The organism is Tardiphaga sp. GW822-FHT04G09 (genome assembly GCF_058800725.1).
This window is the reverse complement of sequence record NZ_JBXAMO010000029.1, coordinates 1-57,671: the sequence shown is the minus strand read 5'-3', so window position 1 is coordinate 57,671 and position 57,671 is coordinate 1. Positions and strand designations below refer to the sequence as shown.

46 protein-coding genes (1 of these 46 running past the window's edge) are annotated in these 57,671 nt (G+C 62.3%); 22 read left to right on the top strand and 24 right to left on the bottom strand.

The window, feature by feature from the left end:
* On the top strand, nt 1-395 hold the 3' portion of the coding sequence (locus AC1RLZ_RS29065) for a D-amino acid dehydrogenase (RefSeq protein WP_493191480.1). The gene continues 859 nt to the left of window position 1, outside the view; 395 of the gene's 1,254 nt are visible here — the last part of the coding sequence; its start codon lies off the left edge, out of view; the stop codon is at nt 393-395.
* 330 nt (nt 396-725) lie between these two features.
* Nucleotides 726-2,363, top strand: coding sequence for a GMC family oxidoreductase (locus tag AC1RLZ_RS29060; protein ID WP_493191479.1), 1,638 nt, complete (start codon nt 726-728; stop codon nt 2,361-2,363).
* Between the two features lie 58 nt (nt 2,364-2,421).
* Here the strand turns inward: AC1RLZ_RS29060 and AC1RLZ_RS29055 are convergent, their stop codons facing one another.
* The 3 genes from AC1RLZ_RS29055 to AC1RLZ_RS29045 form a co-directional block, all read right to left on the bottom strand.
* Nucleotides 2,422-4,512: a molybdopterin-containing oxidoreductase family protein gene (locus tag AC1RLZ_RS29055; protein WP_493191478.1), complete on the bottom strand. Its 2,091-nt coding sequence runs from the start codon at nt 4,510-4,512 to the stop codon at nt 2,422-2,424.
* Between the two features lie 99 nt (nt 4,513-4,611).
* Nucleotides 4,612-4,803, bottom strand: coding sequence for a hypothetical protein (locus tag AC1RLZ_RS29050; protein WP_493191477.1), 192 nt, complete (start codon nt 4,801-4,803; stop codon nt 4,612-4,614).
* 81 nt (nt 4,804-4,884) lie between these two features.
* Entirely contained in the window at nt 4,885-5,997 is a 1,113-nt protein-coding gene (locus tag AC1RLZ_RS29045; RefSeq protein ID WP_493191476.1) for an alkene reductase, read from the bottom strand.
* 192 nt (nt 5,998-6,189) lie between these two features.
* Here AC1RLZ_RS29045 and AC1RLZ_RS29040 point away from each other — a divergent pair, with 192 nt between their 5' ends.
* From AC1RLZ_RS29040 to AC1RLZ_RS29000, 9 genes are all read left to right on the top strand, one after another.
* The gene (locus AC1RLZ_RS29040; protein ID WP_493191475.1) at nt 6,190-8,472 is read left to right on the top strand and encodes an FdhF/YdeP family oxidoreductase; all 2,283 of its coding nucleotides are present in this window, start codon (nt 6,190-6,192) and stop codon (nt 8,470-8,472) included.
* Between the two features lie 84 nt (nt 8,473-8,556).
* Nucleotides 8,557-9,837, top strand: coding sequence for an MFS transporter (locus AC1RLZ_RS29035; protein WP_493191474.1), 1,281 nt, complete (start codon nt 8,557-8,559; stop codon nt 9,835-9,837).
* A 362-nt stretch (nt 9,838-10,199) separates the two neighbouring features.
* Entirely contained in the window at nt 10,200-11,147 is a 948-nt protein-coding gene (locus AC1RLZ_RS29030) for a glutathione S-transferase family protein (RefSeq protein ID WP_493191473.1), read from the top strand.
* A gap of 210 nt (nt 11,148-11,357) precedes the next feature.
* Complete coding sequence (locus tag AC1RLZ_RS29025) at nt 11,358-12,602, top strand: ABC transporter substrate-binding protein (RefSeq protein WP_493191472.1); 1,245 nt, start codon at nt 11,358-11,360, stop codon at nt 12,600-12,602.
* Nucleotides 12,603-12,647: 45 nt separating this feature from the next.
* The gene (locus AC1RLZ_RS29020; protein ID WP_371422229.1) at nt 12,648-13,367 is read left to right on the top strand and encodes an ABC transporter ATP-binding protein; all 720 of its coding nucleotides are present in this window, start codon (nt 12,648-12,650) and stop codon (nt 13,365-13,367) included.
* On the top strand, nt 13,360-14,064 hold the full coding sequence (locus AC1RLZ_RS29015) for an ABC transporter ATP-binding protein (RefSeq protein ID WP_493191471.1): 705 nt from the start codon (nt 13,360-13,362) through the stop codon (nt 14,062-14,064). The genes AC1RLZ_RS29020 and AC1RLZ_RS29015 overlap by 8 nt, the downstream gene beginning before the upstream one ends.
* A 12-nt stretch (nt 14,065-14,076) precedes the next feature.
* Entirely contained in the window at nt 14,077-14,943 is an 867-nt protein-coding gene (locus tag AC1RLZ_RS29010; protein WP_068737690.1) for a branched-chain amino acid ABC transporter permease, read from the top strand.
* Nucleotides 14,940-15,935, top strand: coding sequence for a branched-chain amino acid ABC transporter permease (locus AC1RLZ_RS29005; protein ID WP_493191470.1), 996 nt, complete (start codon nt 14,940-14,942; stop codon nt 15,933-15,935). The genes AC1RLZ_RS29010 and AC1RLZ_RS29005 overlap by 4 nt, the downstream gene beginning before the upstream one ends.
* 114 nt (nt 15,936-16,049) lie before the next feature.
* A complete protein-coding gene (locus tag AC1RLZ_RS29000) occupies nt 16,050-17,414 on the top strand; it encodes an FAD-containing oxidoreductase (protein WP_493191469.1) in 1,365 nt (454 codons plus the stop codon).
* A gap of 7 nt (nt 17,415-17,421) precedes the next feature.
* On the opposite strand, the gene AC1RLZ_RS28995 is transcribed toward AC1RLZ_RS29000, so the two are convergent.
* From AC1RLZ_RS28995 to AC1RLZ_RS28980, 4 genes are all read right to left on the bottom strand, one after another.
* Nucleotides 17,422-17,670, bottom strand: a complete 249-nt coding sequence (locus AC1RLZ_RS28995; RefSeq protein ID WP_371422233.1) for a hypothetical protein — start codon at nt 17,668-17,670, stop codon at nt 17,422-17,424.
* A 103-nt stretch (nt 17,671-17,773) separates the two neighbouring features.
* The gene (locus AC1RLZ_RS28990; RefSeq protein WP_493191468.1) at nt 17,774-18,523 is read right to left on the bottom strand and encodes a glucose 1-dehydrogenase; all 750 of its coding nucleotides are present in this window, start codon (nt 18,521-18,523) and stop codon (nt 17,774-17,776) included.
* 111 nt (nt 18,524-18,634) lie between these two features.
* Nucleotides 18,635-20,218, bottom strand: coding sequence for a Na+/H+ antiporter (locus tag AC1RLZ_RS28985; protein ID WP_371422235.1), 1,584 nt, complete (start codon nt 20,216-20,218; stop codon nt 18,635-18,637).
* 194 nt (nt 20,219-20,412) lie between these two features.
* Entirely contained in the window at nt 20,413-21,477 is a 1,065-nt protein-coding gene (locus tag AC1RLZ_RS28980; protein WP_493191467.1) for a glycosyltransferase family 4 protein, read from the bottom strand.
* Between the two features lie 300 nt (nt 21,478-21,777).
* Here AC1RLZ_RS28980 and AC1RLZ_RS28975 point away from each other — a divergent pair, with 300 nt between their 5' ends.
* The 4 genes from AC1RLZ_RS28975 to AC1RLZ_RS28960 all read left to right on the top strand — a co-directional run bounded on the left by AC1RLZ_RS28975 (nt 21,778) and on the right by AC1RLZ_RS28960 (nt 27,881).
* Complete coding sequence (locus tag AC1RLZ_RS28975) at nt 21,778-23,544, top strand: ABC transporter ATP-binding protein (RefSeq protein ID WP_493191466.1); 1,767 nt, start codon at nt 21,778-21,780, stop codon at nt 23,542-23,544.
* Nucleotides 23,545-23,619: 75 nt separating this feature from the next.
* The gene (locus tag AC1RLZ_RS28970; RefSeq protein WP_493191465.1) at nt 23,620-25,821 is read left to right on the top strand and encodes an amylo-alpha-1,6-glucosidase; all 2,202 of its coding nucleotides are present in this window, start codon (nt 23,620-23,622) and stop codon (nt 25,819-25,821) included.
* Nucleotides 25,822-26,015: 194 nt separating this feature from the next.
* Nucleotides 26,016-26,534, top strand: coding sequence for a PRC-barrel domain-containing protein (locus AC1RLZ_RS28965; protein ID WP_493191464.1), 519 nt, complete (start codon nt 26,016-26,018; stop codon nt 26,532-26,534).
* A gap of 87 nt (nt 26,535-26,621) precedes the next feature.
* On the top strand, nt 26,622-27,881 hold the full coding sequence (locus AC1RLZ_RS28960) for an MFS transporter (RefSeq protein WP_493191487.1): 1,260 nt from the start codon (nt 26,622-26,624) through the stop codon (nt 27,879-27,881).
* Between the two features lie 2 nt (nt 27,882-27,883).
* Here AC1RLZ_RS28960 and AC1RLZ_RS28955 read toward each other — a convergent pair whose 3' ends face one another.
* The 4 genes from AC1RLZ_RS28955 to AC1RLZ_RS28940 form a co-directional block, all read right to left on the bottom strand.
* Entirely contained in the window at nt 27,884-29,062 is a 1,179-nt protein-coding gene (locus tag AC1RLZ_RS28955; protein ID WP_493191463.1) for a pyridoxal-phosphate-dependent aminotransferase family protein, read from the bottom strand.
* 86 nt (nt 29,063-29,148) lie between these two features.
* Nucleotides 29,149-29,991, bottom strand: coding sequence for an LssY C-terminal domain-containing protein (locus AC1RLZ_RS28950; RefSeq protein WP_493191486.1), 843 nt, complete (start codon nt 29,989-29,991; stop codon nt 29,149-29,151).
* Between the two features lie 62 nt (nt 29,992-30,053).
* A complete protein-coding gene (locus tag AC1RLZ_RS28945) occupies nt 30,054-30,779 on the bottom strand; it encodes a thermonuclease family protein (RefSeq protein ID WP_493191485.1) in 726 nt (241 codons plus the stop codon).
* Between the two features lie 114 nt (nt 30,780-30,893).
* The gene (locus AC1RLZ_RS28940) at nt 30,894-32,630 is read right to left on the bottom strand and encodes a hypothetical protein (RefSeq protein ID WP_493191462.1); all 1,737 of its coding nucleotides are present in this window, start codon (nt 32,628-32,630) and stop codon (nt 30,894-30,896) included.
* 350 nt (nt 32,631-32,980) lie between these two features.
* On the opposite strand from AC1RLZ_RS28940, the gene AC1RLZ_RS28935 reads away from it, so the two are divergent.
* A complete protein-coding gene (locus AC1RLZ_RS28935) occupies nt 32,981-33,847 on the top strand; it encodes a caspase family protein (RefSeq protein WP_493191461.1) in 867 nt (288 codons plus the stop codon).
* A gap of 29 nt (nt 33,848-33,876) precedes the next feature.
* On the opposite strand, the gene AC1RLZ_RS28930 is transcribed toward AC1RLZ_RS28935, so the two are convergent.
* From AC1RLZ_RS28930 to AC1RLZ_RS28910, 5 genes are all read right to left on the bottom strand, one after another.
* The gene (locus tag AC1RLZ_RS28930) at nt 33,877-34,782 is read right to left on the bottom strand and encodes an efflux RND transporter periplasmic adaptor subunit (protein ID WP_493191460.1); all 906 of its coding nucleotides are present in this window, start codon (nt 34,780-34,782) and stop codon (nt 33,877-33,879) included.
* A 9-nt stretch (nt 34,783-34,791) separates the two neighbouring features.
* Nucleotides 34,792-37,905, bottom strand: coding sequence for an efflux RND transporter permease subunit (locus tag AC1RLZ_RS28925; RefSeq protein ID WP_493191459.1), 3,114 nt, complete (start codon nt 37,903-37,905; stop codon nt 34,792-34,794).
* A complete protein-coding gene (locus AC1RLZ_RS28920; protein WP_493191484.1) occupies nt 37,906-38,829 on the bottom strand; it encodes an efflux RND transporter periplasmic adaptor subunit in 924 nt (307 codons plus the stop codon).
* 173 nt (nt 38,830-39,002) lie between these two features.
* The gene (locus tag AC1RLZ_RS28915; RefSeq protein WP_493191458.1) at nt 39,003-39,659 is read right to left on the bottom strand and encodes an OmpA family protein; all 657 of its coding nucleotides are present in this window, start codon (nt 39,657-39,659) and stop codon (nt 39,003-39,005) included.
* A 183-nt stretch (nt 39,660-39,842) separates the two neighbouring features.
* Nucleotides 39,843-41,327: a caspase family protein gene (locus AC1RLZ_RS28910; protein WP_493191457.1), complete on the bottom strand. Its 1,485-nt coding sequence runs from the start codon at nt 41,325-41,327 to the stop codon at nt 39,843-39,845.
* A 259-nt stretch (nt 41,328-41,586) separates the two neighbouring features.
* Here AC1RLZ_RS28910 and AC1RLZ_RS28905 point away from each other — a divergent pair, with 259 nt between their 5' ends.
* The gene (locus AC1RLZ_RS28905) at nt 41,587-42,399 is read left to right on the top strand and encodes an N-acyl homoserine lactonase family protein (RefSeq protein ID WP_493191456.1); all 813 of its coding nucleotides are present in this window, start codon (nt 41,587-41,589) and stop codon (nt 42,397-42,399) included.
* A 4-nt stretch (nt 42,400-42,403) separates the two neighbouring features.
* On the opposite strand, the gene AC1RLZ_RS28900 is transcribed toward AC1RLZ_RS28905, so the two are convergent.
* Entirely contained in the window at nt 42,404-42,877 is a 474-nt protein-coding gene (locus tag AC1RLZ_RS28900; protein ID WP_493191455.1) for a MarR family winged helix-turn-helix transcriptional regulator, read from the bottom strand.
* 144 nt (nt 42,878-43,021) lie between these two features.
* Between AC1RLZ_RS28900 and AC1RLZ_RS28895 the strand changes: the two genes are divergently transcribed.
* The 4 genes from AC1RLZ_RS28895 (at nt 43,022) to hmgA (ending at nt 47,370) form a co-directional block, all read left to right on the top strand.
* Nucleotides 43,022-44,635: an FAD-dependent oxidoreductase gene (locus AC1RLZ_RS28895; RefSeq protein WP_493191454.1), complete on the top strand. Its 1,614-nt coding sequence runs from the start codon at nt 43,022-43,024 to the stop codon at nt 44,633-44,635.
* A complete protein-coding gene (locus AC1RLZ_RS28890; protein ID WP_493191453.1) occupies nt 44,632-44,847 on the top strand; it encodes a DUF2783 domain-containing protein in 216 nt (71 codons plus the stop codon). Before AC1RLZ_RS28895 ends, AC1RLZ_RS28890 begins: the two co-directional genes overlap by 4 nt.
* Before the next feature lie 161 nt (nt 44,848-45,008).
* Nucleotides 45,009-45,962, top strand: a complete 954-nt coding sequence (locus AC1RLZ_RS28885; RefSeq protein ID WP_493191452.1) for an MBL fold metallo-hydrolase — start codon at nt 45,009-45,011, stop codon at nt 45,960-45,962.
* 61 nt (nt 45,963-46,023) lie between these two features.
* Nucleotides 46,024-47,370 (top strand): homogentisate 1,2-dioxygenase, encoded by a 1,347-nt coding sequence (gene hmgA / locus AC1RLZ_RS28880; protein WP_493191451.1) that lies wholly within the window; start codon nt 46,024-46,026, stop codon nt 47,368-47,370.
* A gap of 109 nt (nt 47,371-47,479) precedes the next feature.
* On the opposite strand, the gene AC1RLZ_RS28875 is transcribed toward hmgA, so the two are convergent.
* The 3 genes from AC1RLZ_RS28875 to AC1RLZ_RS28865 all read right to left on the bottom strand — a co-directional run bounded on the left by AC1RLZ_RS28875 (nt 47,480) and on the right by AC1RLZ_RS28865 (nt 50,936).
* Nucleotides 47,480-47,791 carry a DUF1272 domain-containing protein gene (locus AC1RLZ_RS28875; RefSeq protein WP_493191450.1) on the bottom strand — a complete coding sequence of 104 codons (312 nt, stop codon included), beginning with the start codon at nt 47,789-47,791 and terminating at the stop codon, nt 47,480-47,482.
* A gap of 93 nt (nt 47,792-47,884) precedes the next feature.
* Complete coding sequence (locus tag AC1RLZ_RS28870; protein ID WP_493191449.1) at nt 47,885-50,317, bottom strand: spermine/spermidine synthase domain-containing protein; 2,433 nt, start codon at nt 50,315-50,317, stop codon at nt 47,885-47,887.
* 142 nt (nt 50,318-50,459) lie between these two features.
* Nucleotides 50,460-50,936 carry an Lrp/AsnC family transcriptional regulator gene (locus tag AC1RLZ_RS28865; protein WP_493191448.1) on the bottom strand — a complete coding sequence of 159 codons (477 nt, stop codon included), beginning with the start codon at nt 50,934-50,936 and terminating at the stop codon, nt 50,460-50,462.
* A 134-nt stretch (nt 50,937-51,070) separates the two neighbouring features.
* Here AC1RLZ_RS28865 and hppD point away from each other — a divergent pair, with 134 nt between their 5' ends.
* Complete coding sequence (hppD, locus tag AC1RLZ_RS28860; RefSeq protein ID WP_493191447.1) at nt 51,071-52,195, top strand: 4-hydroxyphenylpyruvate dioxygenase; 1,125 nt, start codon at nt 51,071-51,073, stop codon at nt 52,193-52,195.
* 82 nt (nt 52,196-52,277) lie between these two features.
* Here the strand turns inward: hppD and AC1RLZ_RS28855 are convergent, their stop codons facing one another.
* The 4 genes from AC1RLZ_RS28855 to AC1RLZ_RS28840 all read right to left on the bottom strand — a co-directional run bounded on the left by AC1RLZ_RS28855 (nt 52,278) and on the right by AC1RLZ_RS28840 (nt 57,310).
* On the bottom strand, nt 52,278-53,387 hold the full coding sequence (locus tag AC1RLZ_RS28855; protein ID WP_493191446.1) for a CaiB/BaiF CoA transferase family protein: 1,110 nt from the start codon (nt 53,385-53,387) through the stop codon (nt 52,278-52,280).
* A 181-nt stretch (nt 53,388-53,568) separates the two neighbouring features.
* On the bottom strand, nt 53,569-54,369 hold the full coding sequence (locus tag AC1RLZ_RS28850) for an FAD binding domain-containing protein (RefSeq protein ID WP_493191445.1): 801 nt from the start codon (nt 54,367-54,369) through the stop codon (nt 53,569-53,571).
* 12 nt (nt 54,370-54,381) lie between these two features.
* Nucleotides 54,382-56,736, bottom strand: a complete 2,355-nt coding sequence (locus AC1RLZ_RS28845; RefSeq protein ID WP_493191444.1) for a xanthine dehydrogenase family protein molybdopterin-binding subunit — start codon at nt 56,734-56,736, stop codon at nt 54,382-54,384.
* 88 nt (nt 56,737-56,824) lie between these two features.
* Entirely contained in the window at nt 56,825-57,310 is a 486-nt protein-coding gene (locus tag AC1RLZ_RS28840; RefSeq protein ID WP_493191443.1) for a (2Fe-2S)-binding protein, read from the bottom strand.
* Nucleotides 57,311-57,671 lie beyond the last annotated feature (361 nt).

Sequence of the window (57,671 nt, the reverse complement as noted above, 5' to 3'; positions counted from 1 at the left end):
TCGCGCCACAATCGACCATCATGGACGAAAGCTACAAAGTGGCAATCACGCGCCTCGGCGACCGCATCCGCGTCGGCGGCACTGCCGAAGTCGGCGACTATCATCCGGTGCCGTTTGCACCACGCCGCATGCCGCTCGACAAGTCGGTGACCGACCTGTTCCCGACCGCCGGCGATCTGTCGCGCTCCACATTCTGGAGCGGCTTGCGGCCGATGACGCCGGATGGCCCGCCCATCGTTGGCCCGACACATCTCGGAAATCTGCACCTCAATACCGGCCACGGCACGCTCGGCTGGACTATGGCCTGCGGCACCGCGCGCGTGCTCGCCGACCAGATTTCCGGTAGGGCGCCGGAGCTGGATGTGAAGGATCTTGCGATCAGTCGTTATAGCTGAGGTGTCGTTCTTTCTTAACCTCTCCCCGCACTGCGGGGAGAGGTCGCCGCGTCTTCGCGGCGGGTGAGGGGCCGTCTCGGGCGAAGCCCCAGTTATGCGTCTCTCGGTTCACATGTCTTCGGCCCGAGACATCACTCCTTTTGCATCGTATGTGCCTGGCCCCTCACCCCAACCCTCTCCCCGCGCAGAGCAGGAGAGGGAGCTTATGTCAGCAGTCTCCGGCTCTTCGCATTGCGCCGGTTCTGGCCGCATGCGTGCCATGCTTCCGGCCGCGCCCATTTACTTCCCCGCCATTTCCGTTTTCAGTTGCTGAAAACAATCGGGGGAAACATGAGCGGTCAAACTGCGTCGGCGCGTCACGCGTCGGCTGATGCGATTGAGGCTGATTATATCATCGTCGGTGCCGGTTCGGCCGGTTGCGTACTGGCCAATCGCCTCTCGGCCTCCGGCAAATATTCGGTGCTACTGCTCGAAGCTGGCCCGAAGGATCGCAATATCTGGATCCACGTGCCGCTTGGCTATGGCAAGCTCTTTAAGGAAAAATCCGTCAACTGGATGTACCAGACCGAGCCCGAACCGGGTCTCGACGGGCGCTCGGTGTTCCAGCCGCGCGGTAAGGTGCTCGGCGGCTCCAGCTCGATCAACGGACTGTTGTATGTGCGCGGCCAGCACGAGGATTACGATCGCTGGCGTCAGCTCGGCAATACCGGCTGGGGCTACGACGATGTGCTGCCCTATTTCAAAAAGGCGGAAAATCAGACCCGTGGGCCGAGCCAGTATCATGGCGTCGGCGGCCCGCTGCCGGTGTCGGATTCGCGCTGCCCCGATCCGCTGTCGGAGGCCTTCATCGCCGCTGCTGCCGAGACCGGCATTCCCGTGAACAACGATTTCAACGGCGCCACGCAGGAAGGCGCCGGCTGGTTTCAGACCACGACCAAAGGTGGGCGTCGCGCCTCCACCGCGCGGGCCTATCTGCGTCCGGCATTGAAACAGGGCAATGTCCGCGTCGAGACCGAAGCGCTGGCGCAACGCATCCTGTTCGAAGGCAAGCGTGCGGTGGGTGTCGAGTTCAAGCAGCACGGCGTGGTGCGCAAGGCGCGCGCCCGCAAGGAAGTGTTGGTGTCGAGCGGAGCCTATAATTCACCGCAACTGCTGCAGCTCTCCGGCGTCGGTCCCGCCGATTTGCTCAAGGAGCACGGCATCGAGGTCCTTCTCGATGCCCCCGGCGTCGGCAGTGATCTGCAGGATCACATGCAGGTCCGCATGGTGATGGAATGCCCGCAAAAGATCACGCTCAATGACTTCGTCAATCACCCCGTGCGCAGGGCGATGATGGGTCTGCAATACGCGGCGTTTCGCACGGGACCGCTGACCTATGCCGCCGGCACCACGGGTGCCTTCTTCAAGACCGATCCGCGCATGGCGTCGCCGGATATCCAGATCCACTTCCTGCCGTTCTCCACCGACAAGATGGGAGAGAAGCTGCATCCGTTTTCCGGCTTCTCGGCCTCGGTCTGTCAGTTGCGCCCGGAAAGCCGTGGTTCGCTGCGCATCAAGAGCGCGGATCCCTCGGTGCCGCCGGCGATCCGGATCAATTATCTCGCGACCGAAACCGATCGCACCGCAAACGTCGAAGGTCTGAAAATCCTGCGCAAGATGCTCAACGCGCCGGCGATGAAGCCGTTCGTGACCAAGGAAGTCGAGCCTGGCCCCGGCACGGTGACCGACGAGCAATGGCTCGCCTACTGCCGCCAGCGCGGCAGCACCGTCTATCACCCGACCTCGACCTGCCGCATGGGCCATGACGCGAAAGCGGTCGTCGATCAGCGGCTGCGCGTGCGTGGGCTGGAAGGCCTGCGCGTCATCGACGCCTCGATCATGCCGGACCTGATGTCGGGCAACACCAACGCGCCGGTCATCATGATCGCGGAGAAGGCATCGGATATGATTCTGGAGGATGCGCGCTAATCTTAACTTCTCCCCGCGCAGAGCGGGGAGAAGGAGCGCGCGGCCGGCGCTTCTGGGCTCAAGGAGCCTTCTTCACCCACACCTTGTTGTCGTGAAACGCTGCGCCGCCATAGGGCGCGACGGCTTCGCCGCCTGTCAGCATGTTGATGCCATGACCGCCGATATGCGCCTTGTTGGGATGCACGGACTCCGCAATCAGCACGCCGCGGCGCAGGCCGTCGAAGATGCGTGCGATCAATGTCGTCTCGCCGCGCATGTTGCCGAGCGTCACGGCGTCGCCGTCAGCGATTCCCAGCCGAGCCGCATCGACCGGATGCATCATCACGCTTGGTGCGCCTTCGCGGGCCTGCGATGACGGTGTCTCGTTGAATGAGGTGTTGAGGAACGAGCGCGACGGGCTGGTCGCGAGCCGGAACGGGTGTGCATCGTCGACGTGCTCAATCACGGCCCAGTGGTCGGGGAAGGATGGCATCTCGTCCCATGCGCCCATCAGCCCGGCATTGGGCATAGGCACTTTCGACCAGTCAGCCTTGAAATGGAATTTGCCGTCGGCATGCGCGAAGCCGTCGAGATAATGCGAGGTGCGGAAATCCGGCTGGATATCGCGCCATTTGTCCGCTTCCAGCCCTTCGATGCCGCCGCGACCGCTGACCCGCAGCGTCTCGTCAATGATCTCGCGCGGGTGCATGTCGAAGGCGCGATGTTTCGCGCCCAGGCGGCTGGCGATGCCTTGCAGAACGTCGTGGTTCGAGCGGCATTCTTCCGGCGCATCGATCAGCTTGGCGCCCACCGAAATGTGCTGGTTGCCGCCGGCGTAATAGAGATCGTCATGTTCCATGAACATGGTCGCGGGCAGCACGATATCGGCCATCATGGCGGTCTCGGTCATGAACTGCTCATGCACCGCGACGAACAGGTCCTCGCGCGCAAAGCCCTGCCGTACCAAAGCCTGTTCCGGCGCCACTGTCATCGGATTGGTGTTCTGGATCAGCATCGCCTTGACCGGCGGGCCGTTGTGCAGGGCCGTGGGATCGCCGGTCAGGATTCGGCCGATCTTGGACTGATCGAGACGTCGGACCGAGGGGTCGAGCACGTCGAGGCCTTCGATCAGCGTTTTGTCGAATTTCCAGATCGCGGCATTGTTGAAGAAAGCGCCGCCGCCCTCATATTGCCAGGCGCCGGTAACGGTGGGCACGCAAAGCGCTGCATGCATCTGCGCGGCTCCGTTGCGGCTGCGGGTGAAGCCGTAGCCGAGGCGGAAATAGCTGCGCCTGGTCTCGCCGACCAGGCGCGCGAAGGCTTCGATCTCGGCCGCCGGCACGCCGCAGATATTCGACGCCCATTCCGGCGTCCGTGTTGCGAGATGCGCCTCGAATTCCGGCGAGGCATCGGTGTATGTGGCCAGATAGTCGCGATCAGCGAGGCCGTCGCGGAACAGCACATGCATGACGCCGGCGGCGAAGGCGCCATCGGTACCTGGCCGCAGCAGGATCTTGATGTCGGCCTGCTTCATGGTGTCGTTGTCGTAGATGTCGACGACCGCCAGTTTGGTCCCGCGTTCCTTGCGGGCGCGCGAGACGTGGGTCATCACATTGACCTGCGTCGAGACGGGGTTGGTGCCCCAGATTACGATCAGGTCCGACTTCGCCATTTCGCGTGGATCCACGCCGGCGACTTTGCCGGTGCCGGCAGAAAAACCGGCCCAGGCGATGGTCGAGCAGATCGTCGAGTAAAAGCGCGAATATTTCTTTACATTGGCGAGGCGGTTGATGCCGTCGCGCATCACCAGGCCCATCGTGCCGGCATAGTAGTAAGGGAAAACCGATTCTGCGCCGAAGTCGCGTTCGGCCTCGTTGAATTTCGTGGCGATTTCGTCGAGCGCCTCGTCCCATGTGATGCGCGTAAAGTGCCCGGTGCCCTTCGGCCCGGTGCGGCGCATCGGATACATCAGCCGTTCAGGGTGATGGATGCGCTCGGCGTAGCGGGCCACCTTCGCGCAGACGACGCCGGCGGTATAACTTTGCTCCTTGGAGCCGCGGACCCGGCCGATGGTATTTCCGCCGATCACCTCGATATCAAGGGCGCAGGCGGAGGGGCAATCATGCGGGCAGGTGGAGTGCTTGATGTCGATTTTGGCTTGAACGTTCATGCGTCCAAACTAGCCGCAAGTTTACCACAGGAAAAGCCGTGGTTTTACGCATCCCGCCCGACAACGGGGCAGGTCCGACGAGCAGCCCAGGCGACCTCGCTATTTGCCGAGAGCGTCGCGCTGGGCGATCAGCCGGTCCAGCTCCTCATTCTGCTGAGCCAGCCGATCCGCGACGCGCTCCTCATTGCTCTCGCCGGAGGCCGCCGCGGCCTGCTCGATCAACTGCCGGATATTGTCGCGGAGAATGGCGATGCGATCGTCGAGCTCGGCGGCTGAGAGGGTGGAATCCATGGGGCGATACTCCTGGCCCGCTACGGGCCGTACACAGCCTATAGCGAGCCAGAACCGCTTTCTATTGAATAATCAGCAGCACTAACCTGCGCCAAGCACCGGATAATCGGTGTAACCCGCCACGCCGCCACCGTAGAAGGTGGCGCGGTTATACGGCGTGAACGGCGCCTTCCGCTTGATACGCTCCGGCAGGTCCGGATTGGCGATGAACGGGCGGCCGAAGGCGATGATATCGACATTCCCGGAAGCGACGGCCTCCTCGGCGGAGGCGCCGTCGAAACCGCCGGCGGTAACCAGCACGCCTTTCCACATCGGCCGGAACAGCTCATAGGCCTTGGGCACATTGTTATGAAACACTTCCGCGCGGCCGACGCCGCTGGTGCGCGGCTCGACGAAATGGAGATAGGCAAGGCCGAGCTTGTCGAGTTCACCGACCACATAGCTGTAGAGCGGCATCGGATCGGTTTCGCCGGAGTCATTCGAGACACCATAGGGCGACAGGCGGACGGCGACACGATCTGCACTCCATGCACCGATGACCGCATTGGTCACTTCGAGCAGCAGGCGGGCGCGGTTCTCGATTGAGCCTCCATATTGGTCGGTGCGCTGATTGCTCCGGGTCTGCAGAAATTGTTCGAGCAGATAGCCGTTGGCGCCGTGCACCTCGACGCCGTCGAAGCCGGCTTCCCTGGCGTTGCGCGTGGCCTGTCGGTAGGCGTCGATAATGCCGGGAATCTCGCTGGTTTTCAGGGCGCGAGGTGTTTCGTAAGATACCGTCTCGCCTGAAGCCGTCCGCGTGGTAGCGTCGATCGCAATGGCTGACGGCGCGACCGGAAGCCCGCCGCCGGGCTGGAACGATGAATGTGACGCACGGCCCACATGCCACAGTTGCAGGAAGATGATGCCGCCTTTGGCGTGCACCGCATCGGTGACCTGACGCCAGCCTGCGATCTGTTCCTTCGTATAGATACCCGGTGTGTTCGGGCTGCCTTGCCCTTCCTGCATGACCTGCGACGCCTCGGCGATGATCAGTCCGCCTTCGGTCGCGCGCTGCGCGTAATATTCGGCGTTGAGGGCCCAGGCCGCGAGGCTCTGCTTCTCCGCACGCATGCGCGTCAGCGGCGCCATCGCCACCCGGTGATTCAATTGATACGGGCCAACTTTCAGCGGCCTGAACAAGGAAGAAGAGGTCATCGGCGCTCCATTCAAAATATCAATCGGGCGATAGTCTTGGTGAACAGGTGTCACTGCATTCGTATCGTTCAATACAGCGCAGGCATCGGTCAATCAAAGTTGATGGCATCTATTCGCTGTATTGCAGCCATTAATGCTACGAGACGGAATTAGATCGGCCATATGGGCCCTGACGACGAAGGACAGATCGCGATGGCGAAGAAGCAGGTTCAGGGCGTCGAGGATTACAAAGGCGCTGCGGCAGGTTGGGGTGCATTGAAAGCCGTTGCCGACGCGGTGCGCGGACAGATGGCGGTGGTCAACGAAACGCACGGCCTGCTGACGATGAACCAGCCGCACGGCTTCGATTGCCCGGGCTGCGCGTGGCCCGATCCGAAACATACGTCGTCATTCGAATTCTGCGAGAACGGTGCCAAGGCCGTGTCTTGGGAGGCGACGGCCAAGCGTACGACGCCGGAGTTCTTTGGGGCGCACACGGTGAGCGAGCTCTGGGAGTGGCATGATCACGACCTCGAAAACGAGGGACGTCTCACCCATCCGATGGCCTATGACCGGGCTAGCGACAAGTATCTTCCGATCTCGTGGGAGGATGCGATGGCACGGATAGGTGCCGGCTTGCGCGCCTTGCCCGATCCGAATATGGCCGAGTTCTACACGTCAGGCCGCTGCTCCAACGAAGCAGCGTTCATGTATCAGTTGTTCGTGCGCGAATACGGCACCAACAATTTCCCCGATTGCTCCAACATGTGCCACGAGGCCACCAGCGTCGGCCTTCCGGAATCCATCGGCGTCGGCAAGGGCACGGTGACGCTGGAGGATTTCGACCATGCGGACGCTGTGTTCTGCATCGGGCACAATCCCGGCACCAATCATCCGCGCATGCTGACGACGCTGCGCGAATGCGCCAGGCGCGGTGCGGCGATCGTGTCGATCAATCCCCTGCGCGAGCGCGGGCTGGAGCGGTTCACGTCGCCGCAACATCCGGCGGAAATGCTGACGCTCAGCTCGACGCAAATCTCGTCGACCTATTATCAGATCAAGGTTGGTGGCGACGTCGCTGTGCTGAAGGGTATGATGAAGGCTGTCGTGGCGCTCGATGCCGCGAGCCTTGCGCAAGGTGGTCCCGGCGTACTCCACCGCGCCTTCATTGCGGAACATACCGAAGGCATTGATGCGCTGCTTGCCGATCTCGACGCGACGTCATGGGATGCGATCGAGCGATCCTCGGGCCTTCCGCGGGCGGATATCGAGAATCTCGGCAGCATTTACGCCAAGGCGAAGAACGTCGTCATCAATTACGGCATGGGCATCACCCAGCATCGCCACGGCACCGGCAATGTGCAGCAGATCGCCAATCTGCTGATGCTGCGCGGAAATATCGGCCGCCCCGGCGCAGGTATCTCGCCGCTGCGCGGCCATTCGAACGTGCAGGGTGATCGTACGGTCGGGATCACCGAAGTACCGAACGCCGCGTTGCTTGATGGTATCAGGCGTACGTTCGGCTTCGAGCCACCAACCGCACACGGCCACGACGCTGTCGCGTCGGTGAAGGCGATCCGTGATGGACGTTCGAAGGTGTTAATCTGTCTTGGCGGCAATCTCGCGGTCGCAATGTCAGATCCCGAGGAGACCTATCCGGCGATGCGTAGCCTCGATCTCGTGGTGCATATCGCCACCAAGCTCAATCGCTCGCATCTTCTGATTGCGAAGGAGTCGATCATCCTGCCATGCCTCGGCCGTACCGAGATCGACGTGCAGGCGACGGGGCCGCAACTGGTGACGGTGGAAGATTCGATGTCGATGGTGCATGCCTCGCGCGGCGGCTTGAAGCCGGCGTCCGGGCATCTGAAGTCGGAGACGGCCATCGTTGCCGATATGGCCGTCGCCACGCTGCCGAACACCAAGGTGAAGTGGCTCGATTTCGTCGCCGACTACGGCAAGATCCGCGATGCCATCGAGTCGGTCTTTCCGGCTTTCGAGGATTACAATGCACGGATCGAGAAACCCGGCGGCTTCCGCCTGCGTAATGCGGCTTCCGAGCGAGAATGGCTGACACCGAGCAAGAAGGCGCAGTTCCTGGTCTTCTCCGGCCTCTATGAGGATGGTCCGACGGAGAACGCGTTGACGTTGACGACGCTGCGCAGCCACGACCAGTACAACACCACGATCTACGGCATGAACGACCGCTATCGGGGCATCACCGGGCGGCGTGATATCGTGTTCGTCAACGAGCAGGATCTCGCCAGCCGCGGGCTGAGCCATGGCGATCTTATCGATGTCGTGCTGGATCGGCCGGGTAGTGTGTCGCGCGCCATGCGGCGGGTGACGGCAGTGGCCTACAACATCCCGCAGGGATCGGTGGCGACCTATTACCCTGAAGCCAATGTGCTGGTGTCGCTCGATCAGCATGATGCGAAGTCGGGAACGCCGGCCTATAAATCGATCCCCATCCGGATCGAGGCATCGGCCCCATAAGCTGCACCGCAACATCAGGAGAGCATAACCGCCACGGCTTTCGTGGTGGTTGCTGCGCGCCGTGTTTCCGCGTAGGCGAGCGCCATGACCAGTGCTGCCGATTCCTCCGCCTTTAGGCCCGTTGCTATCGACCCGCCCGTGAGCGTGGCCCTCGTGGCCGCCATGCTCATTCTGACATGCGGGCACGTGCTGTCCAACATGCTACGTACCACGCCTGCGGTCGCAATCGATCTGATGTCGGTCGATCTCGGCGTCACGCCGCAGACACTGGCCGCGCTGACCTCGGCCTATCATTTTTTTTTCGCGCTGCTGCAGATCCCGGTCGGTGTCGCGCTGGATCGCTACAGCATCCGCACGGTGTCGCTCGTGCTGTTCGCCGGCACGGTCTGCGGCGCGGCGATCGCGGCGCTATCGACCGGGGCGCTCTCGTTCTTCGTGTCGCAGGCAACGATCGGCATGGCGACGTCGGGCATGTTGATGTGCCCGATGACGCTCGCGGCAAAGCGGCTGACGCCGACGCAGTTCGGCCTGTGGTCCGGCATCATCCTGTCATTTGGTAACGCCGGGTTGCTGTTGTCGGCCAGTCCGCTGGCTTACGTCGTCGAGCATTGGGGCTGGCGCGCCGGCTTCTGGATTGCCGCCGCAGCAGCGATTGTCGTGGCGATGCTGATCGCGGTCATGGTGCCGGCAGCGCGTTCCGAAGGCCAGCCTCGCGCGCTTCTCGGCGAGATGGTTTCGGTTCTGCAACTCGGTGTGTCGCGTGCGGTGCGCGGCATCGTGATCCTCGCTTTCGTGTCGCTTGCAGTTCAGCTTGTGCTGCGTGGGCTCTGGGCCGGGCCCTGGCTGATGAACATCAAGGGACTGTCGCGGATAGAGGCGGGCAATGTGCTGGCGCTGTTCACGGTGGCGCTGGTGATCGCGCCGGCGCTGTCGGGCTTGCTTGATCGCAAGCTTGGTCATCGCCGCGCGTTGCTCTTTACGGTCAATCTATGCGCCGCCGCGCTGCTGCTCGTGATGGCGCTCGGTGCACCGGGCTATCCGTTGGCCACGCTTTTCGGCCTGCCCGTGATGCCCGTGGCAGTCGACACCTGCCTCCTTGTGGTCATCGGCCTTCTCGTTGCGATGCAGCCGCTCGTCTACGCAATGATCCGCCAGGTCGTTGCTGCCGAGAATATTGGCAAGGCGCTCTCTGCGGCCAACCTGTCGTTCTTCCTCGGCACTGCTGTGATGCAGTCGGTGACCAGTCCGATCGCAGCCGCCTGGGGATTGCCAGCAGTTTTAATCTCAATGGCGGTATTCCTGACGGTCGGCACCCTCGTCTTCTTCGTGCTGACCCGTCCCGCAGCGCAGCGCGCGTCTGTATAGCGGTACAGGCGTCACTGCCTCGGCAAGTCGCTGGAATTGTCACGACTCCTGTGGTCTGATGTGCGGAGTGGCGCGATCGAGACGTCGCGCACGGCCTCGCATCTCGAGGCGCCTCACACAGGGAGGACGTGACTTGCCGTTTTTCGTTAAGGGAACCGATACGTCAGGGACTGTTTCACTCCGCCGCGACAACGCTGCCGGAGCTGTCAAGAAGGCCAGAGAGCTGCTCCATGACGGCAGCTGGGATGTTGAAATCATAGGTCCGGATGGGCTTCCGCATCCGATCGCCGAATTTGAGGCGATGTATCCCGCCAGTGCGGCGACGGCAATACATGCGACATAGCTGACAGGCAAGGGATGCAGTGACGGCGACCGATCTTGTTCTGCATCACTATCCGCGTTCGCCGTTTGCCGAGAAGGTGCGCATCGCCTTCGGATTGAAGGGCCTGCATTGGCATTCGGTGATCCAGCCGCGGATCGCGCCGAAGCCACAGCTTGTGCCGCTCACCGGAGGCTATCGTCGTATTCCGGTGCTGCAAATCGGCGCCGACATCTATTGCGATACGCGCCGCATTCTCGCGGAGCTTGAGCGGCGTTTTCCCGAGCCGACGCTTTATCCGGCGGACACGCGCGGTCAGGCCGATATCGTTGCGGCTTGGGCCGATAGTGTGCTCTTCGGCACTGCGCTCGGTCTCGTGTTCGGCATCAACGGCGACCATTTCCCGCCGGAGCTGCATGCCGATCGCGCGAGTTTCACGTCGGGCAAGTTCGATGGCTGGGACAGCGTGAAGATGCGCGCGCAGCTTCCCGATCTGCGTGACCAGTTTCGCATTCATCTTGTCTCGCTCAGCGATTGGCTCACGCATGGCGACGCATTCCTGCTCGGCAGCGCGCCGTCACTCGCCGATCTCGCAGTCTATCACCCGCTCTGGTATGCACGCGGCAATCTTGGTGAGAGCGAAGGCCTTGCCGAGTATCCGCGCGTCCTTGCTTGGATGGACCGGGTAGCCTCGGTTGGGCACGGAACGGTTGAGGAGCTGTTACCCGAACAGGCGCTGGAGACCGCGCGGCTCTGTCAGCCTGTGATGACACCTCATCCAGCTCACAATGATATTGCCGTCGATCAGGGGCAGCTTTTTACGGAAGGCATGATGCTGTCCGTCACGCCGACCGATTGGGGCTTTGATCCCGTCATCGGTGCATTTGTTTCTGCGGATCACGACAGTATCGCTCTGCGTCGTGACGATCACGATGTCGGTACAACGGTTGTGCATTTTCCGCGTACAGGCTTTGCGATTGCTCGAATATGAAAGCCCTGCCACGCACGCATGGCCCTCATTCGCGATTTCCGTGCGCCGCAATTTGACGCAGCTGCGTAAACGCGTCTAAGTCCGAAAAATGCTGGCTGACTGCGATATGCAGACTCCCAATTTGCAACGCAGTGTTCAACACTTCAGCGCACAGTAACAGAACAAGAAAGCACGCCGTTTCAGCGACGTTGCGCATCGGAGGATATGACCATGACCATGACCCGCCGCACGTTTGGACTTGGTGCCTCTGCCGTTCTGGCAGGGCCGATCGCTGCGCCGTTCATTCGCGGTGCCGGCGCTGCCGAGCCGGCGATCCGCATCGGCATGGTCAATTCGATGAGCGGCGGTCTTGCCGCCTATGCCCAGGAAGGCCAGCCGGCGTTCGAATACATCATAAGGAAGATCAATGCCGAAGGCGGCATCAAGAGCAAGGGTGGCGCCAGGATCGAACTGGTGCTGGCGGATGATACCAGCCAGCCCGCGCGCACCGCCGCCGAGGCGCGGCGCCTGATCACCGAGGAAAAGGTGCACCTTCTGACCGGCACCATCCTCAGCGCGCAAATGCTGGCGCTGACGCCGGTGGTCGACGAAGCCAAGATTCCGACGCTGTCGGTCTGGGCCGGCGGCTCGCAGTCGAACTACATGTTCACGCTGGGATACCCCTATGACCGCGGCTACGCGCAGACGATGCATGATTTCGTGATCTCGCTGCGCGACGATTTCAAGTTTCCGATCAAGACTGCCGTCATGGCCTATTCGAACTACGAGGCCGGTCAGCAGTCCAACAAGTTCCTGGTCGAGAAGCTGAAGGCCAGCGGCATCCAGATCATCGGCGAAGCCGCGCTCGATATTCGTGCGCAGGATCAGACCGCAGCGATGGTTCGCATTCGCTCGCTCAAACCCGATGTCGTTGTCGGCCTGGTGACACCGCGTGACGGCATCCTGCTGCATCAGGCGCGTTACAATCTGAACTATCATGGCAGCATCTTCTGCGGCGGCACCGGTGGCTATTCGGATCTGTCGCTCTGGAAGGACCTCGGCCCCGAGATCGGCAAGGCCGTGCTGACGAAGAACCTGTTCGGCATGACCGGATTCAGTGCCGGGGCCAAGATCGAGTCGATGCAGAAGATCGTCACAGAATTGCGCGATGTGGCCAAGCTCGAAAAAATCGGTCAGGGCGCCGTGCAATATGCGCAAGCCGCGCGCGTGCTGCAGCAGGTGCTTGAAAATGCCAAGTCGCTGCAGAGCGATGCACTGCTCGAGGCGCTGAAGAACGTCAACATTCCGGCGGGCGATCCGAATCTCTACATTGCCAAGCCGAAGGGCCTGCAATTCGCGGAAGATCGCCTGCTCAAGGATGGTTCGGCGATGTTCATCCAGTGGACACCGGAGCAGGATCAGCAGGTCGTATTCCCGAAGGAATTCGCCCAGGTTCCGCCGCGGCCGAAAGCTTGATCGGCGTTGTAGTAAGACCGAGCGCAACTTAGAGAGTGGACGACTGTGGCATTTCTGGAAGTCTCCAATATCACCAGGCGGTTCGGCGGCCTGGTTGCGCTGAACGCGGTGAGCTTCGACGTCGAGAAGGGCGAAATTCTCGGCATCATCGGCCCGAACGGCGCCGGCAAGACCACGCTGTTCGGAGTGATCTCCGGCTTCATTCCACCGAGCGCGGGCGATGTCGTTTATGACGGCGAAAGCATTATCGGGGTGTCGCCGGATCGGCTGGTGCGCCGCGGATTGATGCGCTCCTTCCAGATCGTCCAGTCCTTTGCCGACATGACGGCGCTCGACGTCGTCACGACCGCTGCATTGACGCGCCGGCCGATGCGTGAAGCCATCGATTATGCGGCGCAGGCGCTGCTGCGCGTCGGCCTCGGCGGCAAGGAGCACAAGACGCCAGCGACATTATCGCTGCAGGACAAGAAGCTGCTGGAACTGGCGAAGTGCATCGCCACCGATCCGCGCTGCATCCTGCTCGACGAAGTGATGGCCGGCCTGACCATGGCCGAGACCGCGGCGCCGATCGCGATCATCGAGGAGCTCAACAAGCAGGGCGTCACTGTTGTGATGGTCGAGCATGTGATGCCGGTGATCATGCGACTCGCGCAGCGCATGGTTGTGATCAATTTCGGCGAGAAGATCGCGCAAGGCACGCCTGCCGAGATACTCAAGGATCAGCGCGTCGTCGATGCCTATTTCGGAGATCATCTCGATGCTTGAGATCGATAATCTCGTCGCAGGCTATGGCGGCGTGCCGGTGCTGCGCGACATCAATGCCAAAATCACTGCTGGTGAGATCGTCGGTCTGCTCGGCGCCAACAATGCCGGTAAGACCACGCTGATCAATGCGCTGTCCGGTATGGTCAAGCCGCTCTCCGGGCGCATTCTGTTTCTCGGCGAAGACATCAGCAAGTTGACGCCGCAGGCGCGTGTCGAGCTCGGCATCGTGCAGGTGCCGGAAGGCCGCCTGGTATTTCCGGAAATGAGTATCCGTGAGAACCTTCTGCTCGGCGGCATCAACGCGCATGCGCGCAAGCATCGTCCGCAGCAGATGGAGAAAGTCATTGCGCTGTTCCCGCGACTCGGCGAGCGGCTGACCCAGAACGCCGGGTCACTGTCAGGCGGTGAGCAGCAGATGCTGGCGATCGGCCGCGGGCTCATGGCGGAAGCCAAGTTGTTGATGCTCGATGAACCCTCGCTCGGTCTGTCGCCGCTGTTCGTGCAGTACATTTTCGAGATTATCGACAAATTGCATGCGGATGGGCTGACGATCCTGCTGGTGGAGCAGAATCTGAATTTGACGCTGCGCCACGCCAGGCGCTGCTACGTGCTGGAGCGCGGGCAGGTGGCGGTCGAAGGCGATGCGGAGACCGTGAAGAACGATCCGCGCACCCGCAGCGCCTATCTTGGTCTGTGATCGGAGAGTGATGTGACCGAACTTTATCAGGCTCTCGCCCAAGGCCTTCTGATCGGCGCCACCTATGGCTTGCTGGCACTGGGCATGGGGCTCGTCTACGGCGTCTCGGGCGTCGTCAACTTCTCGCATGGCGATTTCATCTCGCTCGGCATGTTCATGTGCCTCGCGCTGTATTCCGCCTTCGCCATGGATCCCTATGTGTCCATCATCATCACCGTGCCGCTGATGACTGCCATCGGCGCGCTGGTCTACATCTTCCTGATCAGGCCGATGGTCGGGCATCAGTTCCTGATGGTGGTGCAGCTTACGCTGGGTCTCAGCCTTGTGCTGCAGAACGGCATCCTGATGGTGTTCGGCGGCGAGCCCGCCCGCACGCCGTCCTTCGTCGAATCCAAGCTGATCATTCTCGGCGACGTGGTGCTGCGGGTGCCGCATATCGTCGCCTTCGTCGTGTCCTTCGCGCTGGCCATCGGCCTCTACATCATGCTGCGCTCGACCGATTTCGGCCGCTCTATCCGCGCCGTGCATCAGAATGCCCATGCCGCGGCGCTGATGGGCATCAATGTCGGCCGCGTCCAGGTGCTGACTTTCGCGCTCGGCATCGGCATTCTCGCGCTGGCCGCGGCCCTGCTGCTGCCCGGCACGCCGATCCAGCCGACCCAGGGCCTGCGCTACACGGTGATCACGCTCTTGGTCGTCGTGCTCGGCGGAATGACCAATTTCGTCGGCATCATGCTCGGCGGCCTGATCATCGGCATCGCCGAAGCCTTCGGCACGATCTATCTCGACGGCCCGATCGGGTTGTTGCTGCCATACATTATCTTCGTGGCGATCATGCTGTTTCTCCCGAAGGGCCTGACCTGGAGCTCGGCACGATGAGAGAGGAATTCTACAAGACATTGGCGTCGCCGATCTGGTGGGGCGCACTGGCCATCGCCGCCATCATGCCCTTCCTGCTGTCGAGCTATTACGTCCACATTCTCACGCTGGCGCTGGTCTATGTGGCGCTGGCCTCATCATGGAACATCGTCGGCGGCATGGCCGGGCAGATCTCGCTGGCGCACAGCCTGTTCATCGGTATCGGTTCGATGTTCTCGGCCGCACTTCTGCTCAAGCTCGGCATCAATATGTGGCTCGGTCTCGTCATCTCAGCGGTGATTTCCGGTATCCTCGGCGCCATCATCGCCTGGATCGATTTCCGCTTTCAGCTCGGCCATCTCTCTTTCGTGCTGATCACGCTGGCTTTCGCCGAAATGGGCAGCATCGTGGTCGAGGGCTGGGACTTCCTCGGCGGCGCGTCCGGGCTGTTGTTGCCGAAGGACACGGGTAATTTCCTGGCGTTCCAGTTCGGCGGCGGTCACGGCGCGTTCTGGATGATGCTGGGGCTGGCTGCGATTTGCGTGCTGGTCAATGTCGCGATCCTCAATTCCCCGCTCGGCTATTATCTGCGCACCATCCGCGACAACGAGAAGGCGGCGCAGGCCATCGGTGTCAACATCCTGCGCTACAAGATCACCGCCATGGTGATTTCGGCAATGCTCGCCTCCGTCGTCGGCACTGCCTATGTGCGTTATCTCACTTTTGCCGATCCTTACCTCTTGATCTCGCCCGTCATCACCATCGAGATCGTGCTGTTCGCTACGGTCGGCGGGCTCGGCCGTGCCTATGGCCCGGCGCTGGGCGCGCTGCTGCTGGTGCCACTCGGCGAAATCCTGCGCGGCAAGCTCGGCAGCACGCTGCCCGGCCTGCATTATTTCATCTACGGTATCGTCGTGATCTCCGTCATTCTGGTCACCCCGCGGGGGCTTCTGCCCTTGTTCGAGCGGCTCTGGGCGCGTTGGCGTGCCCCTGCGGTTGCAGGCAAGCGCTAAGCGGTTCGGGAATTTTCGGCGTTGGAGCATCGGCCATCCGTTGGCCGATGCCGTTTCCAACGATAGTCTCTCGTCACGGCGCAGCATTGGCTGTGCCGGTTGGGAGCTGAAATCATGCGCTTCGACGCCATCATCATCGGGGCGGGGCAGGCCGGGCCTTCTCTCGCCGGTCGGCTCACATCCGCCGGCATGTCGGTCGCGCTCATCGAGCGCCATCTGTTTGGCGGCACCTGCGTCAATACAGGCTGCAAGCCGACCAAGACGCTGGTGGCCAGCGCCTATGCAGCGCATCTCGCGCGTCGCGGTGCCGAGTATGGCGTCATGATCGATTCCCCTGTTCGGATCGATATGGCCCGTGTAAAGGCGCGCGCCGACAAGGTGATCCACGACTCGCGCAATGGCGTCGAAAGCTGGCTGCGCGGCATGGATAGATGCACGGTCATCAACGGCCATGCACGCTTCGAGTCCGCGGATACGATCCGCGTGGGCGACGAATTACTGACCGCGCCGAAGATTTTCCTGAATGTCGGCGGACGCGCCATTGTGCCTGACATGCCGGGGATCAACGACGTCACCTATCTGACCAATACAGGCATCCTGCAGCTCGATCGGGTACCGAAGCATCTGGTGGTGATCGGCGGCAGCTATATCGGCCTGGAATTCGCGCAGATGTACCGGCGCTTTGGCGCCGAAGTGACGGTGGTGGAGAAGGGAAAGTATCTCGTTTCGCGCGAGGACGCAGAAATCTCGGAAGCGATCCGCGATATCCTGCTCGCCGAAGGCATCCATATCCGAACCAGTGCCGAATGCATCACCTTCAGGCCGCATCCGGACGGTGTGGCTGTCGGTGTCGACTGCACCGAAGGCGCGCCGGAGATCATCGGCAGTGATGTTCTGCTCGCGGTGGGACGTCGTCCGAATACTGACGATCTCGGTCTCGACAAGGCCGGCGTCGCCGTGGATGCCCGCGGCTACATCAAGGTGGATGACAGTCTCGCCACCAATGTACCCGGCATTTTTGCGATGGGCGATTGCAACGGTCGCGGAGCTTTCACGCATACGGCTTACAACGACTTTGAGATCATTGCCGCCAACCTGCTCGATGGCGCAAGCCGCCGCGTCAGCGATCGCCTTCCCGGCTATGCGCTGTTCATCGATCCGCCACTTGGCCGCGTCGGGATGACGCTGACGCAGGCAAAGGCCACAGGAAAGAAATTGCTGATCGGCAACCGGCCGATGACGCATGTCGGGCGTGCGGTCGAGAAGGGCGAAACCGCGGGCATGATGCAGGTTGTGGTCGATGCTGAAACGAACAAGATTCTGGGAGCTGCGATCCTTGGCACCGGAGGCGACGAGGCGATCCACGGCATTCTCGACATCATGAATGCCGGCGCCGATTACACCCAGTTGCAATGGGCAGTGCCGATCCATCCGACCGTGTCGGAACTGATCCCGACGCTGCTCAACGAGATGAAGTGATCGCCGCTCAGGCGGTCTGGAACTTGAGCACGGCCATCAGCGTCAGCAAAGTGGTTGCGCAGGATGCGGACACGATCGCCATATTGATCAGGTTACGGGCTGCCATTGTCACGACTGCGGAAGCGGGGTGAGCCACATCGGGCGCGGCAGTTTTCTTGCGTGGAGCCGGTTTCTTCTTTTGTGCCATGATTTCCCCGAAGAGGAGGGCCAGACCGTTGACCGGCCTGACCCTGACGCCTTCCCTGCCGAGGTTCATCCCCCGATCATGGCGTGACCATCGCATGAATGGCCGGTGAACTGCTTAACGCGCGTGGTAAATCGAATCTGACTGGATTCGATGGTTTACGAATTTCCTCGTTCTAGATCGTCCGCCCGCCATCGACCGGGAGGATCACGCCGGTGAGGAACTCGGATTCCTCGCCCGCCAGATACACGCAGGCATTGGCGATATCCGAGGGGCGCGACATGCGGCCGAGCGGAATCGTGCCGATAAATTTGGCCCGGTTCTCCGGCGTATCCGGCACGCCCATGAAGGATTCCAGCAGGCCGGTCTCGCCCATCACTGGCGCGATGCAATTGACGCGGATGCCATCGGGCGCCAGTTCCACGGCCATCGATTTCGACATCAGGTTCACCGCGCCTTTGGTGGCGTTGTACCAGGTCAGGCCCGGGCGTGGCCGGACACCGGCTGTCGAGCCGATATTGATGATGCGACCGCTCTTCTGCTTCTTCATCACCGGCACACAGGCATTGGTCATCAGGAAGATCGACTTCACATTGATGTCGAACGCCTTGTCGAATTCCTCTTCGGTGACTTCGAGCAAGGGCTTGTTGCGGAAGGTCCAACCGGCATTGTTGACGACGACGTCCAGTTTCCCGAACTTCTCGACCGCGAGCTTCACCGACGCATCGATATCGGCCTTGCGGGTGACGCTTCCGCCGAAGGCGATCGCGCTATCGCCGATTTCGGCTGCGACCTTCTTCGCGCCTTCGGCATTCAGATCGAGAATGACAACCTTGGCGCCTTCGCGGGCGTAAGAGCGCGCGATCTCGGCGCCGAAGCCCGATGCGCCGCCGGTGACGATGGTAGACAGGCCTTGAAGTCTCATGATGTTTTCTCCCGGATGCCGCGCCTTGTTCGGCGCTTGACCATGAAGGTTAGAGCCTGTGATGGCCGCTGGGAAGTCTCGACAGCGAATGGCTTTGGAGGAAACGTGGCTTTAGAGGAAACGTCTTGCGTTGACTTCTTCGAGATCGAGGCCTTCCTCGATCGAATGCAGCACGCTGTCGTGGATTTCGCCGGCGCGATGCATCTTCAGGAGCTCTGCACGGCCGGCTTCGATGGCGGCAAGCACCGTCTTGAAGTGATCGATGCGCTGCGACGAGAGCGTTTCAGCCTCTTCGGCATAGCGCGCCGCGGCGCCCTTGCGATAGGTATATTGCTCGAACAGGCGCGGATGGCGATGCGTGCCGTCATCATTGCGTGACGCCTTCTCGACAGCAGAAAATTGCGCGGTTGCAACTCGCGCGCGCGCCTGCGCCTCGCTGAGTTTGGAGTGATGCGGAGTATGGGTGCCGCCGGTTTTCACGAGGCGGCGCACGATCGGTGCCAGAGTCGAGCCCTGGACAAGGACCGTCACCAGAATCACCGCGAAGGTGATCGCCAGGATGACGTCACGCCCCGGAAATCCTTCCGGCAGTGACAGCGCGGCGGCGAGACTGACCACGCCGCGCAGTCCGGCCCAGCTCATGATGAATGGCACCGACCATGGTGGAGAGGGATCGCGGGCGCGCAGCTTCGGCATCAGCATGCGCGGCAGATAGGTGCCGGGAAACATCCAGGCGAAGCGGGCCAGGATTACCGCGGCGATGATTGCCCCTGTCGCCGGCAACAGCGCCACCAGCGCGTCATAGCCGCCGAGCCGATACAGCACGCCGCGCAGCGACAGGCCAATCAGGATGAACACCAGAGATTCCAGGACGAAAACGACGACGCTCCAAGCGGCGGTGGCGCGGGTGCGCGTCGCAGCGCCGAAGAACTCGTGCTGCTTCCATCCGAGGATCATGCCGCAGGCGACGGTGGACAGGACTCCGGAGACATGGAGCTTTTCCGCGGCGATATAGGAGATCCAGGCGACCAGGAAAGTCCAGGCGATGGTCAGGTCGATTTCCTTGATGCGCCTGATCACCAGAATCGCGGCGAAAGCGAATACGATGCCGACGAGCAGGCCGCCGATCGCGACCGAGAAGAAGCTCACGGTGGCCGCGGCGGCGCTGAACGAGCCGGTTAGCGCCGCCGCGATGGCGAAGCGCAGCAGCACCAGGCCCGATGCATCGTTGACGAGGCTCTCGCCCTCCAGCAGCACGATAATGCGCGGTGGGAGCGGTACGCTCTGCAGCACGGCCTTGGCCGCCACCGAATCCGGCGGTGAGACGATGGCGCCGAGCGCAAAACAGGCGGCCCACGGCAGGGATGGCATCACCCAATGTGCGACCACGCCGACCACTAGGGTGGTGAAGAAGACGGCGCCGACGGCGAGCTGCAGGATAATGCGCAAATCGGCGCGAAAATCGCGCCAGGAGGTGAACCAGGCGCTCGACATCAGTAGCGGCGGCAGAAACAGCACGAGCACCAGTTCAGGGTCAATTTCGACATCGGGGGTGCCGGGGATCATCGCGAAGCCGATCCCGCCGAGGATCAGGGCAGCGGCGCGCGGAAGCTGAAACCGCCGCGCGAGCATGTCGAGCAACACGATGACGGCCATCAGCAGCAGGATGATTTCAAAGCGGGAAACGGCGGTCATGATGCCCTGTCGGAATGCGAGAACATGTGCGGACGATCGATCCCGGCACCTGCCGTGACCGGATTACCACTATCTATCTCGCAAATGCCACGCGGGCTGTACAGCGGGTCAATGATCTCGCAACAGGCCACAATGGAAAGGGGTGGCCCGGCGGGCCACCCCTTGATGCCGTCATATACGATATACGCTTCAGATTACTCTGCACTGCTGACCAGGCGCAGCGGTGCCTTATGCTCCATCATGCTGCGATAGGTGGCTACATAATCGAGGGCCATACGCCGGGCGGTGAAGCGGGTTTCGAACTGCTTCCGGATCGCCGTACGGTCCATGCCGGCGAGACGACCCACCGCAGCAACTGCGCTGGTCTCGTCCTCGACGATAAAGCCGGTGAGAGCCTCGTCGATGATCTCCGGCACCGAGCCGCGGTTATAGGCGATGACCGGCGTGCCGCAGGCCATCGCTTCGATCATCACCAGGCCAAACGGTTCGGGCCAGTCGATCGGCAGCAACAGGCCATAGGCACCGCTGAGGAATTCCGGCTTCTCCCGGTCGCTGATCTCGCCGATATATTCGACCAGCGGATGATCCATCAGCGGGCGGACGACCTGCTCGTAATAGTCCTCATCCGCGCGGTCGATCTTGGCCGCGATTTTTAAGGGGATGCCCGCGCGGATGGCGATCTTGATGGCGCGGTCGACGCCCTTCTCCGGCGCGATACGTCCGAGCACGGCGAGGTAGCCAGGGGTGATCGGCTGCGGTGTCAGCAGTTTCTCGGGAAGACCGTGATAGATCGTGCGCACGAAATTCGCCTGCGGCACCGGCCGCCGCTGCGCATTCGAAATCGAAACTACGGGAATCTTGGAAAAGGTCGTGAAGGTAGGCTGATGTTCCGGCAAATCCAGACGGCCGTGCAGCGTCGTGAGAAACGGCGTGGGTTGGCGGGAGAACAGTGAGAACGGATAGTAGTCGAGATGGAAATGCAGAACGTCGAATTCGTCGTCGTCACATTTTCGCCTTACGCGCTCGAGCATTTCCATATGGAGTGCGTTGGGATCGCGGACAGAGCCGTCCAGCCGCAGCGCCCTCGGCCAGCCCGCATCGAGCTTGCCTGACGTTTGAGAGTCGCCGCTGGCGAACAGCGTAACATCATGCCCCTGTGCCACCAGCTCTTCGGTCAACCAATGCACGACCCGTTCCGTGCCGCCATAGAGTTTCGGTGGAACGGCTTCTGTCAGCGGAGCAACTTGCGCGATGCGCATTTACATATCTCCCATGTTGGAGGTGATGAACAACTTCAACGATGACGTTCGGTAGCGATGTGCCCGAAGCTGGAACGTTCTCGCATCTGCGAAGTTCCTATGCGATCTGCGTAGTTCGTCCACACTGTGGTCTTGCTGATGCCATCACGTTCAACCACGCTTTCGGGAATGTTGATGCTGCCGGAATGTTGCGCAGAGATGGCGAGAGCGTGGGAAATTCGGGACGGCATCATCTTCATCAGTAGGCGGGGACGCTGTCCGTCACGATTCTTGTTCTCGTTCAACGGGTTTTAAAAATACATGGACAGTCTTTCGGGATATGCGTATCGCCCTTTCGCCTTTGTGATGCGCTACATCAGGATGCGTTCTGCATCGCACACGATCATCCTGCTCTCCGTGCTTGCAGCGGTCGCCTGCTCGGTAGGCACGCAATACGGGATTAAATTTTTAGTCGATGGCCTGTCAGCGGGGCCGTCGGGCAGCGGTAAAAGCGTCTGGGCCGCGTTCGCCGTGCTCATCGCGCTGATCACAGCCGATATGTTCCTGTGGCGCGTGGCGAGCTGGACGGCGAGCTACACATTCGTTGGCGTCACCGGCGATCTCAGACGCGATATGTTTCGCCATCTGACCGGACACGCACCGAGCTACTTCTCGGATCGGCTGCCGGGGATGCTGACCAGCCGCATCACGGCGACGTCCAACGCCGTCTTCACGGTTGAAAACATGTTTGTCTGGAACGTCTTGCCGCCCTGTGCGGCGACATTCGCCGCGATCATGCTGATCGGCACCGTTAGTCTGCCGATGGCAGCGGGCTTGACCGTCGTGGCCGGCGCTGTGGTTGTCATGATGTTCAAAATGGCTGCCGCCGGAAAGGCGCTGCATGACGATTTTGCCGACAAGGCCGCGGCGGTCGATGGCGAGATGGTGGATGTGATAAACAACATGCCGCTCGTCCGCGCTTTCTGCGGATTGAGCTTCGAGCATGACCGCTTCGATGAAACGGTGGATCGCGAGCTGAATGCCCGTGGTCGCAGCCTGCGCTATCTCGAGCGTCTGCGCCTGACGCATGCGGCCATCACGGTGGCGCTGACGATCGGGCTGCTCGCCTGGGCGATCATGCTCTGGCAACGCGGCGCCGCCAGCACCGGCGATGTCGTTCTGATCTGTACGCTCGGTCTCTCGATCCTGCACGCGACGCGAGATCTTGCGGTGGCTCTGGTGGACGTCACCCAACATGTTGCGCGTCTGTCCGAAGCGCTGTCCACATTGCTGGTGCCCCACGAGCTCAGTGATCATCCAGAGGCCGAGCCCCTGGTCAAATCAGGTGCAGCGATCGCCTTCAACAATATCTCGTTCCGGTATCCCGGTGGCTTGCAGGTGTTCGACAAGTTCACCTTGCGGCTCAATGCCGGGCAACGCGTTGGCCTCGTCGGCCAGTCTGGTGGGGGAAAGTCCAGCCTGTTCGTGCTGTTGCAGCGTTTCTACGACGTGCAGGAGGGCAGCATCACCATCGATGGCCAGGATATTTCACGCGTGACCCAGCACAGCCTGCGTCATGCGATCTCCGTGGTGCCGCAGGACATCTCGCTGTTCCATCGGTCCATCATGGAGAACATCCGGTATGGACGCCCCGAGGCGACGGATGAGGAGGTACTGCGTGCAGCCATTTCGGCGCGTTGCGATTTTGTCGAGACATTGCCGGAAGGTCTTCACACCATGGTAGGGGACCGCGGCGTCAAGCTGTCCGGCGGGCAGCGCCAGCGCATCGCCATTGCACGCGCCTTCCTGAAGGACGCACCCATTCTGCTGCTGGATGAGGCGACGGCTGCCCTCGACAGCGAATCGGAGGAGGCGATCCGTGAAGCACTGGCGCGTCTGATGCGCGGTCGCACGGTGATCGCGATTGCGCATCGCCTCGCGACGCTGCGTAATTTCGATCGTGTGGTGATGCTGCAGAGCGGTAAGATCATCGAAGATGGCAAGCCGGACCATCTGATGCAGTCCCACGGGCCATATCGGGAACTGGTGACTCAGGAGATGAGCCGTCTTGCGCAGCATGCCGCCTGACGACTCAGTTATTCTGTGCGAGCGCAGCGTCTGTCTCCGTGCCTGCCCTGACCCCACAACCGGCCGAGGTCTTTCATGCCTGTTGAAGCCGCTGCTGCCACGTTGAACGCCATCGCTGACCAGAAGGCAGTCGAATCGCCGTTCTATATTCCGATGACGGGTCCTGCGTCGCGCCCGCGGCGAGCGCTCAAGCATGACGATACGTTCGTGGTGCTCGACAGCCATGGTGATATCGGCGCGTCCGCGGGCGGGCCGGATGGTCTGTTCAACGCCGATACGCGTTATCTCGCGCGGCTGGAACTGGCACTGAACGACGTTCAGCCGCTGTTGCTCGGCTCCAATCTGCGCGACGACAATTCATCGCTCACGGTCGATCTGACCAATCCCGACATCTATCGCAATGGCCGCATCGTGTTGCAGAAGGATATGCTGCACATTGTGCGCACCTTCTTCTTGTGGCGCGGCGCCGCCTACCAGCGCATCGGCCTGCAGAATCACGGCGAACACAGCGCCAGCTTCGATTTGACGCTGTCGTTCGACAATGACTTCGCCGACCTGTTCGAGGTACGCGGCGAAAGGCGCAAGCATCGCGGCATTGCTACCAGTCGCCTGGTCGGTCCGAGCGACGTGGCGCTGGAATATACCGGACTCGACGGTAAGCCTCTCAGCACGATGGTTCATTTTGATCCGCGTCCGACGCGGCTGGCCGCCAATACCGCGACCTATCACTTCGAGCTGAAGCCGCAGAAAACGACGTCACTGTTCGTGGCAGTCAGCTGCAATGCCGAAATCGGCCACAAGCCTGTGCCGTTTTTCCGCGGACTGCTCGCCCATCGTCGCGAAATGCGCAATTTCAGCAAAGGTGCGGCGACGATCGAGAGCTCGAATGATATTTTCAACGAGGTGATCTGCCAGGCGATGGCGGATCTCAATATCCTGATGACGAATACGCCGCAGGGCCGATATCCCTATGCCGGCATTCCCTGGTATTCGACCACATTCGGCCGCGATGGCCTGATTACGGCGCTGCAGTTGCTGTGGATCGACCCGCGCGTGGCGCGCGGCGTGCTGAAACGGCTCGCAGCGTTTCAGGCGAAGTCGATCGATCCGCTGGCAGATGCCCAGCCCGGCAAGATCCTGCATGAAATGCGCGGCGGTGAAATGGCCGCCTTGCGTGAAGTTCCGTTCGCGCAATATTACGGCAGCGTCGACTCAACGCCGCTCTTTGTGATGCTCGCAGGGATGTATGTCGAGCGCACCGGCGATGATGAGACCCTGCGCGAACTATGGCCGTCTGTTGAGGCGGCTCTCGCATGGATCGATGGTCCCGGTGACCCCGACAAGGATGGCTTCGTCGAATATCAGCGGGCTACCGAGCAGGGACTTCAGAACCAGGGCTGGAAGGATTCGTATGACGCGATCTTTCATTCCGATGGAAGGCTGGCCGAGGGCAATATCGCGCTGGCTGAGGTGCAGGGCTATGTCTTCGCCGCCAAGAATCTGGCGTCGCGTCTCGCATTGCGCATGAACCTGCCTGACAAGGCTCGGCAGCTCGAAGCCGAAGCCGGGCAACTTGCTGCGCGGTTCGAGGAGGCCTTCTGGTGCGAGGAACTCGGCACCTACGCGCTTGCGCTCGACGGCGCGAAGCTGCCTTGCGCGGTTCGTGCTTCCAATGCGGGCCAGTTGCTGTTCACAGGCATCGTCCGTGAGGATCGTGCGCGCATGGTCGCTGCCGACATGATGGGTCCGCATTTCTTCACCGGCTGGGGCATTCGCACCATTGCGCGCGGCGAGGCGCGCTACAATCCGATGTCCTATCATGACGGCTCGATCTGGCCGCACGACAACGCGCTGATCGCACTCGGCCTGGCGCGCTATGGCCTCAAGCATTCGGTGGAGACCGTCTTCAAGGGCCTGTTCGACACCGCGGCCTATATGGACCTGCGACGACTGCCGGAATTGTTCTGCGGCTTCCAGCGCGAAAAACGCCGTGGCCCGACCTTGTATCCGGTGGCCTGCGCGCCGCAGGCCTGGGCCAGTGCGACGCCGTTCACACTGCTCGAAGCGGCGCTTGGAATCGAATTCGACGTCGCGCGCGGCGAGATTCGCTTCCGCAATCCGCGGCTGCCTGCTTTTCTGCAGTACGTCATTCTACGTGATCTCCGGCTCGGCGAATCCAGCGTCGATCTTTGCCTGCGCAAACACGACAACGATGTGTCGCTGGAAGTGCTGCGGACCCGCGGTCAGATCCAGGTGTCGATCGTGCTGACGCATTGACGCGTCGCCTGGCGCTGGGGTTCGCGCCATCGGCGATACATGTGAGTAAGGGACTTCCCATGCCTGCAAATCGGATCATTGCCGGATTGGCTATGTCGTTGGCGTTGAACGTTGGGGCCGTGTGCCAGGCGGCGGATGCGCCTGCGCTTCCACCCGCGGCATCGGAGAAATCCACTCCTGAATCGCAATCGTCAGTGCCGTCGCCCGCACCTGATGCGGCTGCCGTGCAGCCGGCAACGCCGCCGGTCGTATCCGCGCCCGAGAAACAGCCATCGTCGGTCGCCCCGCAGACGGCGTCAAAACCTGACGCAGCCGTGCCTGCGCCTCCCGCGACTGTCGCCAAGCCACCATCGGTGACGGTGATCGATGCCTTCGATGCCAAAGGCATTCTCGGCCGTGATGTGCGCAGTCCCGCAAGCGAGAATATGGGACGCATCGCCGACGTGATCGTCGATCGCGCGGGACAGGTGCGCGGTGCGGTCATCGACTTCGGCGGCTTCCTCGGGGTTGGCTCGCGCAAGATCGTGGTCGATTGGGGTGCGCTACATTTCTGGAACGTGGCCGACAAGACCGCCAGCATCACGCTCGATCTTACGCGCGAGCAGGTGCGTGCCGCGCCGGAATACAAGGACGATCAGCCGATTGTCGTGCTCGGCGCATCCGGCACGCTGACGCCGTTGAGGTTTCCGCCTCTCACCATGCAGGAGCGTTAATTGGCGGTTCATGCGACCACACGTGCAGCTGATCTCTCCCGCCGCGATGGTGTCGCGGCGGTGCCCGAGGTCGCTTGCGCGCCAGGGATTGCGCCGGAGTCCGAGTCGAATCCGCAAGAGCCACGGCGCAGTCCGGAGCCGTCGAAGCAGAGCCTGCGCGGGCTCGACTGGTTCATCTTCTTCCTCGCCGATGTACAGACCGGATTCGGCCCGTTTGTTGCGGTCTATCTCACGACCCAGAAATGGACGCAGGTAGAGATCGGCTTTGTGTTGTCGATCGGGGGCATCGTCGCGCTGCTCGGCCAGATCCCGGGCGGCGCCATCATCGATGCCGCGCGCTCGACACGGCTGGTGGCCGGGGCGGCTGTTGCGACCATCGCCTGCTGTGCACTGGCCTATGCGGTGCTGCCGATCTTCCCCATCGTCGTCACCGCGGCGACGTTGCATGCGATGGCGAGCTGTGTGCTTGGCCCTGCCATCGCCGCTATCAGCCTCGGGCTGGTCGGTCCGATGCGGATCGGCGAGCGCCTTGGCCGCAATGCGCGCTTCGCCTCGCTCGGCAATGGCGTCGCCGCTGCCGTCATGGGCACTTGCGGCTATCTGCTGTCAAGCCGCTCGGTGTTCATCGTCACGTTCCTGCTGGCGCTGCCGGTACTTTACGCGCTGTCGCGGATTCGACCTCAGGAGATCAATTCTGCGCAGGCCCATGGTGCCAGCACCAAAGAGGCCGAGAGCAATAGGCCGATCCGTTTTCGTGATCTGATGCGACAGAAGCCGCTTTTGATTTTCGGCTGCGCGGTGCTGCTGCTGCAGTTTGCCAATGCAGCGATGCTGCCGTTGATGGCTGGTGTCGTTACCACGCGCTCGGCCGATTGGGCACCGGCGCTGATCGCCTTCTGCATCGTGGTCCCGCAGGCCATCGTCGCGGCGACCTCGCCGACGGTCGGCCGCAAGGCGCAGCAGTGGGGCCGTCGGCCTCTCTTGCTGATCGCCTTTGCATCACTGGCGATCCGCGGATTGCTGTTCGCTGTGGTCACCGACCCGTTTGCACTGGTCGCGGTGCAGGTTTTCGACGGCGTCACTGCTGCCGTGTTCAGCGTGATGATCCCGCTGATCGTCGCCGACATCGCCTTCGGCAGCGGGCGCTTCAGCCTTGCACAGGGCATTGTCGGCACCGCGACAGGCATCGGCGCGTCGCTCAGCACGGTGACCGCCGGCTATGTGGCCGACAAGCTCGGCGCGCCAGTCGCCTTTATCGGGCTGGCCTGCGTCGCCGGGCTGGGCCTCTTGCTGATCTGGCTGGTGATGCCGGAAACCCGCCGCGAGCACAGCGAGGTCGAGAGCTAGCGTCAGGGCGCGACGTTCTCGCCGAGAAAGTTGACCGCCGCCGTGACACCGCCCTTGCCGTGCGGAATGCCGAGCGCCTGCAGTCCCATCTCGATCACGCCGAGTGTTCCGAGAATCATGGGCGCGTTGACATGGCCCATATGGGCGATGCGGAATGCCTTGCCGTGCAGGTCGCCGATGCCGACGCCAAGAATGACGCCGCATTTGTCGCGGCAATAATCGAGCAGCGGCGTCGGGTTGTCCATCCGCACCGTCGTGACCGTGTTGCCGCGTTCTTTCGGCTCGATGATGTTGAAGCTCAGCACGCCGCCATCGGCCCATACGGCAACGGCCCGGCGAACGGCTTCCGCCAGCAATCGATGGCGCTGGAACACGTTGACCAGCTTCTCGTCGAACAGCATGTCGATGGCCTGACGCTGCGCGAACATCAGATGCACCGGCGCGGTGCCCGAATGTTTCCGGTAGTGCTCGTCGCCGTCGCGCTCGGTCCAGTCCCAATAGGGCGTGCGCAGATTGGCAGTCTTGTGAATCTCGCGCGCGCGATCATTCGCGGCGACATAGCCGAGGCCAGGGGGTGTCATCAGGCCTTTCTGCGAGCCGGACATGGCGACATCGATACCCCATGCATCCATCTCGAACGGCATGCAGCCGAGCGATGCGACGGTGTCGACCATGAATAATGCGGGATGGCCGGCCGCCTTGATCGCCTTGCCGATGGCTTCAATGTCGTTGAACGCGCCCGATGCCGTATCGATCTGCACCGCGAGCACAGCCTTGATCTCGTGCCTGGTGTCCTGTCGCAACGCTGCTTCAACCTCGGCAGGACGAATGGCGCGATTCCAGTCACCCTTCAGGCTCTGCACGTCGACGCCCATGGCCCCCGCAGCATGGCCCCAGCCGACCGCGAAACGCCCGCTTTCCAGCACCAGGATCTTGTCGCCGCGCGACAGCACATTGGTAAGCGTCGCTTCCCAGGCACCATGGCCGTTGGCGATATACATATAGGTGTTGCTCTTGGTGGCGAACAACGTGCCGATATCGCGCAGCAGCCCGAATGTGAGCTGCACCATTTCCTTGGAGTAGATATCCAGCGGCGGACGATGCATCGCCCGCAATACTTCCTCTGGCATCGTGGTGGGGCCGGGGATGGCGAGAAATTCACGACCTGCACGAACGACCATTTTCAATCCTTGTTGGTATTTTCGGCCATGGTGCCATGGCGCAGCGCGAAATCAAAGCGCGTGTGAGATGGTCTGAATTTGACTGCCTAGTGAGTCAGCGCATCACGCCCGATCACATTCGCGATGGCCTGGAAGATCTGGTCCTTGATCTCGGTCGCCGCCGGGCTCGGGATCGTCTCGGAAGGGCCGTCGTGTTTGGCGCAGGCCACCACCAGCCGCAGGATCCAGACTTCGCCGTCAGTGTAGTACAGGTCGCCGCCGCCATTGTGACCGGCGACGGTCGGGCCTGTTCCGGTGACCTGATATTTGGCCTCGACCATGCCGGCCTGTTCGAGGTCGCCCGCGAGCGCTGCGCGCTCCGCGTCGATATCGGCAGCGATGTGATGCGTGATCGCGCCGGTGTATTTGCTGATCCCGACGCTGCGATCGAAAGTCGCATCGCCAAGCCAGACCGGGCGATCTTCCTGTCCCTTGTCGAGGACCTTCCAGAGTCGGATATGGTGGCGATGATCAGCGCTGTTGCCGACAGGCTTCTCGAAAGCGAGATCTTCGCGGCGGCCAAGATAGACCAACGGGCTCACCGGCGCCTCGCGATAGGGGCGGTCGAGCAAGACGCTGCCGACAATCTCCAGGGACGAGCGTAACGTTACGGGATCGGCGGGATACCAGCCGGCAGCATGCATCGCGCACAGCACGTCCTTCGTGTCACCGATCAGGCCGACATTGATGGGATCGCCGGGAATACCTTGCGCGGTCATCGTCGTCATCGGCAAGCCGGCAAGGCTCTTCTGGTGCTCGTAATGGGTCCAGAGTTCGGGGAGCAAGAGATAGGCGATGCCGCCATAGATGACCAAGGCAAGCAGCGTCAGTCGCGCAGCCCGGAATGTCCGGCTGCGGCGTTGTTTTTGCGCAATGGCATCCGTCTGCAGGTCAGCCAAGGTTCCGCTCGATCGAATCTGAGCGGGGAACCTGCCACGTCAGCGCCGCCATGTCATCGTCGGGTCTCGCGGCAGCCGGCGGCTTCGGCCTCTTCTTTAGAGCAAAACCAGCGTGTTCCCTTGCTGATCCGCATGCTGATCTTGGCATACCAGCGGCTTTCGGGCGTGTGATAGATGCAGACGCCCGCCCGGTTGACGTTGCCCTTGATCCGGCAGGTCGGAGACGGCGCCACATGACCGGATGCCGAGGCCAGCAAGATCGGCAAGGCGTCCTCCGGAGGCTTGATCGAGCCAAGAATGGTGGTTTTCTTGTTGCGCACGCGCCAGTCCCAGGGCGCAAAGAATGCACCGGCCCAAAGTCCGGCCTTGGCTTCACGTGCGGCTTTCTCGTCGGCATCATAGGCATGCGAGAAGCGCACATAGGAGAGCGCCCAGCCGCTCTTCACCATCCATTGGCCGATGTCCTCGCCATCCACCTCGCATTTGGCGACCGAGCGACCGAAGCGATCGGTGCGTAGCACATGGCAGGTCCAGTTCTTGTCGCCGACATGCGCAACCAGTGCTTCATGCGCTGTGACGCCGCAGGTCCAGCGCTCGCCATCGGCATTCAGGCACAATTGGTCGAGGCCCGGCGCGTCGATGCCGGCGAGCCGGATGCGGGTCGCGCCGATGGTCATCTGGTCGCCGTCGCGGATCTTCGGTACCCCCGTCACATCGGCGGCCTGTGCCAGTGCGGGAATGCAAAGCATCGCGATAAAAAGGGAGAGCGTGCGGAACATGCGCATCGAACCGTTTGATTGCAAAATCATGACGACAATCCGGAGACAGTGCGGGCATTTCGCCGCGCATGCCAGCACGGTCGCTCCTTCATACCTTCAACTTCGCGCGATGAACTACGCGGCATGGCCGTTCATCATCTTCCGCCGCGTCAGCGCGAGACCCATCAGCACGAAGGCTGAGGTCACTTCGGGGCCGCCAACCAGAATTCGTGTCGGCGTTTTCATCTTGTTCCATTCATAGGCCTTGAACGGACCCTTGCGGCCGCCTTCGCCTGTTGCCTTGATGATGCAGCGCAGTGCAGGTGCGAAATGCGCGAGCTCGCCGCCGAGATGTCCGAGCGCGATCAGTGCAAGTGCCGCATCGAACGCGTTCATCTCGCGCGCAATCAACTCGTCCTGCACATAGGCGAGAACATGCAGGCGAATGAATTCGAATGTGCCGTCGGTATCGATGGCCTGTTGTGTTGCGTCCGGCAGTTCACGGAAAGCCGCATAACAGCGGCCGAAATAGGCGCTGTAGAGCTCCGGCAGATAATAGATGTGCGATTTCGGATCGGCGAAGGCGCCGGATGCCACGAGGCGGCGCTGGAATCCGATGATCCGCCGCATCGTTTCCAGTCGTTTCGGCATCTCCATGACCTTCCAGCGGGTCAGATTGCGGAACGATACTTCGAGCACATCGAGATTGAGCGTCGGATCGAGATCGTTGCCAAAGGGCCGTTCGCCCGCGAGATTGTCGATCCAGGTGACGATGGCGCCGTCATAGTCGATGTGGTCATTGATCGGCACGGTGACCATCGGCTCGTTGCTGCCGTTGCCGACCTGATAACCGGCATAGAAGTCGAGCAGGGGCTGATCGAGGATCGGATCGGTCGAGCCGGCCTGTGTGGCGGCGGAGAATGAGCAGGCTGTGGTGTCGCAGTCCGGAACATAGATGCCGAAGCCGAGATCCTGCTTGATTTGCGCGAATAGCCGGCTGAAGCGCGGATGCGGTGGCGGCGCCAGCGCGGTGATGACGTTTACGCTCGTCCCGTCATGCGAGCGGACTTCCTCGCGGCTGGTGACCAGGCAGAATTCAACCATCGCATCGATGGCGCGGCGCGAGGATGTCGTCTGGTCCGGCGATGGCAGTCCGGTTTCGCCGAAGCTGAGTAGTGCCTCGGTGAAGAAGGCGTCGTAATAGGCCGAACGATGCCGGATCTGCACCGGCTCCCACATGGGTTCGGCAATTCCGGTCCACGGCGGATTGATGAGTTTACCGGCCGGCGAACGCGCGATGAAGATGCGCGCAAGTGTGAACAGCAGTGTCGAATTCTTGTAGCCGCGCGAATTCAGGCCGGTCAGGGCCATCAGGAATTCGCGGCCATGCATGTCGGGATCGCCGATCAGGTTGAACGCCGCATAGGTCGGGATGAAACCGTTGCATTCGAACGAGCGCAGCAGATGCGTGCCGCAGGCCTTGATGACATCGTCGATCTCGCCCAGCGACGGCGCCTGCGCTGAAGCCGCGGCGGGCTTCGGCGCCGGATGGCTCAATGTGACCGTGTCGAGAAGCTCGGCGATGGGGTGGCCGATGGCTTCCCAATCGGGGCTCTCGTCATCGCGTGCCGAGATCAGGGCTTGCTGCACGGCTTTGAAGCGGACGGGGTCGCGCAGCTCGGACAGGCCGGCGCGGCAGAGCAACGGACGAAGCGCGGGATTGCCCAGCGCGGTTTTGTAGAACTTGACAATATGGGCGTCGCCGCCGGTGTGCTTATGGAAGAGGGGATCGCAGAGGTCGTAGAGCGACGGGCCGTCCTTGCTGGATGTCAGCGCGCGGTATGCGGCGCCGGCAAAATAAGACACACTCATGAGGTTTCTTTCAGTGCGGCTCCTGCGCACGTCTCGAAAACCGTCCGCCGTCGCTGCGGCGCAATCGCCTCCCGATACCTGCAACCCCTTGAAAAGTTGCACGAATCGGCAGGGATTACAATTGCGTGAAGCGCGAGCTCATTCAAGACCTTAGCCAGGTCGGGCAGTAACCCTGTCTTAAACCCCGGCCTTTACCGGTTGCCCGGGTGGCCCCGACGGGTTAACAACCGGTTTGCTGCGATGCCGCAAATTGAGCGTATTAATACTCATTGGTTTGGCATCCCTTCAAACCTATTTCGACGTTCGCGCGACCCACGGGTTGTGCGTGAACGATGAGCAGGAATGACGTAATGAACGTACGGCAGTTTCGCGTATCCCGTCGCTCGATCACTGTGGCCGCAGCTTTTGTCGGTCTGGTCTCGCTGGCGCTTGGCGCCAATGCCGCGCTGAACAAGCGCTCGCTGGAAGCTGCGCAGGCCGCGACGGTGACCGGCAGCATCAATCCTGCGACGACGGCATCGCGCATCGCGCTGGTGATAGGCAACGGTCATTACCCCGATGCCGGCGCGCCGCTCGCCCAGCCGATCAACGATGCCCGCGCCATGACGAGCGCACTCCGCCGCGACGGTTTCGATGTGGATGTGGTGGAAGATGCGACCCGCGATGACATGACCCGCGCGGTCGAACGCCTCAAGGCCAAGATCAGGCCGGACTCGGTCGTGATGCTGTATTTCGGTGGCTATGGCGTTCAGGTCGGCCGGCAGAGCTATATGATCCCGGTCGATGCTGCGATCTGGAAAGAGCGTGACATTCGCCGCGACGGCATGAGCGTCGAGGCCGTGCTCGACGTCATGAAAGAGCGTGGTGCCCAGGCCAAACTGGTCGTGCTGGATGCGTCCCGCCGCAATCCCTATGAGCGCCGCTTCCGCGGTTACTCCCGTGGTCTCGCGCCGATCGATGTTCCTGAGAATGCGCTGATCCTGACCTCGGCGACGCCGGGCAAGGTCGCCGACGATGTCGATGGCCAGAACAGCCTGCTTGCCACCGAACTCTTGAAGAACATGAAGGCCAAGCCGGCGAGTGCCGAGTCTGTCTTCACCAACACCCGCGTTGCCGTGACTCGTGCGACGTCGGGTGAGCAGGTCCCGGCGGTGTCCTCATCGCTGGTTGAAGACATCCTGCTCGGTGAGAGCGCAACGGCCAAGGCCGGCAGCTAAGCCCCGGCAGCTGATCTTTCCCGTTACGATTACTTTGCAGCGTCTGCGTTAGCCATCACTGGCCGAACCGGGTCGCCTTCGCGCAACAAGGCGCCGGCTCGCGCGACGATCACATCGCCATCATTCAAACCTTCGCGGACTTCGACGCGACCGCCCGACATCAGCCCGATCTCGACGCGCCGCGTTTCGATGCGCTGCCGTCGCACCACCTGCACGACGGTGCCGCCGGCACTATAGAGAACGGCGGTCAACGGCACCGCAATGCCGCAGCTTTCGCCGGTCTTGATGATGGAGCGCGCATAGGAATTGCTCATCAGCCGCCGGGCCGAGGTGATCGAGATCACGACCTGGCCAAGCTGGCTGTTGGGCTCCACGGTGGAGGCAACGCGCTTCACTTTACCGTCCAGCTCTCCGGCACCGATCACCTTGACCTTCACCGGTTGGTCAATCTTGAGCTTCGGCAGATCGCGGGTCGGCACCTGGCCAATGAATTCGAACTCGCTGCGCGCGATGATGCTGAAAAGCGCTTCGCCCTTGGCCGATGCAAGCGATCCGACCACGGCGGATGAAGCGCTCACCAATCCTGCGACCGTCGCCTGCACCTGCAATGAGCCGCCTTCCGGCGGCGTCAGGCGCGCGAGGATCTGGCCTGCGGTGACGTTCTCGCCGGCGTCGACCATGACCTCAGCAACCTTGAGGCCCGGGCGGTCCGGGCGGATCGAGACTTCCTCGCGCGGAACGAGGATGCCGGAAACCTCGACGGTGGCGGCGAAGCAGGACTTTGCGGCAGTCAGCACCGTCACAGCGGCACCCTTCGGCGCGTCGGCAGGATCGTCGGCGGCCAGAGCCGGCTGCGTGAACACGCATAGCGACAATGCGACCAGCAATCTGGCCCATGGTGTGGTTCGCTTCGCAGAGGCGACGGACAGGGTCATTGCATGGGCCTATTTGTGCGGGACAGCTGGCGGCTGGTCGCCGGTCTGGCGGTCTTCCTCGCCGCTCGACACCAGCAGCTTGCGACCGAAACGCCAGGCCAATTGCCCGACATCATCCATCATCAGGAACATTGCCGGCACGAACAGCAGCGACAGCGCTGTCGAGAAGATCAGCCCGCCAATGATAGCAAGTGCCATGGGCGAGCGGAATTCGCCACCGGCACCGAAGGCCAGCGCGGACGGCATCATGCCGGCCGCCATGGCGACGGTGGTCATCACGATCGGCCTTGCCCGCTTCATGCCGGCATCGATGATCGCGACCTCTCGCGGCTTGCCTTCGCGAATGGCTTCCACTGCGAATTCCACCAGCATGATGGCGTTCTTGGTGACGATGCCCATCAGCATCAGGATGCCGATCCACACCGGCGTCGTCAGTTGCTTGCCGGTCAGGAGCAGCGCCAGGATCGCGCCGCCGATCGAGAGCGGCAGCGAGAACAGGATAGTGATCGGTTGCAGGAATGTGCCGAACAGCAGCACCAGCACCGCATAGACCATCATCAGGCCGGCCGAAATCGCGGTGGCAAAGCCATCCGCCAGTTCGTTCAGGCTTTCGGCGTCGCCGGACTGCTTGACGCTCACATTCTTCGGCAGGCTCTTCATGACCGGTAGTTCGTAGATCTTCTTCAGGGCATCGCCGAGCGCGGCGGTGCCGACGAGATCCGCGGCCACAGTGGCCTGACGCTCTCTGTCGTAGCGGTTGATGCTGGTCGGTCCCTGATCGAGCTTGATGTCGGCGACCACGGAGAGCGGCACGCCGCCGCGTCCGCCGCCCAGCGGCACCCGTAGCTGTTCGAGGATCTGGAAATCCGCGCGCGCGGTATCTTCAAGCTGCACGCGGATCGGCACCAGGCGGTCGCCGGCGTCGAACTTCGCCAGAGCCGGGCCGACGTCGCCGATGGTGGCGACGCGGATGGTCTCCGACAGGCTCTCCGTGGAGACGCCGAGCCGCGCGGCGAGATCGGCGCGCGGCTGCACGCGCAGCTCAGGACGATCCAGCGAGGTTTCCGAGATCACGTTGGAGATCAGCGGAATGCGCTTCATCTGCGTCGCGAGTTCGCTGGCGACATTGGCGACGACATTGCTGTCGGTGCCGGTCACCACCAGCGAGATGGCGCGCAGCCCGTTCTCGTCGAGGAACCAGTAGCGAATATCCGGAACGCTTTCGAGTTCCTTGCTGATATCGAGCTCGAGCAGGCGCTGTGTATGTGCGCTGTCGCGTTCGCTCTTCGGGGTGTAGTTGATGATCAGAGCTGCGCGTCGCACTTCATAGGTGCCGGGCGGGACGTGACCGCCATCGACGAACACGCTCTTCACTTCAGGTCGCTTGCGCAGCCGTGCGACGATGTCTTCTGTGACTTTCTCGGTGTAAGCGAGCTGCGATCCCGGCGGCAATTCCATCGCCATGAGCGAACGCGCCGTGTCCTGGGCCGGCAGGAACCCCTGCGGCAGCAGCTGGATGCTCCAGATCGACAGTGCGAAGATGGCGAGACCGAACAGAACCGTCACGTAATATCGCTTCACCGACAGGTTCACGAGCTTGTTGTAGGCTCTCAGCAGCCGTCCCGGGGGTGGATCGTCGTGCTTGTGATCCTTCAGGAAGTAGGCAGCCAGCACAGGCGTGACGAAGCGTGCTGCCAGGAGTGAGAAGAACACCTGCACCGATACCGTAATGCCGAACTGCTTGAAGAACTGCCCGGCGATGCCCGACATGAAGCTGGCCGGGGCGAAGATCGCGATGATGGTCAGGCTGATGGCGATCACGGCGAGGCCGATTTCGTCGGCGGCTTCCAGTGCTGCGCGATAGGGCGACTTGCCCATCCGCATATGCCGCACGATGTTCTCGATCTCGACGATGGCGTCATCGACGAGAATACCCGTGGACAGCGTGATGGCGAGGAAGCTCACGAGATTGAGCGAGAAGCCGAGCAGGTCCATCGCCCAGAAGGCCGGGAAGATCGACAGTGGCAGCGAGATCGCCGCGATGACGGTGGCGCGCAGATCGCGCAGGAAGAAGAACACAACGATGACGGCGAGCGCGGCGCCCTCGAATAGGGTCGAGATCGCGGCTTCGTAGTTGCCCTTGGTAAAATCCACCGACGTATCGATCAGTTTCAGGTCGACATCGGGATAGGATGCCTTCAGCGCATCGATACGTTTCTGCACGGCGGCGGCGACAACCACATCGCTGGCGCCCTTGGAGCGTTTGATACCCAGCGCCACCACGGGCTCGCCGTTGAAGCGCGCAAAGGTGCGGCGGTCGGCGATGGTATCGGTGACGGTGCCGAGGTCTTCGAGCCGCACCTCGCCGCCGGACGGCAGGCTGATCATGGTGCCGGCAAGTTCATTCAGCGTTTTGGCGCCGGCCAGCGTGCGAATGGCCTGATCGTTCTTGCCGATTTCGGCGCGGCCGCCGGCGAGGTCCACATTGGTGCCGCGCAGGCGCCTCGAGACATCCACGGCGGTAAGGCCTGCGGCCTGCAAACGGTCAGGATCGAGCGAGACGAGGATTTCGCGCTCGACACCGCCGATGCGCTCGACCTGCGCGACGTTGCGCACGCCCTGCAATGCGCGCTTCACCACGTCGTCGACGAACCACGACAGTTGCTCCGGCGTCTTGCCGGGCGAGATCGCAGCATAGGTGACGATGGGCAAGCCGATGACGTCGACGCGCTGGATCAACGGTTCGTTGACATTCTGGGGGAGATTGGCGCGGACGCGCGTCACGGCGTCCTTGACGTCGTTCAGCGCGCGGTCGGTATTGGTTTCCAGCGCGAATTGCACGGTGGTAACCGACAGGCCGTCGGTGATGGACGACGAGATGTGCCGGACGCCTTCGACGCCGGAGACGCCGTCTTCGATGGTCTTGGTAACCTGCGCTTCAAGTTCCGCAGGCGCCGCGCCGAATTGCGACACGGCGACCGAGATCACCGGAATATCCGCACTCGGCAGCCGCGTGATCGCCAGCTTGGTGAAGCTGATCCAGCCGAGCACCAGGAGAATGATCGAAAAGACGATGGATGGAAGCGGATGGCGGATCGACCATGCCGAGATATTCATTGCCATTTAGCGCACCCGCGATCGGTCGAGATCATCGGCGAACATGGTCTGGACCTTGTCGCCGTCATGAAGTGACGTGCCGGCATCGGCGACGACGATTTCGCCCACATCGACGCCTTCAAGAATTTCCGTCGACGTGTCGGACACCAGCCCGACCTTCACCCGGCGGGTCTCGATGGTGTTGCCTTTCACGACCTGCACGGTGAAGTGTTCGATCGCCGAGCGCGGGATCGCAACGCCGCAGCTGCGCTTGGCATCGATGCTGGCGCGGGCGAAGACGCCGACCTTGAGCGACGGATTGCTCGTCAATGACAGCCGGACATGTCCGAGCTGCGTCACGCGGTCGATCTGTGGCGACACCAGCCGGACCTTGCCGAAAATATCGGGTTGATCGTCGCGGCTGATCCGCGCCGTGACGCCGGGGTTGAGCTTGAGGATGTGGATGCTCGGCACTTCCGCATCGAGCTCGAGTTCGTTGTTGATGGCGATCCTGAACATCGGCCCGGCTTGCGGCGAGGCCGGCGCGCCGGCGATGGTGTTGACCGAGGTGATGAGCCCTGCTGCGGGCGCACGCAGGGTCACAGGATTCGGACGCGCATTGCTGGGCGTCGGCGGCGGTGTCAGCCGGGCCAGTTCCTGGTTCTCGGTGACGATGTCGCCCTCGCGGACCAGCACTTCGGAGACCTTTGAACCCTCGGTCTCGACACCGACCACCGCTTCGCGGCGCGGCACCACGAAGCCGGTCACCCGCACGAGATCGGAGAAACAGGCATTGGTGGCCTTGGCGACAATCACCATGGCGCCATTCGGCGGGGCGGAGCCGGCGCCGGGCGCGGGCTCAGCGGCAAAACCGGCCGAGGTGGTCGCGACCATCGTGGCCGCCAGCGACAGAATTGCGAGAGGCGAGGCTGAGCAGGCAAGAGCCTTCATTGCGAGATCGATCCACTTGGCATTGCGGAGCACCAGAGGCGTTCGATCGGTGCGGCGGCAGGTCGGGGCAATCTATACAGCATATCGGCGATCGCCACAGCAAACAGCGTCCCGCATGGCGCGGAACGCAGTGGTGCGGCAATCCGCAGCAAGCTCGGAAGTGCCACCAAAATCTATTGGGATGCGGTGGTCTTGTTCGCCATATTCACCACCTGGACGCGGCGGTTGGACGGATCGGTCGGCGCAACGCCAGCCTTCGGCTTGCCCTTGCCGTAACCGACGGTGACGAGATCGGCGCCGGAAATGCCGTATTTGTCCATCAGATAGCGCTTGATGGCATCGGCGCGGCGTTCTGACAGGTCCTGGTTATATTCTTCGCCACCAACCGCGTCGGTATGGCCGGCCACCACGAAGGTCGAGCCCTTGAGATCGTCGCTGTTCAGCGCCTTGCCGAGGGCCTGCACCGCGGATTGCGACTTCTTGCTGATATTCGCCGAATTGTAGTCGAAGGTGATTTCCAGATCGATCGCCGGCTTGGTCTGGGCGACGGTCGCGATCTGCTCGCGCTCGCCGACCGATAGCGACCGTGTGCTGCGATTGCGAAGGGAGTCGACGAACTTGCCTTCCGCCGCATTGACGGCAGGTTCGGCCGGCGGCGTCATCGACAGGCCGCGGGTCAGCGGCTTCTTCGGCGCCAGCGCACGCAGGATCTGGTCGGAGGTCACTTCCTCGGCTGCGGCGGCAATGCCGATCGTCAGCGACAGGGCAACGCCCATCACGGCGATCGTGCGAATGATGTTGAAGCCGGAGCGTGCGGATGTGGTCGACATGGGTTCACCCCTTCAGCTAGTCGCGCGAAACGCGCTTGGATCAATTCCAACCGGATCTGGTGCCGGATCGCGTCAGGATGGCTTCCGGCTTGCCCTCAATAGTGTCCGCTGGCGTGGCGCGGGTTCAAATCGCGCCTGCGATTTTCTTGCGACTTTCCTGCGAAATTCCGGTGACCTCGGGAATTACCGGATGCCGTAGCCGGCAAATTCCTTGACGATGTCCGGGTCCATGGCCTTGGCATTGGTAATGTCGAGATCGCCTTCCGCGGTCTGGCCAAGGCGATGTTTGGCCAGGCCGCGGCCATAGAGTGACGAGGTCAGTTGTGGATTGATCTTCAGCGCAGCGTCGAAATCCGCAATCGCATTCTTGCTCTGGCCGTTCTTGAGATTGACGAGGCCGCGGCTGTCCAGCGCATCGACGAAATTTGGTCGCAGCCGCAGGGCTTCGTTGCAGTCCTTGAGCGCGGCGGCAAGGTCGCCGATCACGGTGCGGGCCCAGCAACGATTGTTGAAGGCCTCGACATCCTTGGAGTTCAGTTTGATAGTGGCGTCGAAATCCTTGATCGCGGCGGAATAGGCACCCTTGCTGGCATAGACCTGCCCACGGCGATACAGCGCGCCGGCGTCTTCCGGATTATCGGTCAGCTTGACGTTCAGCGATTTGACGGTCGGATCCTCGGCCAGCGCCAGTAGGATCTTGTTTTCGTCACGGGGGGCTTCGGCGGTGACGGGGGCCATCGGGGCAGGCGCAACAGCGGGCGCCGGCGCGGGCGTCGCAGCAGGTGCGGCGGGAGCGACCGGCGGCGCTGCAGCGGCTTGCGGTATGGCGACGGGACCAGGGCGCGGTGTGGCGGCCGGCGCGGGATCCGCCGGCTTCGCAGCTACCACGGCAGGCGTTGCCGAACTCGCGCCCGGAATGAACGCGAAATCCTCCGCCAGCGACGAGGAAATCCATGGCACCTGTTCGCTGCGTGATGCGCGGGTGACGTTGACGCGGGTCCGGTTCAGGGTCTGCTCGGCGGTGAGATCAGGGACCCGGATTTCCTTCAGCAGTTCGCTGACGAACAACCCGCGATCGCCGCCGCTTTCGCTGACGACCGAGCTCAGCGCCGCCGAATACATCACCAGCGTGCCGCTCGGTGCGATCACCGGAGCGAGGCCGGCGGAAAAGCTGCGGAACCGGCGCTCGAACGGATTGCGGCGGGATGCGTCCAGAAGCGCAATCTTGACGCCGGCGCCGCGGCTGTTGATTTCGTTGAGCACGGTCTCGAGGCTGAAGCCATCGCGGCGCACGTCGGGCTCGGTCCAGATCTGGGCATCGACCGGGATCATGTAGCTCTGCCGCGCGGACTGGATGCCGAAGCCGCTGAAGAACACCAGCGCCACGGAGCCGGGCGTCACCTTGCCGTAGAATTTCTCCAGTGCCCGGCGCATGCCGTCGCCGCCGAGATTCTCGCCGGTATCCACCTCGAAACCGTCGCGCTTCAATTCGGCAGCGATATCGCGGGCGTCATTGATCGGTTCTTTAAGCGGCGCCTCGGCGTCCGGGTATTTCGCATTGCCGATCACCAGCGCGATCCGGTGGGGACGATCCTCCGCGGCCGATGCCTGCCAGATGGGCGTGGCGGCGAGCGTCAGGAGAGCGAGCAGAGCAATGCGCATTTTCATAACGAAACCGGTCCAGACTCGAGGTCGCTGATCCCCATTCGGCTTGCGCCGCGGCGACACTAATCGACGCCATTCGCATTATCAAACCGGGGCGATCGCGGCTGTCAACGTGCGGTGCTATCGCGTCCATTCACCTCACCGCGTCCGGCGTTGTTTCTACGGCCCCGGTTCCCGTCATTCTGGTGGTTGGAACGGTTTGACCTTTCCCGGCGGCAATGGCTTGTTGCGCATAACGACGATCGGGAATGAGGCGAAACGAATGAGCGCGACTTACGAAATCTATGCGATCCGCTATGCCACGATGACGCCGCGGACGCCGCAGATGAACTATCTCGCACCCGATCCCCATGAGACCGCGGCGGCCGATCTCGATTATTTCGTCTGGCTGATCCGTGGCGGTGGCCGCGATATCCTCGTCGATACCGGCTTCAACGAAGTCGCCTCCAGGGAGCGCAGCCGCAAGCTCACCATCAATCCCATCGACGCGCTGGCCGATTTCGGCGTTCAGGCCGCGGATATCCGCGACGTCATTGTGACGCATCTGCATTACGACCATGCCGGCAATCTCGATCGGCTTCCCAACGCCCGGTTCCATCTGCAGGATCGCGAGATGAGCTACGCAACGGGCCGCTGTATGTGCAACGGGTTGCTGCGGCATCCGTTCTCGGCGGAGGACGTCACGCTGATGGTGCGACACGTCTTCAACGAGCGGGTCACGTTCCACAATGGCGATGGCGAGGTCGCCCCCGGCGTCACGCTGCACCGTGTCGGCGGTCACTCCGATGGCTTGCAGATCGTGCGCGTGCAGACCGCGCGCGGCCCCGTGGTGCTGGCGTCGGACGCCTCGCATTACTACGGCAACATGCAGCGCCGCAGCCCGTTTCCGATCGTCTACAATATCGGCGACATGTGTGACGGCTGGACCACCTGCGAGCGCCTTGCCGGCCATCCCGATCGCATCATTCCCGGCCATGATCCGCTGGTGCGCGAGCTTTATCCGCGCGTCGAGGGCACCAAGGCCGATGCCTATGCGGTGCATCTGCCGCCATCGCGCTCCTTCGTGCGCGACTAGTCGCTCAATAGGCGCCGGCCTTGTGACCGTGCCGCGTCTGTACGAGGTCGAGGCTGCGTTCGATCTTGCCGAGTGCCGCGGCGAAATCCTTGCGTTCCTGCGCCGTTAAACACGACAGAATGTCGCGTTCCTTGTGCAGCAGGCGCGGGATCAGTTCCTCGTAAAGCGCTTGCCCTTTCGCGGAGAGGCGCAATTCGAAGGCGCGGCGGTCGTCTTCGTTCTCGACCCGTTCGATCAGTTCGCGTTCCAGTAGGGCGGTGACCGCGCGGCTGATGGTGGATTTATGCGTGCGTGTGCATTGCGAAATGAACTGCGCGCTGCAGGCGTCGTTGCGAAAGCCCAGGGTGGCGATGACGCGCCATTCCGGAATGTCGAGCCCGTAGCGCACCTGATATTCGTCCGAGAGTGCGGCGCTGACCTCCGCCGCCAGCCGGTTGAGCCGGAATGGAACGAACTGAAACAGGTCGAATTTCGCCACGGAGCCACCAATTCTGCTGTTGACGCCGCCACGGGTCCGGCGTTTAGATGGTTGCAAATGAGACTATCTTAGAGGGAGTGCGATCCGTTGGCCAGACCAGCGTTGATCCGAAAATGCATCCGGTTGCAGGGCAGGGGCTGAGCCATGGCGCAGCATGTCCGCCAGTTTGCCTATCGCCGCCATGCCGATCAGGCACGCCCTGCTGTTGATGCAGCGCATCATCCGGTGGTGATCGTCGGCGCCGGCCCGGTGGGTCTGTCGCTGGCCATCGATCTGGCGCAGCGCGGCCAGCGCGTGGTGCTGCTCGACGATGCCGACCGGATCGGCGACGGCTCGCGTGCGATCTGTTTCTCCAAGCGCTCGCTCGAATTGTGGGATCGCCTTGGCGTCGCCCATCGCATGATCGACAAGGGCGTGGTGTGGAAGGTCGGCAAGATCTTTCTCGGGCCGGACATGCTGTACCAGTTCGACCTGCTGCCCGAGACCGGCCACAAGATGCCGGCCTTCATCAACCTGCAGCAATATTACGCCGAGTCCTTTCTGGTCGATCGCGTTCTTCAGTTGCCGGCGATCGATCTGCGCTGGCGCAACAAGGTGATCGGGCTGGCTCAGCATAACGATCACGCCGAACTTACCGTCGAGACGCCCGATGGGCCTTACACGCTGCGCGCCGACTATGTCGTGGCCTGCGACGGCGCGCGTTCCGGGCTGCGCAGCATGGTCGGGGCGGATTTTTCCGGCGAGGTGTTCGAGGATCAGTTCCTGATCGCTGACGTGAAGATGACCGCGGAATTCCCGACCGAGCGCTGGTTCTGGTTCGACCCGCCGTTCCATTCCGGCCAGTCCGCGCTGCTGCATCGCCAGCCCGATGATGTCTGGCGCATCGATCTGCAACTCGGTCCCGATGCCGATCCTGTTGCGGAGCGGCAGCCGGAGAAAGTGCGTCCGCGCATCGCGCGCATGCTCGGTCACGATGATTTCGAGTTCGAGTGGATCTCGGTCTACAAATTCCAGTGCCGCCGCATGCAGCGCTTCCTGCATGAGCGCGTGATCTTTGCCGGCGACGCCGCGCATCAGGTGTCGCCCTTCGGCGCGCGGGGCGCCAATTCTGGCCTCGAAGATGCCGAGAACCTCGCCTGGAAGCTGGCGATGGTGCTGGCCGGCGACGCGCCGGCGTCGCTGCTGGCGAGCTATGACGCCGAACGTGGTCCGGCGGCGGACGAGAACATCCGTGCCTCGACCCATGCGACGGATTTCATCGCGCCGCATTCGAAGCAGGAGCAGCGCATGCGGCAGGCCGTGCTGTCGCTTGCCAAAGAGGCCGATTTCGCCAAGCGCATGATCAATGGCGGGCGATTGTCCGTGCCGTCGGTCTACCAGACGCCGCTCTCGACGGCCGATTGCGACGACTGGTCCGTCGGTCCTCAGCCGGGCGCGCATATGCCGGATGCACCGCTCGCCACTGACGACGGCGCGCATGTGTTTCTTTCGGAATGTTTCGCGGGGGCGGGTCGCGGTTTCACCGTATTGCAGTCGGATGGTCAGGCGATCGAACCGCCCGAGGGCGTGGCCCGTCTGGTCATCGGCGACGATGCGGCGCTGCGTGACGAGGCCGGGTTGTTCAAGGCGCGTTATGGCGCCGAGCCGGGTGCCGCCTATCTGCTGCGCCCCGATGGTTATGTCACCGCGCGCTTCCGGCATCCGACGCCGCAGGCGATCAAGGCCGCGGTGGCGCGTGCCTGCGGGAGGCCGTCATGACGGCCCTGTCGACGGCGTCCAATTTCGCCAGTCCCGACGACGCCTATCGCGCGATCGTCGAGGCGCATCGCGGATTGACCGATGACCAAAGCGCGGCGCTCGACACGGCGCTGGTGCTGATCCTCGCCAATCATATCGGCGATGCCGCTGTGCTCGGTGACGCGATTGCGCTGGCGAAGCGACGGCTGCCGGATGTGAGGCAAGAGAAATGAACGGATACGTCATTCCGGGGCGTGGGCGGCGTCAGCCGCACGCGAACCCGGAATCTGGATGTGTTCATCACTTCGGGATTCCGGGTCTGCACTTCAGTCGGCGCTGCCGACTTACGTGCATCCCGGAATGACGAGTTTGGAATTCGCAGAAGGGAATTGAAATGACCAAGGGTTTCGCCTCCACGACCGACATGACCGAAAAGAAGATTACCTTCTCGGAGATCGGTCCCGATCTCTACGCCTTCACGGCCGAGGGCGATCCGAATTCGGCGGTCATTGTCGGCGATGACGGTTGTATCGTGTTTGACGCGCAGGCAACGCCGGCGATGGCCAACAAGGTGATCGAACGCGTCCGCACCGTCACCGACAAGCCGATCAAATATGTCGTGCTGTCGCATTACCACGCGGTGCGCGTGCTCGGCGCGTCCGCCTACAAGGCGCAGGGCATCGTCGCGTCGCAGGAGACCTATCGGCTGGTGGAAGAACGCGGCCAGCAGGACTGGGATTCCGAATTCGGGCGTTTCCCGCGCCTGTTCCAGGATGCCGGGAGCATCCCCGGCCTGACCTGGCCGACGCTGACCTTCGAGGGCGAGATGTCGATCTTCCTCGGCAAACGCGAGGTGCGTCTGATGCAGCTCGGTGCCGGTCATACGTCCGGCGATATCGTCGCCTGGGTGCCGGATGCCGAGGTGATGTTCTCCGGCGATCTCATCGAGTATCATTCGGCCTGCTATTGCGGCGATGCGCTGCTGCGCGAATGGCCGTCGACGCTCAACGAGATCCGCGCGTTCAATCCGAAGGCCATCGCGCCGGGCCGCGGTGATGCGCTGAAGGGGCTGGAGACGACCCGTGAGGCGATTGCGATGACGCGTGACTTCGTGATGTCGCTCTACGGCGCAGCCGAGATGTCGGTCGCCAAGGGGCGCAGCCTGAAGGAGACCATGGCGGCAACCCGCGATGTCATGGACAAGAAATTTTCGAGCTTCGCGATTTACGAGCATTGCCTGCCGTTCAATGTATCGCGTGCCTTCGACGAAGCCTCGGGGATCGACGACCCCGTGATCTGGACCGACAAGCGCGACCGCGAAATGTGGGCAGCTCTTCAAGGCACATGATCCCGAAAAATGGATGCCGGTTGTCGGCCGAGATCATGCGCAAGACAAAGCGGAGGATGAGATGAACATCAACACTTCACCCGATCTGATCAGCCGTGCGACGTCCAACGTCACGCCGGGCTACATGTCCGGCTTCGGCAATTCATTCGAGACCGAAGCGCTGCCCGGCGCGTTGCCCATCGGCCGTAACTCGCCGCAGCGCTGCGCTTACGGGCTCTATGCGGAGCAGCTCTCCGGCTCACCGTTCACGGCGCCGCGCGGCAGCAATGAACGGTCCTGGCTGTATCGCATTCGCCCGTCAGTGAGGCATTCCGGGCGCTTCGAGAAGGCAGACGCAAAATTGTGGCGCACCGCGCCATGCCACGAAAACGATTTGCCGATCGCGCAATTGCGCTGGGACCCGGCGCCGATCCCGAAGGAAGACATGACCTTCCTGCAGGGCGTGCAGACCATGACCACGGCCGGCGATGCCGGCACCCAGGCCGGCATGGCGGCGCATGTCTATCTGATTACGACATCCATGGTCGATCAGCACTTCTACAATGCCGACGGCGAGATGATGTTCGTGCTGCAGCAGGGCAACCTGTTGTTCGTTACCGAATTCGGCCGCATCGATGCCGAGCCGGGCGAGATCGTGGTGATCCCGCGCGGCGTCAAGTTCCGCGTCGAACTCACGGGTGGTGCGGCGCGCGGCTATCTCTGCGAGAACTATGGCGGTGCGTTCACGCTGCCGGAGCGCGGTCCCATCGGCGCCAATTGCCTCGCCAATGCGCGCGACTTCCTGACGCCGGTGGCGGCCTATGAGGACAAGGACACGCCGACCGAGCTCTATGTGAAATGGGGCGGTTCGCTGTTTGTCACCACGCTGCCGCATTCGCCCATCGACGTCGTCGCCTGGCACGGCAACTACGCGCCGTATAAATACGATCTGCGCACCTTCTCGCCGGTGGGCGCCATCGGCTTCGATCATCCGGATCCGTCGATCTTTACGGTGCTGACCTCGCCGTCGGAAACCGCAGGCACGGCCAACATCGACTTCGTGATCTTCCCCGAGCGCTGGGCGGTGGCGGAAAACACCTTCCGGCCGCCGTGGTATCACATGAACATCATGTCGGAATTCATGGGCCTGATCTACGGCGTCTATGATGCCAAGCCGCAGGGCTTCACGCCGGGCGGCATCAGCCTGCACAACATGATGCTGCCGCACGGGCCGGATCGCGAGGCATTCGATCACGCCAGCAATGGCGAGCTGAAGCCGGTCAAGCTCACCGGCACCATGGCCTTCATGTTCGAGACTCGCTACCCGCAGCGCGTCACCGAACATGCGGCGACCTCGGCGACGCTGCAGAGTGACTATGCGGATTGCTGGAAAGGTCTGGAGAAGCGGTTCGATCCGAACAAGCGGTGACACGCCGGCCGTAGGATGGGTAGAGCGCAGCGAAACCCATCAATCGATTGAACAGAGGTGATGGGTTTCGCGAAGACGCTCTACCCATCCTACGATTCGGCGCCGGGTATCACCGCTCCGCTGGCGGAATATCCTTGATACGCGCCGAATGCGCCGCGATATCCTCGAGGCTGTAGGACAGATGCACGCGCTTGTCCGACGGTGGTCGCTTGGCGACTGAAAGGCCTGGGCGCCATTCGGTGGCCGGCCGGATGGGACGCGGGGCGAAACCGCCTCCACAATTCGGGCAGACATTGTGGAGCTTGGTCTCCACGCAATCCGCACAGAAGGTGCATTCAAAGGTGCAGATGCGCGCGTCGCGTGCCGCGGGCGGCAGGTCCTTGTCGCAATATTCGCAGTTCGGCCGCAGCGCCAGTGCCATGAGCATGCCCTCCTGATCTCGCCATTTTTACGATCCTGGCAGAACCGCGATGGTTCGTGAACTGCCAGCAGTCATGACGCCGGAAGGCGGGTGCTACGACGCTGCGTCCGTGCGCGGGATGTTGAGTCGCCGTGCCCAGGCGATGCCGGGATCGCGCGAGAACAGCCAGGCGAGGGCGTAGAAGCCGATCGCCAGCAGATAGAGGAACGCAAAGCCGAAATACATCGAGTTGTATTCCATCAACCCGCCGAACAGCGCGCCCATCAGGTTATAGGCCAGTGCGGTCGAGATGTTGACGCTGGCCCTGCCGATCAGGCTCGAGAAGATGATGCCCGAGAAGAACAGCGGGATCGTCAGCAGCACGCCGCTGAGCGCAAGGTTCGCCCATGGCGAGGCGAAGGCGATCAGCGTGTGGTTGCGCGCATAGACGTAACCGACCAGCAGACTGATGAGCAGGCCGCAATAGGCAAGGCCGGTGCGCTGGAATGCGTTTCGCTGCACGATCAGATTGGCCAGGAAGGCCATCACCAGCACCATGATGATGGTCGCCGCGATCACGAACCATGTGCCCCCGAGATGCAGCCCCAGTTCGGTGATGGCCTTGGTCTCCACCAGCATGAAGCCCGCACCAAGAAAGAAGAACGGCAGATAGCCGCGCTCGATCGGGTCATTGAGGCCGATGGTCTTGCGCACGAACATCGTGCTCAGCAGCATCACCATGCTGAGTGCGATGAGATAACTGACGGGATAGGTGCGGCTGATCATGTAGAAGAACGGCCAGTCGTCGGTCGGAATGCTGGCTTCCGGATAGGGCTGCGCGTAGCGCTGCGACACATCCGTAAAGCCGATGGCGGCAAACGCCTCCATGTTCGGCAGCACCGCGTCGCGGCCCTTCTGCGCGACAAACGCTGTCGTCGTGCTGGAATCGTAGCGGACGCGAATGGCGAGCGGTTTGCCGGCGCCCGGCAGCCCCTGCAGGATGTGCGACAGCTTGAAGCCGAGGGATTCGTTGGGCAGCGCAAAGGCGATGGACATCACGCCGTCGGGCTTGAGGAGCCGGAAGGCTTCGCCGATACCCTCGCGGGTATAGACATAGGAATCGACCCGCAGGTTCGATGCGTGGCTGAGTGCCGTGTGGGAATCCAGCACGCCATAGATGATCAGGTCGTAGCTCTGCTGCGCGGTGCGGAAGAAGTTGCGGGCGTCGTTGATGTGCACGGTCACCCGCGGATCGTCATAGGGGTGCTCGGGGTGATTGCTGCGGCCGAGATGGATGATGGCGGGATCGATCTCGATGGCGTCCACATGGGACGCGCCCATGCGCAGCGCCGCCGCGACGTCGTTGCCGCTGCCGGCGCCGACAATGGCGACGCGCTCTGGCTTGGTCTTGAAGTTGAACGGAAACTCGTAATAGGTCCGCACATAGCGGTCCTCGGCAGATTCAATGCTGCGGTGGCTCTCCGCGAGATTGAACACCTTTTGATAATAGGAACCGCCTGAGAGGATGTTCATCAAGCCGTCGGCTTTCGCCATGCGCTCCAGCAACTGGTAGGGCGAGTAGATTCGCTGGGTCTCCGGCTGCACCGGCCAGGCCAGCACGATGAGCAGCATGCAGAAGCTCGCAATGCCGATCGGCGAGCGGACATCGCGCGACAGCACGCAAACAAGCAGAATGCCGCCGGCCGCGGTGAACCAGATCACCGGGGGCAGCCAGAACAGGCTCATGACGAACAGCACCAGCACGCCGAGGATGCTGCCGACGAGATTGAGGCCGTAGGCCTTCAGGGCGTCGGTTGCGTGCAGCAGCTTGCCGCAGAGCTGGCCGACCGGATAGCAGATGCAGGCGCAGAGCACGAAACTCATGGCCAGCAGCAGGTAGACCGGAATGCTCTGGGCAAACAGCGAGAGCCAGTCGAGCCGATCCATATCGATATTGATCGAGGTCTGCTCGTGCATCGGCAGGCCGGCGAAGAAGCCGTTGCCGGCGCCTATATCGTAGCGCAGCAATGTTATAACGCTGACAAACAATGCGAGCATCGGCAGTACCAGCGCCGGTGCGCAAGGTTGTTTCTCGGAGACGGCGTAGCCTGCCCCGAGGCCGAGGAAGCAGGCCAGCAACGTGAAATTCTTGAAGAACGAAAATACCGGAAACACCGATGCCAGCCAGCGGATCATCACCAGTTCGAGCAGCAGGCTCACCATGGTGACCAGCACGATCAATCGCAATTTCTCCCTGGTGCTCATGCGCGCATAGCCGGCTTCGAAGTCGGTGCCGAGCAGTGTGATCTGGCGACTAAGCGGCTTTGCGATGAGGGGCGGAGAGACGATGATGGCCAGCGCCGCTGCGCCCAGCAACACGCGCACCAGTGTCAGCAGTCCATCGGTGGCCGTGATGCCGTCGCTCTCGAACAGCAGACGCAATGCCAGCAGGGCATAGGCGAAGACGAGAGTGCCAAGGCAGATGCAGAAGAAGCGAACGAGCCGGTGATTGGCGTTCTCGGTCGTGCCAGCGTCGCGTCCGCCCATGTCTGCTCTTTCCTGCAATGTCTTGGCAGTATCGAGTGCCCGATCAATTCGGATCGGAACCAGACCGGTCTTGTAGGCGCATCGAGTTAAGAACTGATCAATCGGTGGTTGCGGATTCGGCTGTGTTGCCGGCCTTTGGCTTTCAGGCGAGGGCGGATTTCAGCGGCAGTTTCGATGTTTCCTTCAACCGGTCCAGCACGATCGACGAGCGCACATGCGCTACGCTCTGATGCGGCATCAGCACATTGTTGACGAGATCGGACAGTCCCTTGAGATCGCGCAGCACGGCCTTGAGCACATAGTCGGCATCGCCGGTCAGTGAGTAGGCTTCCTGCACCTCGTCGACCCGCTGCACCAGCATGCGGAACTTCTTGGCATTGTCGGGCGAGTGGGTGGCCAGTTGCACCTGGATGAAGGCGATGACGTTGAAGCCGAGCGCTTCGGATGAGAGGTCGGCGTGATAGCCGGAAATCACCTTCTCCTCCTCGAGCCGCATCCGCCGCCGCGAGCATTGCGAGGCGGACAGCCCGACGGCATCGGCGAGCTGCTGGTTGGTCAGCCGGCCGTCATTCTGGAGTGCGGCCAGCATCTTGAGATCGAAAGCGTCCACCGCGATCATGCGTTAAAAGCCTCTTACATGCGTGAAGCGTGCATGAATGTCGCATATTCCATTCCAGTTTGCATGCACCTTGCGTCGTAAACGACCCACACTCCAGGCAAGCGATAACAGCAAGCCAGCTTCGGGAGATCACCATGGGTCCGTTTCCGCATGACGCGCCGGCCGCGACCATCTCGGCACATAATCCGATGGGCACCGACGGCTTTGAATTCGTCGAATACGCGCATCCGAGGCCCGAAGAACTCCACGCCCTGTTCAAGCTGATGGGCTACGCGCCCGTCGCAAAGCACAAGACCAAGAAGATCACCGTCTATCGCCAGGGTGACATCAACTATCTCGTCAATGAGGAGCCTGGCACCCATGGCTTCAATTTCGTCGCCGCGCACGGTCCCTGCGCGCCGTCGATGGCGTTCCGCGTCGTCGATGCGCAGGCGGCCTTTGATCGCGCGATTTTGCTCGGCGCCGAACCGGCCGATGCTACATCGGCGCAGAAGACGCTAGACGTGCCGGCCATCAAGGGCATCGGCGGCAGCCTGCTGTATTTCGTCGATCGCTACGGTGCCAAGGGCTCGGCCTATGACCAGGAATTCGAATGGTTGGGTGCCAGGAATCCGCGGCCCGAAGGCGCCGGCCTGTTCTATCTCGATCACCTCACCCACAACGTCCATCGCGGCCGCATGGATGTCTGGACCGGCTTCTACGAGAAGCTGTTCAACTTCCGCCAGATCCGCTTCTTCGACATCGAAGGTCGTGCCTCCGGCCTGTTCTCGCGCGCGCTGACCAGCCCCGATGGCAAGATCCGGATTCCGATCAACGAGGATGCCGGCGACGCCGGCCAGATCGAGGAATATCTCAATACGTATCACGGCGAGGGCATCCAGCACATCGCCTGCGGCGTGACGGATATCTACACGACCATCGAGAAGCTGCGTGCGGATGGGCTGCCCTTCATGCCAGCGCCGCCGGACACCTATTTCGAGAAGATCGATGCGCGGCTGCCCAAGCATGGCGAGGATGTGTCGCGCCTGCAGAAGAACGGCATCCTGATCGACGGCGAGGGCGTGGTGGCAGGCGGCGAGACCAAGGTGCTGCTGCAGATATTCTCGGCCAATGCGATCGGGCCGATCTTCTTCGAATTCATCCAGCGCAAGGGCGATGACGGCTTCGGCGAGGGCAACTTCAAGGCGCTGTTCGAGTCGATCGAGGAAGACCAGATTCGGCGCGGCGTGCTACACGTGGCGGACAAGACCGCGGCGTAGTCTCCGACCTCTCAACCGTCATGCCCGGCCTCGTGCCGGACATGACCTCGAGAGATCAGAGGGTAATCATGAGTGGCTGCGATTACGCGCCCTGCCATTCCTTCACCGCATCCCCCAACTCCACTTTCACAGCCGGCCTTGCCGCCGACGGCGTGCGCGAGAATCGCGGTGCGGGTGCGGGCTGTGTCGCGCCCTCGTGCTGGATGAAGACTTCGCGTGCGACCATATGCGGATGCTTGGTCGCCTCTGACATGGTCAGCACCGGCGCGAAGCACACATCGGTGCCTTCCATGATCCTCGACCACTCGTCGCGGCTTTTGGTCTTGAACACCGCGGTGAGCTTCTCTTTCACTGCGCCCCAGTTTGTCGGGTCCATGTGATTGTCGTAGCAGGCCTCCGACAGCCCGGCGAGTTCACGCAGTTCGGCATAGAATTGCGGCTCGATGGACCCGATCGAGATGAAATTGCCGCAGCTGCATTCATAGACGCCGTAGAAATGCGCGCCGCCGTCCAGCATGTTGCTCTCGCGGGCTTCCTTCCAGCGGCCCGCCGCGGTCATGTCGAAGAACATGGTGATCAGGGATGCTGCGCCGTCGCACATGGCCGCGTCCACCACCTGGCCCTGGCCGGAGCGGCTGGCTTCCAGCAGGGCGGCCAGCATGCCCATCACCAGATACATCGAGCCGCCGCCGAAATCGCCGACCAGATTGAGCGGGGGCACCGGCTTGTCGGCGCCGCCGATGGCCGCCAGTGCACCGGTGATGGAGATGTAGTTGATGTCATGGCCGGCAGCCTGCGCCAGCGGGCCATACTGGCCCCAGCCGGTCATGCGGCCATAGATCAGCTTTCTGTTGCGGCCGAGCACCACATCGGGGCCGAGGCCGAGGCGCTCCATCACGCCGGGGCGATAGCCTTCCACCAGTGCATCGGCGCCATCCAGCAGCGACAGCACCTGTGCGATGGCGGTCTTGTCCTTGAGGTCGACCTCGATGACCTTGCGGCCGCGTGACGCAGCGCCCTTCGGCATCTGCTTCGGGCGCACCAGCGTGATCACCTCGGCGCCCATATCGGCCAGCAGCATGCAGGCGAACGGGCCCGGGCCGATGCCTGCGAATTCGACGATCCGCATGCCCTTGAGCGGGCCGGTGGCTTTGGTCTGTGGTCGCGACGACGCGATGGTGGTGTCCTGCACTTGCGTTTCCCATGCTTGATATTGGTCGTCGATGGCGACGAACCGATTTGCCGGAAACTGTCTATGCTGGAGATGACGAGGGCAAGAAGCTTTTGGCCGCAATCCTGCATGCGGCCATGCTGCGGCACTGCACAAAAAATGCGCGCGATTTCTCGCGCGCATTTTGCCGTTCAATGGAATGTCAGCTCGCCGCTTCCACTGCGCGCTGTGCCATCACCTTGATGAGATTGGCGCGGTATTCCGCGGAGCCGTGGATGTCACCCATCAACCCGTCGGCGGAAATCTTCACGCCATCCAGCGCGCCGGCCGACCAGTTCGCTTTCAGCGCCGCCTCGATGGCCGGCACGCGCATCACGCCGCTCTGTGACGCGCCGGTGGCAGCGACGCGGACCTCGCCGGACTTCGTCTGCGCGACGAATACGCCGGTGAGTGCGAAACGCGACGCCGGATGGCGCATCTTGGCGTAGCCGGCCTTGGCGGGAATCGGGAACGACACGGATGTGATGATCTCGTCCTCTTCCAGAGCGGTCGAGAACAGGCCCTGGAAGAAGTCGTCGCTCTTGATCTCGCGTTTGTTGGTCTTGATCGTGGCGCCCAGCGCCAGCACGGCGGCGGGATAATCGGCGGCGGGGTCGTTGTTCGCGATGGAGCCGCCGATGGTGCCGCGATAGCGCACGGCGGGGTCGCCGAGCACCGAGGTCAGATGCACGATGGCCGGGATTGCCTGCTTGGCTGCGGCGCTCTGCGTGATGTCGTAATAGGTCGTCGCTGCCCTGATGATCAGTGCGTCGGCCGTTGCCTCGATGCCGATCATGTCCTTGATCCGGGCGAGGTCGATGACATCCGATGGTGCCGCAAGACGCTGCTTCATCACGGGGATCAGCGTATGGCCGCCGGCGAGATACTTCGCCTCCGGATGTTTGGCAAACAGCGCTGCGGCTTCATCGATGCTGGCGGGGCGGTGATAAGTGGTCTCGTACATGATCGCTCTCCCTTATTCCGCGGCCTGCTGCAATTGCAGCGCTTCCCAGACACGGCCGGGCGTCGCCGGCATCTCGATCTTGTTGTGGCCGAGCGCATCGGTGATGGCGTTGATGACGGCGGGTGACGAGCCGATCGCGCCGGCCTCACCGCAGCCTTTCACGCCAAGTGGATTGCCCGGACAGAGCGTCGTGGTGTGCGACACCCGGAACGATGGCACGTCGTCGGCGCGCGGCATGGCGTAATCCATGAACGACGCCGTTACCGGCTGGCCGTTGTCGTCATAGATCGCGCTTTCCAGCATCGCCTGCCCGATGCCCTGGGCGAGGCCGCCATGGACCTGACCTTCGACAATCATCGGATTGATCAGCCGGCCGAAGTCATCGACGGCCACGAAGTCGACGATGTCGGTCTTGCCGGTGCCGGGATCGATCTCGACCTCGCAGATATAGGCGCCGGCCGGGAAGGTGAAGTTGGTGGGGTCGTAGAACGCGCCTTCCTTCAGGCCGGGCTCCATGCCATCAGGCAGATTGTGTGCGGTATAGGCCGCGAGCGCGACCATCGGCAGCGCGATCGCCTTGTCGGTGCCCGCCACCTTGAACTCGCCATTCTCGATGACGATGTCGCCCTCGGAGGCTTCGAGCAGATGCGCGGCGATCTTCTTCGCCTTGGCTTCCACCTTCTCCATCGCCTTGAAGATCGCGGACATGCCGACCGCCGCCGAGCGCGAGCCATAGGTGCCCATGCCGAACTGCACTTTATCAGTGTCGCCGTGCACGATCTGAACCTGGTCGACGGAAATGCCGAGCCGCCCGGCGACCAATTGCGCGAAGGTCGTCTCATGGCCCTGGCCGTGGCTATGCGATCCCGTCAGCACTTCGATGGTGCCGACCGGATTGACGCGGACTTCGGCGGATTCCCAGAGGCCGACGCCGGCGCCGAGCGAGCCCACCGCCTTGGACGGCGCGATACCGCAGGCCTCGATGTAGCAGGAGAAGCCGAGGCCACGGAGTTTGCCGGCGGCTTTGGCTTTCGCCTTGCGCGCGGGGAAGCCGGCATAGTCGATGGCCTTCAGCGCGGCATCGAGCGAGGCGCCGAAGTCGCCGATATCATAGGCCATGATGACGGGCGTCTGATGCGGAAACTGCGTCACGAAGTTGATGCGGCGCAATTCGGCCGGATCGACCTTGAGCTGCCGTGCCGATGTCTCCATCAGCCGTTCCACCAGATAGCTCGCTTCCGGGCGTCCGGCGCCTCTGTAGGCATCGACCGGCGTGGTGTTGGTATAGACGCCCATCACCTCCGCATAGATGGTCGGGATGTTGTACTGGCCCGACAGCAGGGTGGCGTAGAGATAGGTCGGCACCGAGGACGAGAACAGCGACATATAGGCGCCGAAATTGGCGTGGGTCTTCACCCGCAGGCCCAGGATCCTGTTGTTGGCGTCGAACGCCATCTCCGCATGCGACATGTGATCGCGGCCATGGGCGTCGGTGAGGAAGGCCTCGGTGCGGTCACCGGTCCATTTCACCGGACGGCGCACTTTCTTCGAGGCCCAGAGTGCGACCATTTCCTCGGGATAGATGAAGATCTTCGAGCCGAAGCCGCCGCCGACATCGGGGGCGATGACGCGCAGCTTGTGTTCCTGTGCCACATTGTAGAACGCCGACAGCACGAGCCGCGCCACATGCGGATTCTGCGAGGTCGTATGCAGCGTGAAGTGCTCTTCCGCCTCGTCATATTCCGCGACGGCCGCGCGTGGCTCCATCGCATTCGGCACCAGCCGGTTGTTGGTCAGGTCCAGCGAGACCACATTCGCGGCCTTGCTGAAGGCGTCATTGGTCGCCTTCTCGTCGCCGATCGCCCAGTCATAGACCACATTGCCCGGCGCTTCCGGGTGCAGTTGCGGCGCGCCCGAGGCGAGCGCTGCGGTCATGCTGCTGACGGCGGGCAGCTCTTCATATTCGACGACGACCGCTTCGGCCGCATCCTTCGCCTGGTTCTTGGTCTCGGCGATCACCACGGCGACTGCCTGACCGACGAAGCGCACCGTGTCCGGCGCCATCGCCGGCCATGCGCCCATCTTCATCGGCGTGCCGTCCTTGGAGGACACCGCCCAGCCGCAGATCAGGTTGCCGATCTTGTCGTCCACCAGTTGCTGCGCGGTGAGCACGTCCACCACGCCCGGCATATCCTTTGCCGCGGAAGCGTCGATGCCCTTCACTTTCGCATGGGCATGCGGACTGCGGATGAAGTGCGCGTGGGTGAGGCCGACGATCTTGACGTCGTCGACATAGCGGCCGCGGCCGGTGATGAATCGCTTGTCTTCCTTGCGCGCAACGCGTGCGCCGATGCCTTCAACGCCCATCTCATGGGTCTCCCTGCCGGAGTTTTTGATTGTCCGCGCTTTCCATCGAAAGGCGCGGTTGGCTCAGCTCAGATCAATGCACAGCGGCTCATTCAGCCGCTTGCGCAACCTTCATGCGTCCGGCGGCGTCGAGCACCGATTTGACGATGTTGTGGTAGCCGGTGCAGCGGCAGATATTGCCTTCGAGCTCCTGGCGGACCGTCGCCTCGTCGAGATCGCCCGCATGCCGGTTTACAATGTCGATCGCCGACATGATCATGCCCGGCGTGCAGTAGCCGCATTGCAGGCCGTGATTGTCGCGGAACGCCGCCTGCATGGGATGTAGCTGGTCGCCCTTGGCGATACCCTCGATGGTGGTGACATTGGCACCGTCGATCTGGCCGACCAAAGTCGTGCAGGACTTCACGGCCTTGCCGTCGATATGCACGATGCAGGCGCCGCACTGGCTGGTATCGCAGCCTACATGGGTCCCGGTCAGATTGAGATTTTCGCGGAGCAAATGGACGAGAAGGGTTCTGTCTTCGACCGTGGCAGAGACCGATTTGCCATTGACCGTCAGTTTCACTGTGGACACGCAGACCTCCCGATATTTTTTAATTGGTCTAATTAGAAGCGCGGGCCGGGGAGTTTGCAACTAGCATTTTGGTGGGTGCTTCACCGTCCCCGGGAGGGGAAGGGTCGATGCGAGCGTAGCTCGCAGCGGGGTGGAGTGAAATCACAAGCGACGCAGTGTGCGGTCTCACCCCGCCCCGTCTCGCATCCGCTTCGCGGCTACGCGCCGACCCTCCCCCTTAAGGGGAGGGTCGGCGCGTATCTCTCGTGCAAATTTGGGCCTTCAACTTCCATGCCCGCAATGCTCTAGCAGTCTGCTGAAAAACCCCTCGCGGCGGCGCTGATTTACTGATTCAATTTGATGGTGAATCGGTGGAGGTCGG

Excerpts from the sequence above, each read along its gene's own strand:
- AC1RLZ_RS29060 (WP_493191479.1), top strand. The coding sequence starts at position 726 with ATGAGCGGTCAAACTGCGTCGGCGCGTCACGCGTCGGCTGATGCGATT.
- AC1RLZ_RS29055 (WP_493191478.1), bottom strand. The coding sequence starts at position 4,512 with ATGAACGTTCAAGCCAAAATCGACATCAAGCACTCCACCTGCCCGCAT.
- AC1RLZ_RS29050 (WP_493191477.1), bottom strand. The coding sequence starts at position 4,803 with ATGGATTCCACCCTCTCAGCCGCCGAGCTCGACGATCGCATCGCCATT.
- AC1RLZ_RS29045 (WP_493191476.1), bottom strand. The coding sequence starts at position 5,997 with ATGACCTCTTCTTCCTTGTTCAGGCCGCTGAAAGTTGGCCCGTATCAA.
- AC1RLZ_RS29040 (WP_493191475.1), top strand. The coding sequence starts at position 6,190 with ATGGCGAAGAAGCAGGTTCAGGGCGTCGAGGATTACAAAGGCGCTGCG.
- AC1RLZ_RS29035 (WP_493191474.1), top strand. The coding sequence starts at position 8,557 with ATGACCAGTGCTGCCGATTCCTCCGCCTTTAGGCCCGTTGCTATCGAC.
- AC1RLZ_RS29025 (WP_493191472.1), top strand. The coding sequence starts at position 11,358 with ATGACCATGACCCGCCGCACGTTTGGACTTGGTGCCTCTGCCGTTCTG.
- AC1RLZ_RS29015 (WP_493191471.1), top strand. The coding sequence starts at position 13,360 with ATGCTTGAGATCGATAATCTCGTCGCAGGCTATGGCGGCGTGCCGGTG.
- AC1RLZ_RS29005 (WP_493191470.1), top strand. The coding sequence starts at position 14,940 with ATGAGAGAGGAATTCTACAAGACATTGGCGTCGCCGATCTGGTGGGGC.
- AC1RLZ_RS29000 (WP_493191469.1), top strand. The coding sequence starts at position 16,050 with ATGCGCTTCGACGCCATCATCATCGGGGCGGGGCAGGCCGGGCCTTCT.
- AC1RLZ_RS28995 (WP_371422233.1), bottom strand. The coding sequence starts at position 17,670 with ATGAACCTCGGCAGGGAAGGCGTCAGGGTCAGGCCGGTCAACGGTCTG.
- AC1RLZ_RS28990 (WP_493191468.1), bottom strand. The coding sequence starts at position 18,523 with ATGAGACTTCAAGGCCTGTCTACCATCGTCACCGGCGGCGCATCGGGC.
- AC1RLZ_RS28985 (WP_371422235.1), bottom strand. The coding sequence starts at position 20,218 with ATGACCGCCGTTTCCCGCTTTGAAATCATCCTGCTGCTGATGGCCGTC.
- AC1RLZ_RS28980 (WP_493191467.1), bottom strand. The coding sequence starts at position 21,477 with ATGCGCATCGCGCAAGTTGCTCCGCTGACAGAAGCCGTTCCACCGAAA.
- AC1RLZ_RS28975 (WP_493191466.1), top strand. The coding sequence starts at position 21,778 with ATGGACAGTCTTTCGGGATATGCGTATCGCCCTTTCGCCTTTGTGATG.
- AC1RLZ_RS28970 (WP_493191465.1), top strand. The coding sequence starts at position 23,620 with ATGCCTGTTGAAGCCGCTGCTGCCACGTTGAACGCCATCGCTGACCAG.
- AC1RLZ_RS28955 (WP_493191463.1), bottom strand. The coding sequence starts at position 29,062 with ATGGTCGTTCGTGCAGGTCGTGAATTTCTCGCCATCCCCGGCCCCACC.
- AC1RLZ_RS28945 (WP_493191485.1), bottom strand. The coding sequence starts at position 30,779 with ATGTTCCGCACGCTCTCCCTTTTTATCGCGATGCTTTGCATTCCCGCA.
- AC1RLZ_RS28940 (WP_493191462.1), bottom strand. The coding sequence starts at position 32,630 with ATGAGTGTGTCTTATTTTGCCGGCGCCGCATACCGCGCGCTGACATCC.
- AC1RLZ_RS28935 (WP_493191461.1), top strand. The coding sequence starts at position 32,981 with ATGAACGTACGGCAGTTTCGCGTATCCCGTCGCTCGATCACTGTGGCC.
- AC1RLZ_RS28930 (WP_493191460.1), bottom strand. The coding sequence starts at position 34,782 with ATGACCCTGTCCGTCGCCTCTGCGAAGCGAACCACACCATGGGCCAGA.
- AC1RLZ_RS28925 (WP_493191459.1), bottom strand. The coding sequence starts at position 37,905 with ATGGCAATGAATATCTCGGCATGGTCGATCCGCCATCCGCTTCCATCC.
- AC1RLZ_RS28920 (WP_493191484.1), bottom strand. The coding sequence starts at position 38,829 with ATGAAGGCTCTTGCCTGCTCAGCCTCGCCTCTCGCAATTCTGTCGCTG.
- AC1RLZ_RS28915 (WP_493191458.1), bottom strand. The coding sequence starts at position 39,659 with ATGTCGACCACATCCGCACGCTCCGGCTTCAACATCATTCGCACGATC.
- AC1RLZ_RS28910 (WP_493191457.1), bottom strand. The coding sequence starts at position 41,327 with ATGAAAATGCGCATTGCTCTGCTCGCTCTCCTGACGCTCGCCGCCACG.
- AC1RLZ_RS28905 (WP_493191456.1), top strand. The coding sequence starts at position 41,587 with ATGAGCGCGACTTACGAAATCTATGCGATCCGCTATGCCACGATGACG.
- AC1RLZ_RS28895 (WP_493191454.1), top strand. The coding sequence starts at position 43,022 with ATGGCGCAGCATGTCCGCCAGTTTGCCTATCGCCGCCATGCCGATCAG.
- AC1RLZ_RS28890 (WP_493191453.1), top strand. The coding sequence starts at position 44,632 with ATGACGGCCCTGTCGACGGCGTCCAATTTCGCCAGTCCCGACGACGCC.
- AC1RLZ_RS28885 (WP_493191452.1), top strand. The coding sequence starts at position 45,009 with ATGACCAAGGGTTTCGCCTCCACGACCGACATGACCGAAAAGAAGATT.
- hmgA (WP_493191451.1), top strand. The coding sequence starts at position 46,024 with ATGAACATCAACACTTCACCCGATCTGATCAGCCGTGCGACGTCCAAC.
- AC1RLZ_RS28875 (WP_493191450.1), bottom strand. The coding sequence starts at position 47,791 with ATGGCACTGGCGCTGCGGCCGAACTGCGAATATTGCGACAAGGACCTG.
- AC1RLZ_RS28870 (WP_493191449.1), bottom strand. The coding sequence starts at position 50,317 with ATGGGCGGACGCGACGCTGGCACGACCGAGAACGCCAATCACCGGCTC.
- AC1RLZ_RS28865 (WP_493191448.1), bottom strand. The coding sequence starts at position 50,936 with ATGATCGCGGTGGACGCTTTCGATCTCAAGATGCTGGCCGCACTCCAG.
- hppD (WP_493191447.1), top strand. The coding sequence starts at position 51,071 with ATGGGTCCGTTTCCGCATGACGCGCCGGCCGCGACCATCTCGGCACAT.
- AC1RLZ_RS28850 (WP_493191445.1), bottom strand. The coding sequence starts at position 54,369 with ATGTACGAGACCACTTATCACCGCCCCGCCAGCATCGATGAAGCCGCA.
- AC1RLZ_RS28845 (WP_493191444.1), bottom strand. The coding sequence starts at position 56,736 with ATGGGCGTTGAAGGCATCGGCGCACGCGTTGCGCGCAAGGAAGACAAG.